Raw genomic sequence first — 52,367 nt, 5'->3', positions numbered from 1 at the left:
TTATTCTTAAAACAATATACTATAATAGATTATTAATCAACAATCTAAATCGATTAAGTAATAGTTTTTTTACTGTAAATTAGATATTTATTTTAATGCGTCTGCCCTGGTCGGTCGTATAACGTATCTCCATATCCGGTCGGATACAGGTGAGGACAACTTTCAATGTATCGTTGTTGCCTGTTACCAGATGGTCGATGTTGAACATGGAACGGGCGTGGTTTACTCCCAGATAATCATAATGTTGTGTTAATACATCCAGGCGTTTCAGGAAGCCGGGCCAGTCTTTCCGGTCTTTTCCCGACCAGGCTATTTCGGCAACGGCGGCCAGACGGGGGAAAAGCAGGTATTCGACATCTTCTGCCGAATAGCAGAATTCCGTCCACATACATCCTTGCACGCCTATCAGGTTGGCGGCAACTTTCGGGTCCCAATCCGGCTGTATAGGTTCATAGTCGTATACGCCTTTTAAGGTATTGTTTCCGAAATAAGTACGTGGTTCAAACCATTGCGGGCCCTGATAGCGAATCAGGTAGAGGACGCGTGCCGGGGTCATAATAAACTTATGTCCCAGTTGCCCTGCCTTATATCCGGCCGTCCCCATTCCTTGCCATCCCAGGATTGTGGCGCCGTCGGGTATTTTGCTGTTGATGAGTTCGTCCCATCCGATGACCTGCTTGCCTTTACTTTTTACATAATCGGACATGCGGTTCATGAAATATCCCTGTAAATCTTCGATGTCCGTGTATCCTTCGGCTTTCATCCGTGCCTGGCAAAGCGGGCATTTCTTCCAGTTCTTTTTAGAGGCTTCATCGCCTCCCAGATTGATATAGGAAGAGGGGAAAAGGTCGGCCACTTCGTCTATCACATCTTCCAGAAAAGAATAGACTTTGTCGTTACCGGCGCAATAGACGATTTCAGAGGCATGTGCACCCATTCCTGGAATGACGCTGATAAAATCTTTTACTATGGGGCATGCCAGTTCCGGGTAAGCGGCCAGCGAGGAATTGGTATGTGCCGGCATCTCTATTTCCGGAATGATTTCGACCTGGCGGGCATTCGCATAGGCAATAATCTCTTTCATATCCTCCTGTGTGTAAAATCCGCCTATGGGTGTCGGTTCACTCGGTTTAGCATTTTTGCGTTGGGAGAAATCCCCTTCGCGTGCAACCCGCCAGGCACCGACTTCCGTTAACCGGGGATATTTCTTTATTTCCAGTCGCCAGCCGTTTCCGTCGACGAGATGCAAATTTAGTCTGTTCAGTTTCAGCATAGCCATGTAATCAATGATTTTGATTACATTTTCTTTAGGAATGAAACAGCGGGAGACATCGAGTAATAATCCGCGGTAGGGGAAACGCGGACTATCCTGTACGTTTAATGCCGGTACGTTCCATTGGATATTACTAACCGGTTCTTTGTTTTCTATAGCGGGAGGAAGCAACTGGCGGATTGACTGCACGGCATAGAAGAATCCTTCTTTACCGGCTGCCTGGATAGAGATACGGGATGGGGTTATATCCAGTTTATAGCATTCTTTTACGAGTGTTGTGTCGGTAGAAAAAATGACGGAGGCGGAAGCGGCGGACGAACCAGTGTTTACCACAGGTGTAAATCCGGCAGAAGAGGTAAACAAATCAGCTAATAATCCGGCAATCGGTTTCTGTTCCCGATTCTCGACCTGGATGACAGTATTCTTGCTGAATGTGAAATGGCTGTTTCCGGCTACTTGTTGTTCCGGTAGCGGGATGATATTCATTTCAGCCGGACCGGAGGTGGTGCATCCGGTAACTAACCAGCCAATAAATAAAAAAAGAAGGAGTTTGCCTTTTGCCATTTGATATACTTTTAGTGTTAACAATTTCGCTTTTATACTACCGGAGTATGCTGTTACAAATGTAGATGTATAGTTGGCGGTTAATGTCAGGATTTGTACAAAAAACTTCAATATTTGTCCAGAAAAGGGGAGAAATGTTGATTCCTAAGTGTTATTGGAGGAATATTAGTCCCGTAAGAACTCATGTTCTCTTATTTATTCAGCAAAGATATAAAAAGATTTTTTTACACAAAGATGCTTCTCTTATAGTTTATGGGCCAGGATTTTATTTCTTACTTAATTCTAACAAGTATACGGTAAAATTTAGTGAAGCGATATATAGTGTTTTATAGTCAGGCTGTACACCCTAGATTCTAAAACAGTAACTATTCCTCTGGTTATTCGTTATAATAAGCTACCTGTAAACTACCGAAGTATTTAATTCAATGACTAATTCTTTAATAATCTATTGATTAAGATACAATGGCATGAGTTCTTACGGAACACTGGTATTAATCTATTAATCAAACATTGAAGGTGTTGGCTACAAGAGTGTATATATATTTATTTTATGTCTTTTTTTGTTATTCGGCTCATACAAGCGTTATATCAGGAATGACCTGGTTCATGTTCTGTTGTAGCTTATTGGTTATAATAGGGCTGTTCTTTGTTTTCTGTCTGATCGTGAAAAAGCGGAAAAAGAAATCATCAGTTACACGTCTGCATTGGGCGGGGAAAGTGGTTGATGCCAATCTGCACAGGTTATTCACGGACTTTTCTGTAGGAAAGTATTCCGTTCTGATTATGGAGGATGAACCGGAACTTCTGAATTATCTGAAGATTTCATTGAAAACACATTTCAGGCAAGTGTATGTGGCGGAAGAAGGGGGAGAAGCATTGAATATCGCTGTGCATTGTGTACCCGATATTGTTGTTTGTGATATGATGATGTCTCGTATGAATGGCTTTGAATTTTGCCGGCAATTAAAAAGCACGCCGGAAGTCAGCCATATCCCGGTTATTTTGTTGACCGCCAGGGCAGACCAGGGTAGTACGATACAAGGATATAAAGAAGGAGTAGATTTTTATTTGCCGAAACCGTTTGATCTGGAGTTCTTGCTGGTAATGATCTGTAATCTTTTAAAGAACAGGGAAGCGGTTAAGCAACGTTATAAAAGCGATATTGCAGTCATTTCTCTTAAAGAAGATACGATTAGCAATGCGGATGAGGTATTTATGAAGAAACTGAATGAATTGATCGGGAGACAGTTGGAAAACCCAGACCTGGATGTGAACTATGTCGCCACGCAAATGGCAATGAGCCGTGCCTCCCTGTATAATAAGCTGAAGGCATTGACCGATATCAGTATCGGCGATTATATTAATAAATTCAGAATGACCCGTGTGATGGAACTGCTGGCGGATAAGAATCTCAGCATCCTGGAGGTTTCAGAGAAGGCAGGGTTCGCCAACCAGCGTTATTTTAGTACGGTATTTAAACAGGCGTACGGAACGACTCCGTCCAAATACCGTCAGGAACATTTCAGTTGAAAATTCTTATTTCCGGATGGGCAGCAGGTAGATGATACGTGCGGAGATTACCTGGCTGGACGATTTGTTGAAGTAATCGCTTTTGCGGCTACCGTAAATATCACCCAGCGCATAATAATAGCGTCCTTCCAGCAGGAAATAACCGATGCCGGTACGCAGTTCAAGCCCCGGACCACCACACAATCCCCAATCGAATTTTTTCTGGATGGCCATGTTGTGTTGCTCATTGGAGCCGGCGTTCGTATTTGTCTCGTTCGGGTTTGTTTCCGTCTTTTCGCTGAAGGCATAACCTATTTTGGGACCCAGGTTAAAATAAAACTTGAATCTGTTGCTGCCGAAATAGATATGGGTGAAGAACGGAATTTCGAAATAATTGATCGTACGACTGTATTTATAGGTCGGATGCTCTTCGAATTCCTCGTCCCATCCCTGTTGGCTGAAATTCAGTTCGGTTTGTAACCCCAGATTCTTTTCCGTGTTCCAGCGCAGCACCAGTCCGGCATTGTACCCCTGTTTCATTTTCGTATATACCTTGGGATTGAAACTTACGGACGAGAAGTTCATTCCGAAGGAAGCACCAACGGAGACCTCCTGAGGAAACCTGTTTTGCTGTGCCATGGCGCTTATAATAATGGCCAGGCACAAAAAGGATGTGATTATACTCTTTCTAATCATCTTACTTCGCTACGTGTTACGTTAAAATCACTCTGGTAGTGAACGATAAATATATTGGTATTGATGAATCCGCCCCAATTATTTACCCGTTCAAAATCGAATCTGGTTTGTATGCTCTTATAACGGATCTTGTCCAGGTTGTTTTCGAAATTGGAACCATATTTTTTGATGGCATCAAAAAAGAACATACCAGTGTCGAATCCTAATATACCGTATTTAGGGAACGTATTGATCAGGTTCTTACTATACCATGTCTTATATTTTGAATAGAAATCAGCAACTTCGGGCGAAAGGTTGTCGGCATAGAAGTTACTATATATATATGTATTCAGAGCGAAGAAGTCATCCAGGCATTCGCGGGTATACGTCTGCCATTCCGGATAACCGAACAGGGTGATATTGCATTCGGGTTTAGACTCAGCCAGCATGCGTAAAGGCGATTTGAGTTTATTCAGTGCATCCAGTGAGCCGGAAGTCGGAACGATCACGCTTCGTTTATCTGTACTGAGCATAGCTTCTATCTCGACTGGGAATGTTTCGGCTGAGTAGGTCAGTTCACGCCAGGCGATATTCCGTTGTTTCATTTCTGCTTTGAAGGCTTTGATGAAATCCGTTTTCTCTTCTGTGCCGGGCACTTTTACCAGGATGATATTATCGTTCCCAAACAGGTCGCAACCAGCTTGGGATGCTTTGGCATACAAATAGGAGTGAGGCGTATTAACTTGGTATACATGCGCATTGGATAATACATCGTCATTTTTGGAAGTGAATGGGATCACGTATTTGATATTATTCTTTTCTGCAAATTCGGCAACGGGAGCGATCTGGTCGTTTTGTACGGCTCCGATGATCAGGTTGGCTTCCTTCAAAGCATCTTCTTTCAGGATTTCTTTCACCTTCTTGGTTCCGTTGCCAGTATCGAAGACGGAAAGTTCGATCGAACAACCGCTGTTACGAAGCTGTCGACAGCCAGCAGCATACCTCGTAATATTCAATAAAACGCAACGTGTTTGCAGATGGAGTTGCTTCGTTTGTCATGAACGGCAATAACAAAGCTACCTTGATCATATTGACGCGCTTGATCTCTTGGGGGATCGACAAAAGGGCATTGACGTCTCTTTCATGCATGGCAGGAGCTGTTTCAGTCACTGTCTCTTTAGTCTCTACCGGTATTTTAATGACCATACCGGCTTTTACTCCGTTTTTCAGTTCGGGGTTCCTTTTGATCAGTTCTGCACTGGACACATTGAATTTCCGGCAAATGCGGTACATCGTTTCTTTCTTGGCGATCGTATATTCGATTTCCTTGGTTACGGTCTTTACTTCTTTGGTCGGCAGTGTTTCTATAGGAGTTGCCGGGATACGGATCGTCTTGCCAATGGTAAAAGTGGAAACGGATAATCCCGGGTTTGCCGCGATAATATCAGGACCGGGCACTTTGTACCGGATAGATAATGAATACAGCGTTTCTTTAGGTTGTATAGTATGATACAGATAATTATCTTCAGCGTTTCCCATCGGAGCGGAACTTACATCCTTTTGCGGGATTTTTAAGGTGGCTCCGGCCTTTATTGATTCGCGACTTTCGGGATTCAGGTGATAAATGTCGTCGACAGTTACTCCGTACATGGTAGCGATCGAGTAGACTGTTTGTCCCCGTTCAATCGTATGATAAAATATATTATCATTTAATTCGTTAGTAGTAATGATCCGTGCTCTGTTGTTTTGTGAATACAAGGAGACAGCGGAAAAACTCAGGCATAACGTCAATACGTATATACTAATCTTATTCATTTGCTGATTCGAATATTTGCAGCAAAGATAGTGTATGTCCGTATAAAATACTAATTTTGGAAGCTAATTAGGTTATAATATATGCAAAGGAATTGTTTAAGAAGAGTGATCGGAACGCTCTGTTTTTTGTTATTGATACTTGCAGCACATGCTCAAAAATATACGGTAACAGGGGGGAGAGGTACGCCTTTGTTAGTGGATGCAGGTGTAGATATGAACAAGAATCAGCATTTGGAAGTCTATCTTGTTTATGGTATGGATAACGTACAAATCAGTTATACTTCATCTTCTACTTCGCATCAATGGTATAGGTATAAGACCAAAAGGCTGGAAGCAGAGAAGATTCCGTCTGTTCAGAATGGAACAACTTCTGTGGTAAGTAATTTGGAAGAAGGATATGGGTATTATGTTGAAGAAACCGGTCTTTCGGAAGCATATGTTTGGCTTATAGATTATAGTAAATATGTGTTTGAGATATCAAGTTTTTATATAGATACACAACGTAGTAATTGTACTAATATGTATTTGGGTGGTATTGCAGAAATGCCGGAAATGAGGTATAATTATCCTCAGACAGGTACTTCAAAAATATTAAACCGTGAGTTTGAGGTTATTTATCAGACAGAGAAGATGAGAGAAGATAAGACTTCTTTTCTTTCTGAAACTGTAATTGAAACAATTAATAATCCTTTTAAAGATCCTGTTCCAGCTCCGCTTTGTGACACAGACGTTACTTTAAAAGGTGACCTCTTCGCTCGTCATTTCGGTGTGGAGAAAACAATGACGACTGATGTCTATCAGGCCATCGCCGTTGAAGCTGTTATGAAAATAGATACTTTGTCTTATGCCTCTGATGTGCCTAATATGGTCGTAAAAGGCGACAGTCTCTCTGCTCCGGTCGAGTTTAATTTTACGGCAATTGCTAATACGCCGGTTGCTGCTATGTTTAATTGGAAGATATACAGGAAAGATGAAGGCGGAGGAAGCAGTGAAGGTAATGAAGAGGGCGAAGAGAATTACGGTACGTTATTGGGAGATTTTAGCGGAGAGGAAACCTCTTTTGTTTTCAACCAAAACGGTACTTATGTGGTTAGATTAACAGTGAACGACCGGACTGGCCAATGCCAGGCAAATCCCCCTGATGTTACGGTAAACATTTCGGATTCTTATCTCGATGTCCCGAATGCTTTTTCGCCCGGTACATCGCCCGGTATCAACGACGAGTTCAGGGTGGCCTATCGCTCTCTGACCCGTTTCAAATGTTGGATATTCAATCGGTGGGGAGTGGAAATGTATCATTGGACGGACCCGTCGAAAGGCTGGGACGGCAAAAAGGGAGGCAAGTATGTGGCCCCCGGTGTTTATTTTTATGTGATTGAGGCTACCGGCTCGGACGGTAAACCTATAAAGAGAAAAGGTTCTATTAACATTCTTAGATCAAAACAAATTCAGGATGAGATTATCGAAGAATAGTATATTCAGTTTTTTGTCAGGCGGTCTGATCTGCCTGACTGCTTGTTTGTCTATCGGCTCAAGCGATTCGGAAAAAGTAATGGACGGGCGTCCGGTGGTGATGTCGATGACATCGTCGCCCGATATACCGGCGTCGGTTACTTTCTGTGGTAAACCTATTGATCTGACCCGCTATAATATGCGCGAAGGGTTCGACCGTGAAATGAGTAGTTTTACTTATTTCCATTCGACCACCATGTTATTGATCAAGCGAGCCAACCGCTATTTCCCGGTTATCGAACCTATATTGAAAGCAAACGGTATCCCCGATGACTTCAAGTATCTGGCTGTGATAGAGAGTCATCTGGACCCGCGTGTGTCGTCGCCGGCACGTGCCGTGGGAATGTGGCAGTTTCTGGAAGGGACAGGTAAACAATATGGTCTGACTGTTACTCCGACGGTCGATGAACGTTGCCACGTAGCCAAGGCGACCGAGGCTGCCTGCAAATATTTGAAAGCTGCTTACGACAAATACGGTGACTGGGCGAATGTGGCCGCTTCTTATAATGCGGGCATGGGACGTATCTCCGGCGAACTGACCAAACAGGAAGCCGACAGCACCTCGATCTTTGGTTGGTAGAGGAAACAAGCCGTTACGTCTATCGTATCATGGCGATCAAACAGATATTTGAGAACCCGTATAAATATGGTTTCGTGCTCCGGGCGGAAGACCTGTACAAGCCGGTTGCCTGCGAAGATGTGGCTGTCTCGTCAGATATTCCCGATTTGTCTGCTTTTGCACAGAAGTATGATATAACCTATGCCGACCTGAAACGCTTCAACCCCTGGTTGCGTGACCGGAAATTGCAGACATTGGGGAAGACTTATACGCTTCAGGTTCCCAAACAAAGTGATATGTATTACAAGACACCAAACACGTACGTGCATAACCCGGTTTGGGTGGTAAGATAAATTCCTTCCGGGTGTAATCGGAGTTCCATTCGGATGGAACAGGATTTTCTCCCGGATGAAAAAGAAAACAGTGATAAGAAGTATGAATGATAAGAATGCATTGGAAGGCGGACGTATTTCCGTTTTAGGCGCCCGCGTTCACAATTTGAAGAATATAGACGTCGAGATACCGAGAAACAAACTTACCGTGATAACGGGTATGAGTGGTAGTGGTAAGTCGTCATTGGCTTTTGATACGATTTTTGCGGAAGGACAACGCCGGTATGTGGAGACATTCTCTGCCTATGCCCGTAACTTTCTCGGAAATATGGAACGTCCGGATGTGGATAAGATCACCGGATTGAGTCCGGTCATCTCGATCGAACAGAAAACGACCAACAAGAATCCCCGTTCTACCGTCGGCACGACGACAGAGATCTACGACTTTTTCCGTCTGCTTTATGCAAGGGCGGGAGAGGCGTACTCGTATCTGAGCGGAGAGAAGATGGTGAAATACACCGAAGAGCAGGTGCTCGACCTGATTCTGGAACATTATGAGGGAAAGAAAACATACCTCCTGGCTCCGCTGGTCCGCAACCGTAAGGGACATTATAAGGAACTGTTCGAGCAGGTTCGTAAGAAAGGCTATCTGACCGTCCGTGTCGATGGAGAGATCAAGGAGATATTCCACGGCATGAAGCTGGACCGTTACAAGATGCACAGCATCGAAGTGGTGATCGACAAAATGGTTGTCTCGGCTTCTGACGAACGCCGCCTGAAAGAAAGCCTGCGTACAGCCATGAAGCAGGGTGACGGACTGGTCATGCTGCTGGATGCCGATACGGATGAGTTGCGCCATTACAGCCGTCGTCTGATGGACCCAGCAACCGGACTTTCCTACAGCGAACCGGCTCCGCATAACTTTTCCTTTAACTCCCCGCAAGGTGCATGCCCCAAATGTAAGGGATTGGGACAGGTGAACCTGCTGGATATGGAAAAGATCGTGCCGGACCCTTCCCTCAGTATCTATAACGGCGGGATCGTGGCCCTCGGGAAATATAAGAACTCGCTTATCTTTTGGCAGATCGAAGCCCTTTGCGAGAAGCATGGGGTAACGATCAAGACGCCGATCAAGGATATTCCGGCGGAGGCGATCGACGAGATCATGAACGGAACGGACGAACGGCTCCAGATCAAGAACGAATCCCTGGGTTCTTCCAATTATTTCCTGTCTTATGAAGCGTTGCCAAATATATCCTGATGCAGCAGGAGAGTGAGGCATCCGCTTCCGCACAAAAATGGGCGGGGCAGTTTATTAAAATGACTACATGTCCGGAATGTAACGGCCAGCGTCTGAACAAAGAGGCTTTGCATTACCGGATTGCAGATAAGAATATTGCGGAGATATCTTCTTATGATATATCCGAACTGTATGATTGGCTGGACAGCATCGAAGACCGTCTGGATCATAAGCAGAAACAGATAGCGATAGAGATATTGAAGGAGATACGTTCGCGCCTGAAATTCCTGCTGGATGTGGGGCTGGATTATCTCTCTCTTAACCGTGCTTCGGCAAGCCTTTCCGGCGGTGAAAGCCAGCGCATCCGCCTGGCAACTCAGATCGGTAGCCAGCTGGTCAATGTGCTTTATATCCTCGACGAGCCGAGTATCGGGTTGCATCAGCGTGATAATGTCCGTCTGATCAACTCTTTGAAAGAACTTCGTGATACTGGAAACTCGGTCGTTGTCGTGGAACATGACAAGGATATGATGCTGAATGCCGATTACGTGATCGACATGGGCCCGAAAGCCGGCCGTTTGGGCGGAGAGGTCGTGTACGAAGGTACGCCTCAGGAGATGCTGAAAGTAAATACATTGACATCTGCCTATTTGAACGGAGAGACTGAAATCACTATTCCCACCGAGCGCCGGAAAGGAAACGGTAAATTTATCACGATAAAAGGTGCCAGCGGGAACAATCTGAAAAATGTGAATGCAACTTTCCCGCTGGGAACGCTGATCTGTGTGACAGGCGTGTCGGGGAGCGGCAAATCGACGTTGATCAACCGTACCCTGCAACCGATCCTGAGCCAGCATTTCTATCGTTCGTTGGAAGATCCGTTGCCTTATAAGTCGATCGAGGGCATTGACAATGTGGATAAGATCGTCAATGTCGACCAGTCGCCTATCGGACGTTCGCCACGAAGCAATCCGGCTACTTATACGGGGGTATTTTCCGATATCCGTAACCTCTTTGTCGATCTTCCCGAATCGAAGGTGAGGGGATATAAACCGGGGCGTTTCTCATTCAACGTGTCCGGCGGTCGTTGCGAAACCTGCAAAGGGAATGGTTACAAGACCATCGAGATGAACTTTCTACCCGACGTATTGGTGCCCTGCGAGGACTGTCATGGCAAACGTTACAACCGTGAAACACTGGAAGTGCGTTTCCGTGGTAAATCCATTGCGGATGTACTGGATATGACGATCAACATGGCGGTGGAGTTCTTCGAGAATATCCCGACCATCCTGTCCAAGATCAAGGTCTTGCAGGATGTGGGCCTGGGTTATATTAAACTGGGGCAGCCTTCCACCACGTTGTCCGGCGGCGAAAGCAGCGTGTGAAGCTGGCGACTGAACTGGCTAAAAAGGATACAGGCAATACATTATATGTACTGGACGAACCGACAACCGGTCTTCATTTCGAAGACATCCGCGTCCTTCTGGGTGTCCTGAACAAACTGGTGGAAAAGGGCAACACCATCATCGTCATCGAGCATAACCTCGACGTCATCAAATGCGCCGACTACCTGATCGACATGGGCCCCGAAGGCGGTCGTAAAGGCGGTCAGGTCTTGTTTACCGGCACGCCGGAAGAAATGGTGAAGAAGAAAACGAAGAGCTATACCGCTCCGTTCCTGAAAGAGGAACTGAAGAAATAGACTGTGCATAATCCCAAAAGGATTGGCATGTACGAAAGGAATCATTATCAGATACTATAATAATGATTCCTTTTTTATATATTTGCACTTAGTTAGGTCTAATCCAATTGTAAATAGAAGTAATAATTATGCAATCATTAGTCATTAATAATTATAAGAATTTTGAGAATCTGACATTAGGTAATCTGGCTAATGTAAATCTGATTGTAGGAAAAAATAATGTAGGTAAATCTACATTATTGGAAGCTATATCTATTGTTGCGTCAAATGGAGATGTCAACTGGATTAGAGAACTGTTGGAGATACGTGGAGAGAGTGTTCGTTTTTCTTCCAGAGAAAATAGTATAGAGAAAGAAATAGAACGTTTCACTTCTTTATATTATAATAGAGATATAGACGCTTTTTTCCATTCACCGATAGAGATAAAAGTGACCGGCTCTCTTTTGCCTGAAACATTTCTCTTTAAATTGGTGAGATATATCGTTGCAACGGAGACGGATAACAGTGGCCTGGAAAGATCTGTGCGTAGATTTTTGGATGAAGCAGAAGAGCAGGATATAGAATATGCAAATGCTAAAATCGGTTTTTGTCTTTGTTAGGAGATAAGAAGTCTTTATATACTTTCAATGGAGGCAGGCTTCCCGTGCCAATCGCAGATAAACAACTCCCTTTTGAATATGTTCGTACGAACCAGATTTCGAGTGACAAGAATCCGGCCCTCTTTGATCGACTGGCATTGACTCCCCTTGAAAAGTATATAATTAAAGCTCTTCGGATCATTGAGCCCAGAATTGAAGCTTTGAATTATTTGAAAGATGATGTTATACTTTCTTCTTCGCGAGAGATGAAAGAGTGCCTGTCGTTGTGTTGCGTGATAGTGCAAAGCGTTATCGGTTAAGTTCTATGGGAGATGGGATCAATCGTGTCTTAACTATTATTTTAGCTCTGTTAAATTGTAAGGATGGCATTTTACTGATAGATGAGTTCGAGAATGGTCTTCATCATTCAGTGCAAAGCCAGTTGTGGAAGATAATTTTTGAGTTATCAGAGGAATTAAATATCCAGGTGTTTGCCACAACACATAGTGAAGACGCTATTAAAAGCTTTTCAGAAAATGCACAGGCAAACCAGAATGGGAAAATAATAAGACTTGAAAATCGGAATAACTCAATCCGGGTTGTTGAATATCAGGAAAAAGAAGAACTGGCTTATATTGGTCAGAACGATATTGAAATTCGTTAACTATGGAAACACCGACATCTTTGCTTTTAGTTGAAGGGCGTAGTGAAGAAAACGCCATAAGGGAATTTTATAAACAGTGGAAAATAGATCTCAATTTTGATATAAGTAGTGAAGGTTCTATTACTAAGCTGAAAACTTCCTTTAAGATGCATTTGAAAAGTTCCAATATCCTTAGAAAATTATGGGTCATTATCGATGCAGATACATCTTATGCTTGTGCGTGGCAATCTATAAGGGATATTCTGGAAAGAAGCGGTAAGTATAATCCTCCGTTACAGTTATGTCCGAATGGTTTGATTTTAACACCTATAGATGAAAATGACCTGGTCGTAGGCGTATGGATTATGCCAAATAATCAGGATGTCGGCATGTTAGAGGATTTTATGATGGGAATAATTCCCGAAGATAATATGTTGCTTCATGAAGCTGAAACTGTAATAACAAATCTTGAAAAGAAGAATATTCAAAAATATAAAAATGTACATCGGGCAAAAGCGAAACTTCATACCTGGCTTGCGTGGCATGATGAACCGGGCGATTCTGTAAATGTTGCTATAAGAAAGCATTTATTCAGTCAGGATAAAGAATTAGTTATTGCTTTCAAAGCCTGGTTAATGGAGTTAAACAAATAAGACAAACGCGTTTGTCCTTTTATAATATGTAATTAATTTAAGATGAAGAATCCTATCCAGATGATCAAACAATGCGTAGAGAAGGAAGAACCTTATTTCCTGCTGCGCGGACAAGATATATGCGCCCTGGCGGCCATTGAAACCTATTACGAAGAGGTGAAGAAAAATGTGAAAGATCCCTACTTTATCGAGGAGATCGAAGAGATCATGAAAGACTTCCGGGCCTTCCGCGAAGAACAGCAAACCCATATACCGGATTGACCGATGGCGGACGACAGTTACAGAACCATAAAACAAGTAGCCGAGGGCTATTACACGGAGAAGCGCAGCCGCTTTATCTCGTATGCCATCCCCGTGCGTACGGTCGAAGAGGTGAAGGAGCAACTGGACCGGTACCGTAAACAATATTATGATGCACGCCATGTCTGCTGGGCCTATATGCTGGGACCGGACCGCCTGACGTTTCGTGCAAACGATGACGGCGAACCGTCTTCCACTGCCGGGAAACCGATCCTCGGACAGATTAATTCCAATGAACTGACGGATATCCTGATCCTTGTAGTTCGTTATTTCGGAGGTATTGAGTTGGGTACCAGCGGGCTGATCGTTGCCTATCGTACGGCCGCTGCCGAAGCGATCGCTGCCGCCGAAATAGAGGAACGTACGGTGGATGAAGATATCACAGTCGCTTTCGAATATCCCTACCTGAACGGGATCATGCGCATAGTGAAAGAAGATAACCCCCTTATTGTATCTCAGAAATTCGAAATGGACTGTGAGATGACACTACGTATCCGAAAAGGGGAGGCGGAGAAGCTGAAGAACCGCTTATTGAAAGTGGAGTCGGCCTATCTGAAGTAATTTATTAATAATCTGAAACATGAGTTACCTGCTATTTTCGATTTGAGAGGATTTCCTTATTTTTGTACTCTGAAATCTAAATAAGCAAATAGTGGTAATATAATGAAGAAGATTCTGTTATTTTCTTTTTTCTTAGTGATTGGTTTGGTTGTCTCGCAGTTTCTTCCCGCTATGGTGGGAGAGAACTATTCGATGGTGAAGACGATCTCCAACACGTTGTTGTATGTGTGCCTGGCCTTTATTATGATCAACGTGGGCCGGGAGTTTGAAATGGACAAAACTCGTTGGAAATCTTATACGGAGGATTACTTTATTGCGATGGCAACCGCAGCCTTTCCCTGGATCTTTGTGGCGTTGTATTATATGTTCGTCCTGCTTCCCGAGATCTATTGGTCGAGTGGTGAAGCCTGGAAGGAAAACCTGTTGCTGAGCCGTTTTGCAGCGCCTACCTCTGCCGGTATTCTCTTTACAATGCTTGCAGCTGCCGGACTGAAGGCTTCATGGGTATATAAAAAGGTGCAGGTTCTGGCTATTTTCGACGACCTCGATACGATCCTGCTGATGATACCGCTTCAGATCATGATGGTGGGACTGCGTTGGCAGTTGGGCGTTATCATCCTGATCGTGATGGTGCTGCTTATGCTCGGATGGAAGAAGATGGGCACTTATAATATGCGTCAGGACTGGAAAGCGATCCTGCTCTATGCAATTGTAACGCTAGCTATTACGCAGGGAGTTTATTTGGTGTCCAAACATTTCTATGGTGAAGACGCCAGTATTCATATTGAAGTGCTGCTGCCTGCTTTCGTCCTGGGTATGATCATGAAGCATAAGCATATCGACACGAAGGTTGAGCACAATGTGGCTACAGCCATATCTTTCCTGTTCATGTTCCTTGTGGGAGTGAGTATGCCGGTATTCTTTGGCATTGATTTTGCCAACAATCGGCTGAGGCGGCAACCATTACCGGAGCACAGCCGATGATGTCGTGGCCGATGATCCTGTTGCACGTTCTTATTGTCTCTTTCCTTTCTAATATAGGAAAACTTTTCCCGCTGTTCTTCTATCGCGACCGGCGCAAGCGTGAGCGTCTGGCATTGTCGATCGGTATGTTTACGCGTGGTGAGGTAGGAGCAGGTATTATTTTCATCGCTCTCGGATACAATTTAGGTGGACCGGCCCTGATGATTTCTGTCCTTACTATTGTGTTTAATTTAATTTTAACTGGTATCTTTGTGGTCTGGGTAGAAAAGTTGACCCGTAGCGCCTATCTGCTTGAAATGGCAGAGAAGCAAAGACAATAACACAGTTAGGAATTACGGAGACAGGTCAGCAAGCTGTCTCCGCAAATATTTTAAACACAATGGATCGTACTATTAATGTTATCCTGAAACCATTGCGCCGTTTCGCTACACAGAAGTCGAGCGCCAGTTTTCTATTGTTTATGGCCACCATACTGGCTATGATACTGGCCAATTCCCCTTGGGCGTATGCTTATCATCATATATTATCTTATCCCATAGATCTTCAGATCGGTAAATTCAATTTGTTCTCGCATCACGGAGAGCCGATGCCGATGTTGGCTTTTGTGAATGATGCCCTGATGGCTGTATTCTTCTTTGTGATAGGGTTGGAGATCAAGCAGGAGGTTTTGATCGGTGAACTCAGTTCGGTCCGTAAGGCGATCCTTCCGGTAATTGCCGCCTGTGGTGGTATGATCGCGCCGGTCCTTTTCTTTCTTCTGGTGTGTAATACGGGGCCGGAAGCACGCGGGGCTGCTATCCCGATGGCTACCGATATCGCTTTTGCCCTTGCCGTCCTGGGATTGTTGGGGAGGCGGGTTCCCTGAGTATGCGGATTTTCCTGACGGCGTTGGCTGTTGTCGATGATATCGGCGGTATAATTATTATCGCTTTGTTTTATAGCGGGCATATTGCCTATCAGCCGTTGCTGATTTCCCTGGCCCTGTTGGCGTTATTGTATGCCGGTGGAAAGATGCGGGTCAATAATAACCTGTTCTATTATATTGTCGGTTTCTTTGTCTGGATTTTGTTCCTGGAATCGGGTATCCATCCTACCATTGCAGGGGTATTGGTTGCCTTCACTGTTCCCGCCCGTCCGAAGATCAATCTGAACGATTTCACCTGTGATATGACCGGCTATCTGAATATGCTGGACTATACGGAGGTGCGCCAGTCTAAAAAGGCCGCCGTACTGACTCCGACGCAGATACAGGTATTGAACAATATCCATTCGCTGGCGGATAGAACGATCAGTCCGTTGCAAAGCATTGCCGACAAACTGCATCCGATGGTAAATTACCTGATCCTTCCGCTGTTTGCCTTTGTGAATGCCGGTGTCACGTTCGGCGATATACAGCCTGCGTCTCTGGTCAATGTGCCGTTGGCAGTCTTCCTGGGATTGTTTGTCGGAAAGACATTGGGGATTTTCTCTTTTACCTATTTCTTTGCCCGTACAAGCCTCGCCTCTATGCCGGCGGGAATGACACGTTGGAATCTGTTTGGGGTGTCTATGTTAGGAGGTATTGGTTTCACAGTTGCACTGTTCATTGCCAACCTGTCGTTTAACAGTACGGATGCTGTAGGCATGGATTTGCTGAACCAGGCTAAACTTGGCGTATTTACGGGATCGTTTGTTTCTGGACTTTGCGGATACTTATTGCTGAAAAAGGTGCTGCCGAAGGCGGCTAATGAGTGATAACATAGGGTATGCTTATAACTACTCATAGCGAAACATGTTAATCGTTCAGACAAAGGTAGTTCATTTTCTGTTATATTCCTGCCAATATTAATTAAAATAAGAAACAGTATGGATGAAATGAGTTTGATTAAGAAAGGGGTTGCACATAATGGGTTCGTGCTTTATGCACTGAATATTATTAACCAAGTGGAACAGGAAGGACGGTTCGGGACGGCACGGCACATGCCTATATGAGTAGCCTGAAGTCGCTGGTGCAGTTTTCCGGGAGCCAGCAGAGACCCTTTTGCCAGCATGTCGCTGGAATCGATGCCGACACGTAAGCGGGTATTGCTTAAAAGTACAGATTTATTATATCATTTATTTTGAACCTTTCGACATAGAAAAAGAATAACTATTTCACCTCGAAAAGTATCTTACGCTGATTACCCCAGTTATCGATCAGAGTGAGCATGTGTTTTCCGGACTCCACTGTGCAGGCGATCTGGTGGTTGTCTGTTGTTTCTCCAAGGTACGTGTCGTCGAGATGCCAGTAGATGGTGGCGTCGGGACGGGCATGGGCGGCTTTGAAGATAAACTTCTCCTGTTTGCCGGAGAATCCTTTCGGTAAGTATAAGATGGCGTTGTGTTCCGGGTAGATCAGTTCGATCTGCCGGCTTTGTGCTTGTTCGCATCCCGGTTTGATGGGAGGGAGGGGAATGTAGTCGATATGGTAGTTACGGTAATAATATTCCTGTGAAGGCGGGAGCACGAACCAGGGACGGGTGATCATCCGGTCGACAGATTCGCAGGAACTGTTTACACGGAAACGTCCGTCTGCCGATAGATGGACGAGTTTGTGGTAAGGACATACCGGGGTGTTGATGCCGGAACGGGGGATATATAATGTGTCCGTCTGGTCACAGATCCGGGAGGCTTTGTGTCCGCTGTTGCGACAGATCACCGCCTGCTCCAGTTCATCGTAAGGCATATCGAACCAACTGCTGCTGGGTAACAGTGAGAAGAGGTCGAAGAGGACAGGGGCTGCATTTCCTACTCCTGTCAGGCCCGGGCGACCTTCGCCGGACGCATTTCCCACCCATACGCCGACGACATAGCGGGGAGTTGTCCCGATAGCCCAGGCATCGCGTCCTCCGTAACTGGTCCCGGTCTTCCAGGCGATCTGCTTCATTGATTCGAATTGTTGCCAGTCGGCTTCTTCTTCCGGGCGGTTGAGGGCGGACATGGCTTCGTAAGTAAACCAGATGGAGGCGGCTGATAATAATGACTTATCGGTAAGTCGTAGGTCTGTGATTGATTGTATGGGTTCTTTTTCTTTGTTGGGGAATGGTGTCAACGGATGAATATCCTGCGGATTATATCGTCCGTTGTAGGGGCGGTAATGGGTGAGAACCCGGGACAGGGAGGCATACATTCCGGATATATCCCATAAAGTACCTTCTGCACCTCCCAGAATCAGGGACGCTCCGTAATGTTCTTCCGAGAAACGGAGGGAGGTCATGCCTAATGTCTTCAGTAAGGTCATGAAACGACCGGTATTATATTGCGACAACATGCGGACCAGAGGTACGTTCAGCGAACGTTCGATTGCCCGGTGGGCAGGGACGGCACCGTTGAATGTCTTGTTATAGTTCTGCGGCATAAAACCGTTGATGTTCAGAGGTACATCCGATACAAGGGTGGAAGGGAGTATCTGTCCGTCGTGCAGCATTCCGGCATAAAGGAAAGGTTTCAGGATGCTCCCCGTGCTACGTGGGGAAGTGATGATATCGACCTGGTTTCCCCGTTTTTCATCGGCCTGGAAAGTGGCATTCCCGGCATATGCCAGGATTTCTCCGGTTTCCACATCGGCGATAAGGGCAGCCAGGTTATGGATATGGTTGGAACTGCTGTATTCCCGGGCATAACGGTTGACGAGTTCCTGGGTTTGTTTTTGCAAAGAATACTGTACCGATGAGGTGATACGTATTCCGGGTGTGCCGGCGGCCAGCCGTTCCAGCAGATGAGGAGCTTCGTTGGGTAAGGGTACCGGGGCTTCCGGCAGGGGTTCCATGCAGGATAATTCGTATTCGGTATTGTCGATGATATTTCTTTCTTTCAGCGTGTGCAGGAGTTTGTCGCGTTTTGTTTTCAATTGTTTCCGGTTCCTGCCCGGATGGATAAGGGCGGGAGAGTTGGGAAGTACGGCCAGTGTGGCGCTTTCCGCCCATGATAGATCGGAGGCGCTGCGTCCGAAATAACGCCAGGCCGCTGTCTCGATGCCGACAACGTTCCCTCCGAAGGGGGCATGGGAAGCATACAGGTTGAGTATTTCCTTTTTACTATGGGTCGTTTCCAGGAAGAGCGCCCAACACATCTCGATACTTTTTTCGTACACGGTACGATCCCGGTTTCCCCGGGCGAGGCGTGCCAGCTGCATGGTCAGTGTACTTCCTCCGCTGACGACGCGGTGGTACCGGACATTCAGATAGGCGGCACGCAGAATGGCCGCCGCGTCTATCCCCGGATGATAAAAGAAATAACGGTCTTCATAAGTTGTCAGGCAGGTAATGAATTTATCCGGCAGAGAATCGGTCGCCGGAAACCGCCATTGCCCGTCCGGTGCAATCCTCGCCCCCAGCAGATTACCCTCCGAAGAGTAAAGTAATGTCGAGTAAGATACGGGGAACAGGGTACGGGGAACCAGCAGGTACATCCCTCCCCAAAGAAACAGGATAAACAGCAAAAAGAAGATAAGAATCTTTTTACGGTTCGATTTGAAGGAGGTTATGAGTCTCGTATAATACATCTTGTTTGAACAGTTCGGAATGTGCTCGTTTTAGTTACCAAAGATAAAGATAAAAACTGAAAGATAGAGTTGAATATGCTTTGTCGTGGAATTAATTCTTTATATTTGTAGGATTATAGAATATACCAAATCCCTATATTCGTGAATTATCTGTTTGATCTTGAATAAGTAGTAACCGTTAATTGGAAGAAATATGGCAAGGTGTCTTTATTTGATGTGTTTATGCTATTTGCTGTGCCTGTTGGGCAGTTGTACTTCGAAGAGCAGTGAAGGCGAGACGGGAGAGTTGCCTTTTAACCCGCATGTGGAAGCGTTTACCTCGGGTAAAATATCCAGGTATACACCGGTGTATCTGATATTCAATCAGGATATACCACAGGATAAATTACAGAGCGACCGATTGTCGAAGCTGGTCCGCATCAAACCGGATATAGCCGGAGAGTTCTCTTTTGAGAATAACCGGACTATCGTCTTCAAACCTGCAAAAGAGTTTGACCGGAATACCTCCTACAAGCTGACGGCCGACCTTTCCGAATGGTTTGATGTGACAGGCAAGGACAAGCAGTTTACCTTCGGCTTTTCTACTTTCCCTATGGCGTTGCGTGCCAATCTGGAATCGATGGAGATCAACAAGAAGAACGAGAATGGTTATAATGTTCTGTGTACTTTGCTGACCCCCGATAAGGAGACGCCGGAAACAGTTGAATCGTTGGTCCGCTTCTCAGAAAAGACAGATGCCGTATGGCAACACAGTCCCGACGGTAAAAAACATCAGGTTACTTTGCAGAATGTACAGGCCGGAACCGACGGAAGCCGTACGCTTACCCTTTCCGTTGCCCCGAATAAACTGGGCGTTGCCGAAGATAAGCTGCTATCCGTAAGTATCCCGGATATGAACGATTTTGAGGTTTATGACGTGACTTATGTGACGGAACCGGAACGGTATGTGGAAGTGACGTTCTCCAAAGAGCTGGATTCTTCGCAGGATATGCAGGGATTGGCTTTTATCGCCGGGAATACTTCCGAAACGGTGAATGTGGAGGGGAACCGTCTGCGTTTATATCCCGATGCTCAACGTACGGGAGTTATGAATGTACATCTGAACCATCAGATACGTAGTAAGAACGGCCTTACTCTGAAAGAAGATATTACTCGCCAGGTTGAGATCAGCAGCCTTCTGCCGGATGTCAGGTTTGTCGGGCAGGGAGTTATTATACCGCAATCCACTCAATTGCTCGTACCTTTCCAGGCCGTTTATCTTCGTGGCGTTGTGGTACGTGTGATAAAGATACTGGAACAGAATATCGGTCAGTTCCTCCAAGTGAATAATCTGGACGGGACTTCGGACCTGATGCGTGTGGGACGCCTGGTCGCGCGTAAGACGATCTTCTTGGATGAAGACGGTAGCGATCTTTCCCAATGGAACACCTATGCTATCGATATGAAACAAATGATGGAGCCTGAACCCGGCGCCATTTATCGTGTCGAACTTTCTTTCAATAAAGATCTGTCGGCTTATCCCTGTGACGATTCCGTGAAAGTCTCCCGCGAGCAATTGCTTGCTGAAGATGAAATCAAATTCAAAGAGGAAAGTTCGCGTTTCGATAATGGAGGATACTATTATTATAATGGTGATTTCGACTGGAGTGATTATAATTACAGCGAACGGAATGACCCCTGTTCGAACAGTTACTATTATAATAAGGTAGAAGGCAAGAACGTGCTGGCTACTAACCTCGGCCTGATAGCAATGGCAGGTGAGGATAATGAAATGACGGTCCTGGTGCATAACCTGATTACGACCCATCCGGAGAATGGTGTCAATGTCGCAGCTTACAATTACCAGAACCAGCAGCTGGCATCGGGTATTACGGATAGTCAGGGACAGACCCGTCTGAAGATAACTTCGGGCAAGCCTTTCTATCTGATCGCCTCTTTGGGAAATGAACGCTCTTACCTGCGTGTGGATGGAGGATCGGCATTGTCGTTAAGCTCTTTCGATGTCTCCGGAGAGGTCGTACAGAAAGGCATTAAAGGATTTATCTATGGTGACCGGGGCGTCTGGCGTCCGGGCGATACCTTGTTCCTGAGTTTTATGCTGAACGACCGTGCCAAAAAACTTCCCGCCAACCATCCGGTGGTAATGGAACTGTATAACCCGTTGGGACAATTATATCTGCGTAAGACACAGACCCGGGGAGAACTGGGTCTGTATTCGTTTGCCATGCCGACGGAACCGGATGCACCGACAGGCGCTTGGAATGTAACTGTAAACGTGGGAGGCGTCAGCTTCACCAAACGCCTGCGTGTGGAATCCATCAAGCCGAACCGTCTGAAGATCGACCTGTCCATGCCCGAAAAGACATTATTGCGCGGCGAACCGCTGAACGCACGTCTGCACACGGAATGGTTGCAGGGAGCAACGGCAAGGAACCTTAAATACGATATTCAGGGAACCTTTATCTCTACACCGACCACTTTCAGCGGATTTAAGGATTTCTATTTCGATGATCCTTCGAAAGTGTTTAACAGTGAAGAGAGCAAACTGATTTCTGGAACGACCGACGAGAAGGGAGACGCCCTTGTGCAGGCGAAGTTTGAGATCGGTTCGACGGCTCCGGGTATGTTGATGGCTAACTTCGTTACCCGTGTGTATGAAGAATCGGGCGATTTCAGTATCGATGCCAACCGGATGTTGTATTCGCCTTATAAGCGCTATGCCGGTATCAAGTCGCCGCAGCAGACACGCGAACAACTCAATACGGGAAGCAATTACACCTACGAAGTCGCTTCGGCCGATTACCTGGGCAACCCGCAGGCTAATACGGAACTGGAGGTACAGGTCTATAAAGTGTATTGGTACTGGTGGTGGAGTTCCGACAACAGTAGCCTGGCAAACTATGTCTCCGACTCCTATAACAAACCTGTCAAAAATATGACAGTCCGCACCGGGGAGAACGGGCGCGGGACCTTTAGCTTATCGTTCAGCAATGAAGAGTGGGGCACTTACTTTATTTCCGTGAAGGATAAGGAAAGCAAGCATTCGACCGGTGTCATGAGTTATTTTGACTGGCCTTATAACGAGGGGCGGAGGAATGCCGACGGTAGCGAATCGGCCAGCATGCTGACCTTCAAGACGGATAAGGATAATTACCAGCCGGGTGAGAAACTGGTTATCACCATCCCATCAGCCAAAGGAAGCCGTGCCGTTGTCAGCATAGAAAACGGCACGAAGGTACTGTCCGTCACCGAACATACCTGTGACGACCAACAGACCGTAATCAAACTGGACGTGACCAAAGAGATGCAGCCGAATGCCTACGTTTATGTAACGTTGTTGCAGCCTCACGGAATCACGAAAAACGATTTGCCGATCCGTATGTACGGCGTTGTCCCGTTCACGGTGACCTCTCCGGAAAGTCATTTATATCCCCAGATCAGCATACCGGACGAGATCAAGCCGGAAGCCAACTATGAGGTAACCGTTTCCGAAAAGGACGGCCGCGAAATGGCCTATACCTTAGCCATTGTGGACGAAGGCCTGCTCGACCTTACCCGTTTCCGCACCCCTGAACCCTGGAAGGCGTTCAATGCCCGCGAAGCCCTGGGCGTAAGCACCTGGGATATGTATAACTTCGTAGTCGGCGCTTACGGCGGACGTATCGAACAATTGTTCAGCATCGGTGGCGACGATGCCCTTAACAAGGGACCGAAAGCCATTGTGAACCGCTTCAAGCCGGTTGTCATGTTCGACGGCCCGTTCCTGCTGAAGAAAGGGGAGAAGCAGCGTCATTCCTACCGGATGCCGAACTATAACGGTCGGGTGAAGGTCATGGTCGTAGCCGGCAACGGTGAAGCCTACGGAAATGCCGACAAGAGCGTTTTCGTGCGCAAGCCTGTGATGTTGCTCGGAACGTTGCCCCGTGTGATCGGTGTCGGCGAAGAGATGGTTGTCCCGGCCACCGTATTTGCCACCGAGAACGGTGTCGGAAATGTCAATGTCTCGATCAGTTGTTCCGATAATATGGAAGTCGTGGGGCCGGCCACCCAGCAATTGAACTTTACGGAGAAGAGTGACAAGCAAGCCTCGTTCCGTATCAAGGTGAAAGACCAGCCGGGAGCCGGACGCGTAACGATCACTGCATCGGGCAAAGGCGATAAGTCGGTTTACACGACGGATATCGAGATACGTTCAGTCTCCCGTCCGCAGGTGAAGGTATTGCCTGTCACCCTGGAAGCCGGCAAGTCCTGGAAAGAAACGGTTCAGATGCCGGGAATGAAAGGTACCAATTCGTTAACCCTCGAAGTATCCGACGTGCCGCCTTTGAATCTGTCTTCCCGCCTGTCATACCTGATCGGTTATCCGCACGGATGCGTCGAACAGATCACCTCCAAAGGTTTCCCGCAATTGTATGTCGGTGAATTTGCCGCTTTGTCGAAGGCGCAGCAGACTACGACCGGAAACGCTGTAAAGGAAGTCATCCGCCGCTTGCGTTCTTACCAGACGGTAGACGGTGCGTTCTCTTACTGGCCCGGCGGAACCAGCAGCAATGCCTGGGGAACGGTCTATGCCACCCACTTCCTGCTTTCTGCCGAGACGAAAGGATATCTGGTGCCCGACGGCATGAAGCGGAATGTCCTGAATAACCTCCGTCGTGTGGCACGCGACTGGAAGCCCGTCAACTCCTATTATTCCCGTTCGGAAGAGATGACGCAAGCTTATCGCCTCTATGTCCTCGCTTTGGGACAGACGCCGGAAGTAGGCGCCATGAACCGTCTGAAAGAAAATAAATCGTTGCAACCGATGAGCCGCTGGCTGCTTGCCTCCGCCTATGCCTTGATCGGCCGTAGCGACGTGGCAAAGAACCTGATCGAAAAGACTACGGAGCTGAAAACAGATTATTCGGACTACGACCTTACATTCGGCAGCGACTTGCGCGACCAGGCCATCCGCCTGATGACGCTCACCCTGCTGGGAGACGGTAAGGAAGCTGCCCTGCTCACCCGTGACATCTCGAAAGAACTTTCGTCGGACGATTGGCTGAGTACGCAATCCACGGCCTTTGCTCTGGTATCCCTCTCCGAATACATGGCAAAGTACAAGGTGGGCGGATCGATGGATTTCACCTATTCCTGCGCCGGAAAGAATGACAAAGTCAGCTCCGTCAAGAACGTATGGACAGAAACCTTGCTGGAAAAGGCAGGGGCATCCGCCTCCGTAGAACTAAAGAACACCGGAACATCGACCTTGTTCGCCCGCATCATTACCGAAGGTATCCCGGAACAAGGCAAGGAAGAAGCCTATGCGAACGGTCTGTCGCTGGCCGTCAGCTACACCGACCAGAACGGCCGGGCTGTGAATATAGCCGACATGCAGCAGGGAACGAATTTCGTAGCCGTGGTGACGGTCAAGAATCCTACCGCCCGCGGCATAAACAACCTGGTATTGACGGAAATATTCCCTGCCGGTTGGGAAATCCTGAACACCCGCTTCCTGAACGACGGGGCGACGGACAAGACGGCCACAGGCATAAATTACCAGGATATCCGCGACGACAAGGTGTATAGCTATATCGACTATCTGCCTTCCGGCCGCCAGGTGACGGTAAAGATCAACCTCTGTGCCGTTTATCCGGGACGCTTCTATCTGCCTCCGGTTTATTGCGAAGCCATGTACGATAATCTGGTACGGGCGAATACCGAAGGGAAAGAAGTGGTTGTAGAATGAAAAAGAGTCTTTTAGGTCTAAGAAATCCCGGTTAACTGTTTAAAGTGGACTTCTTAGGCCTAAAAAGTGGCTTTTAAATGGTGAAAGTTCATCTTTTAGGCCTAAAGACGTGTTTCAAACGTTTAAAGTAGACTTCTTAGGTCTAAGAAATGACTTTTCACCGTTTAAAGTTCATTCCCTAGGTCTAGGAAGGTCACTTTCACCGTTTGACCAGCATTCCCGGACTTCCAAATCGTAAGATAATCCAACTACATCGAAACAAATGCTTGTTTTATTCAGAAGTAACCTTTTTATCTTTGCCGTGGATAAATACAACTGATTCATGAAGAAAAAACACTTACTCTTTGCTTTGTTTTGTAGCGGACTTCTATCCTGTACAGCACCTACAGCGACTCAACAGTTAGCCGGGGATATCCTGGCCGACCAAAGTTTTCATACCGTCGACAGTATGGCCCGTGCCGTAATCCGTAGCGGTTTTAATGCCGGAAGCGGTTACTCCCAGATATGGGCGCGCGATATGAATACCTTTATTGAAGTGGCCTGCGAAGAAAGCAACCCGTCCGATCTGCGCAATGCGATCCTGCTGTTTTTTGCCCTGCAACAGCCAAACGACGAGATGATAGACGGATATGTCCTGAAAACAGACTTCAACTGGGGTGACGATCATCCTTATTATTCCGATGCTGCTCCCGACCATGTCGCTTTCAAGAATACGGTCGAAACCGACCAGGAATCTTCCCTGATCCATATCGTAGGAAAGTATATCCGTAAGACTGGCGACACCTCTATCCTGAACGAAGTGGTAGCCGGCCGCACCGTCTACGACCGTATGGTCGGAATGATCGACTATCTGATGAAGGAACGTTATAGCGAACAATATGGCCTTCTCTACGGAGCCATGACGGCAGACTGGGGCGACGTGCAACCCAACGACGATTTCGGCTGCGATATGAATGAATTGTCGGACCCCGCGATCGATGTCTACGACAATGCCATGTTTATCATCGCCCTCGACTTTATGCAGGAGATGACTGCGGACAATGTGGATAAGACCCGCTGGAAAGAACTTCGCCAGCATATAGCAGCGAATACCCGCAAACATCTTTGGGATGAACAGCGTCAGAAGTTTATTCCCCATATCTACCTGGAGAAATCTCCGATACCGGAAGGCTTTAACGAACTGGACGTGCATTATCACGGAGGAACCGCCATCGCGATAGAAGCCGGTCTGTTGTCTCCCGAAGAAATAGCCGTTGTCAATGCGCAGATGTTGGAGAATGTCCGCCTGTCCGGTATGCCGAGTATCGGTCTTACGTTGTATCCTACTTATCCGGAAGGATTCTTCCGTGGCGGAATGTCCAAACCCTATATCTATCAGAATGGGGGAGACTGGACCTGGTTCGGCGGCCGTATGATCCAGCAGCTTATTGCCAACGGCATGGTGAAGGAAGCCTACGAAGAAGTGCGTCCGATGATCGACCGCGTCATAAAGAATCAGGGATTTTATGAATGGTACGGCAAAGGTGGCGTACCCAGCGGTTCCGGTCATTTCAAAGGATCGGCCGGGGTACTGGCGAAAGCTATCGAGATGTTCAATCAATGGTCGGAAGAGAATAAATAATAAAATATCATATAAATGAGAAAAAGTAATTACGATAAAAGCCCTTCGACAACTGTCGATGGGGCTCTTTGGAAAGGTTGGGAGTCTGTTCTGGATAAGCTGAAGGACGTATGCAACGTCCCGGAAGAGTTGGCGCGAAAGGTCGTTGTCATTGAATGTTATCATGGTGTATACCCGGAGGAACTGGCTGAACATCTGGCAACATTGCATCCTTCTTTGATGATTCATTCGGATCAATGTTTTAAAGGCGTAGAAGATATTGAGAAGATGACGCGTCCTTATCTGACAGACGATCGCCTTTTTGGACGCCGTGCCCCGTTTTACTATGCAGACTTCCTGGATGCGGACAAAGTAAAAGAATGCCGGGAAAAGATAAAAGCTGCGACCGGACTGGTAATCGTCTACGGGCATGCTGCGGCAGAGGTTGTCCCCGAAGCTGATGTACTGGTCTATGTCGATATGGCACGTTGGGAAATACAACAACGTTTCCGCCAGGGAAAGATCGACGGCCTGGGAGTAAGAAACCGGGAGGAAGCGCCTTCGCTCCATTACAAACGTGGATATTTCATTGACTGGAATGTCTGTGACGCCCTGAAAAAACATCTGTTACCGAAAGCAGATTACTGGCTGGACACTCATATCCCCGGTATGCCTAAAATGATAACCGGCGAAACCCTACGTGCCGGACTGGAAAAGACAGCCCGTAAACCGTTTCGCGTGGTTCCTTTCTTCGACCCGGCCCCCTGGGGAGGCCAGTGATGAAGGAAGTCTGCGACCTCGATAAGGAACAGGCAAACTTCGGTTGGTGTTTCGACTGCGTGCCCGAAGAGAACAGCCTGTACCTGAAAGTAGAAGGCGAACTGTTTGAGATGGCCTCTAATAATCTTGTATTTTATCAAACCCGTAACCTGTTGGGAGGCCCGGTCGAATCGCGCTTCGGACAGGATTTCCCGATCCGTTTCGACTTCCTGGATACGATGGGAGGGGGCAACCTCAGTTTGCAGGTACACCCGACTACCCAGTATATCCGTGATACGTTCGGTATCTATTATACACAGGACGAAAGTTATTATCTGCTGGACGCCGGAGAGGATGCAACCGTTTACCTCGGTCTGAAAACGGGCGTGAACCCGGATGAGATGATCGACGCATTGAATGAAGCCCAGGTATCGGGTAAGCCGTTCGATACGGAGAAGTACGTAAACAAATGGCCGGCCAAGAAACATGATCATTATCTGATCCCGAACGGAACTATCCATTGCTCCGGTTCTAATGCGATGGTACTGGAGATCAGTGCTACCCCGAGCCTTTTCACATTTAAGTTATGGGACTGGGGACGCCTGGGGTTGGACGGCAAACCGCGTCCTATCAACATCACCCATGGTTCGCATGTGATACAATGGGAACGGCAGACGGAGTTTGTACGCGACCAGTTGGTCAACCATTTCGAACCGCGTGCCGAAGGCGAAGGCTGGGTAGAAGAACGTACTGGTCTGCATGAAAATGAGTTTATCGAAACCCGCCGCCACTGGTTTACCGGCACAGTGCCGCACAATACAGGTGGGGGAGTCAACGTTTTTAATGTGATAGAAGGAGATGAACTGATCGTGGAAAGTCCGGTAAATGCGTTCGAACCGTTTATCGTTCATTATGCCGAGACATTTATCGTACCTGCCGTAGTCGGTGATTACACGATCCGCCCGTATGGCATTTCAGAAGGAAAAACCTGCGGAACGATCAAGGCTTATGTACGGACGAAAGGATAATAATCGAATATCAATTAAACACACATATATATAATGTATAACGATAACCGCATAGTAATGACCCTTGATGCCGGAGGGACCAACCTGGTCTTTTCGGCTATCCGTGGGGGAAATGAGATAGTGACTCCTATAACGTTGCCCTCTTGTGCCTGTAATCTGGAACAATGCCTGGGGCAATTGGCCACAGGTTTTTCCCGGATTCGCGAACAACTGACGGAAGCCCCGGTTGCCATCAGTTTTGCTTTTCCCGGACCAGCCGATTATCCGGCCGGTATTATCGGTAACCTGCCGAACTTTCCTTCTTTCCGCGGAGGCGTAGCGTTAGGGCCGTATCTGGAAGAAAAGTTCGGCATCCCTGTCTTCATCAATAATGACGGCGACCTTTTTGCTTATGGCGAAGCCCTTACCGGAGCATTGCCGGAGGTAAATCTTCGTCTGGAAAAGGCGGGAAGCATTAAGCGTTATAAAAATCTGCTCGGCGTAACACTCGGTACCGGTTTTGGTGCCGGAGTCGTGATCAATGGTGATCTGCTGATGGGAGACAATGCCGCCGGAGGTGATATCTGGTGTTTCCGCAATAAGAAATACCAGCAATATATCGTAGAGGAAAGCGTCAGTATCCGAGCCGTGCAACATGTCTATCGCGAGCTTTCCGGCGACACTTCCGCTTTGACTCCGAAGGATATTTTCGATATTGCCGAAGGTACCCGTCCCGGAAATCAGGATGCCGCCCGCCGCGCCTTTGCCGAACTGGGGGAAATGGCCGGGGATGCTATAGCGCAGGCCATCACTTTGATCGACGGTCTGGTCGTGATTGGCGGAGGACTGACCGGTGCTGCCAAATATTTCATGCCTGCCTTGCTTGAAGAGATGAACAGCGAGACCGGTATGATGGACGGAAGCCGTTTCAGCCGTCTGCAAAGCAAAGCATTCAACCTGGATGACGAAGCGGACTTCAACCGGTTTGCCCGAGGGGAAGCGGTGAAGATACCTGTTCCCGGTTCGGACCGCCAGGTGGATTACGACCCTTGCAAACGCATCGGTGTCATGATAAGTAAGCAGGGAGCCAGCCGCTCGGTCGCTTTGGGTGCTTACGTATATGCCTTGAATCATTTATAAGAATATAAAAATAAATACGCCATGAATAAAAACTGTTTAATAACTCCGGTTCTCACCCTTCTGACAGGTTTGCTGGTTGTTTCCTGCTCGCCGGTGAAAGAAGAGAAGGCGGTTACGGAGAACCTGTCTCAATATGTGGAGCCACGTATCGGGACGGCACATTGCCGTTGGTTCCATTTCACTCCGGGAGCCTCTCCTTTCGGTATGGCCAAACCTGCTCCGTCGACAAACGCTCATTTGGGGAATAACTCCGGCTGGGAAGCAACCGGCTATGACTATCGCGATACTTCCATTGAAGGTTTTCCCTGTCTCCACGAGTTCCAGGTGGGCGGTATCGTCCTGATGCCGACGGTGGGTGAATTGAAGACTGTCCCCGGTGCCGTGAATGATTCGACCGGAAGCGGTTACCGTTCCCGCTTCGATCATTCGGAAGAGATTGCTACTGCCGGTTATTATTCTGTGAACCTGCAAGACTACCATATCCGGGCAGAATTGACATCTACTCCTCGCGTGGCCTTTCAGCGTTATACGTTCCCTGCTTCCGAAGAAAGCCGTATCCTGTTCGATATCGGTAACCGGCAGGGCGAAAGTGGTGCCGTGAAGGATGCCTCCGTCACGTTGAACGATGACGGGACGGTTGAAGCTGGGTGATTACCTTGCCGGAATATGTAAAGAAATACCAGCCGGGCGCAACAGTTCCGTTATATTTTTCTGCCCAGTTGGATAAACAGCCTTCCGGATATGGCACCTTCATCGGTGAAAAGGTACAACCGGATGCAAAACAGGTTTCCGGAGTCGGTTCGGGATTATATCTTACCTATAAGACTACGGAAGGAGAAAGCATTACTGCCAAGGTCGGCCTGTCGTATACCTCTGTGGAAAATGCCCGTCTGAACCGTGATACGGAAGCCCGCACGCTAACCTTTGACGAGGCGAAAGACGCGGCTCACCGGCAGTGGGAAGACTACCTCGGACGCATCCGGGTGGAGACGCCGGTCAAAGAAGATAAGGTGAAATTCTATACAGGCCTTTACCATGCCCTGCTGGGACGTGGTCTTGCCAGCGACGTAAACGGAGCTTATCCCCGCAACGATGGTAGTGTAGGGCAGATACCTCTGGAAAATGGCAAGCCAGCTCATAATTTCTATAATACAGACGGTATCTGGGGTGGCCAATGGAATCTGGCACAGGTTTGGGCGTTGATCGCTCCCGAATATTATGCCGATTATATCAGCAGTCATTTGCTGGTATATAAGGATGCCGGTTGGCTAGGTGACGGTATAGCCTGTAGCCGGTATGTTTCAGGTGTAGGTACGAATTTGTTGGGAGCTGTTTTTGCCGGTGCTTATCAATGCGGTATCCGCAATTATGATGTCGACCTCGCTTATGAAGCTGCCCGTAAGAATGAACTGGATGGCGAAAACCGTCCGTTGGGAGCCGGTAAGGTCGATACGGATAAATTCCTTGAGTACGGTTACGTTCCCCATTTGGATAAGGGGGATGGTCCCGACGAGGCCTTTATGTTCTCCGCTTCCCATACATTAGAATATTCTTACAGTGCCTGGGCAGTCGCTCAATGGGCAAAGAAATTGGGTAAGACTGACGACTATGATAAACTGATGTGGCTGTCGAAAGGCTGGGAACGTATCTATGATCCGTCCACTAATTTTGTTCATCCGAAGAAGGCTGATGGTAGTTTCATGGATAACTTCAACCCGATGCAGGTATGGCGCGGTTTCCAGGAAGGAAATGCCTGGCAGTACACGTTCTATGTACCGCATGATGCGGAAGGTCTGGTCGGCAAAGTCGGAGCCGATGTTTTCAATCAGCGTCTCGACAGTATCTTTACTGTTTCCCGTGAGCTGATCTTCAGCGGTGGCACAGAAGTCGGAGCCTTTGCCGGTCTGCAAACTTTGTATAATCATGGCAACCAACCTTGCCTCCATATCTCTTGGCTGTTCAACGAGGCAGGACGTCCTTCGCTGACCCAGAAATGGGTACGTGCCATTCTGGACGAGTTCTATGGAACGGATGGTATTCATGGTTACGGTTACGGGCAGGATGAAGACCAGGGACAGTTGGGTGCCTGGTATGCGATCGCTTCCCTGGGACTGTTCGATGTCAAAGGACTGACAGACCCGCAACCTTCTTTTGCTTTGGGCAGCCCTGTATTCGATAAAATAACGATTCAGCTGAATAATACATATTATAAAGGAAAAGAATTTGTTATCGAAGCAAAGAACAACAGCAAAGAAAACTATTACGTTCAACAGTATCGCCTGAATGGTAAAGTCTATCCAACTACCCGCATTCCTTTTGAAACAATTGCAGCCGGAGGACGTCTGGAACTGGACATGGGGAATCAGCCGGTAGATACATACAATGATTATTGAAAAAACAATACATACCATGAATAAACAAAATTCGAAAGCCATTTACCCCATCCTCTTCGGTTTCTTTGTGATGGGCTTTGCAGATGTTGTCGGCATAGCAACCAACTATGTAAAGGTAGACTTCTCATTGTCTGATACATTGGCAAACCTGATTCCGATGATGGTTTTCCTTTGGTTCGCCCTGTTTTCTATTCCGACAGGAGTTATGATGGGAAAGGTCGGACGACGTAACACGGTGGTCATCGCGTTGGCTGTTACAGCCCTGGCGATGTTGCTGCCTCTGTTCTTTTATGACTTTGCCTGTATCCTGCTGGCCTTTGCCTTATTGGGGATCGGTAATACTATTTTACAGGTTTCCCTGAATCCGATGGTGGCTAATGTGGTTAGTCCGGACCGTATTACGAGTGTCCTGACTCTGGGGCAATTTATCAAGTCGATTTCCTCTTTCCTCGGCCCGATCATTGCCGGAGCTGCTGCCTCTTTCTGGGGTGACTGGAAATTGATATTCCTTGTTTACGCAGTAACGACACTGATCTCTACGATCTGGCTGATCTCCACGATTCCGGGAAAGGAAAAACTGGAAGAGGCCGGGGCTACCTTTGCTACCACCTTATCCCTGTTCAAGGATAAATATATCGTATCCCTGTTCCTGGGGATCCTTTTTATTGTCGGTATAGATGTCGGTTTGAATACCACTATCCCCAAGTTGCTGATGGAACGGACAGGCATGCCCGTTTCCGAAGCCGGACTGGGTACCAGCCTTTATTTTGCCGCCCGTACGATCGGTTCGTTTGCCGGAGCTTTCCTGCTGGCGAAGCTCTCCGGTGCTCGCTTCCTGAAATATAGCATGTTTGTTGCGATAGCGGCATTTGTCTTATTGTTGCTGGTTCCGGATATGTGGAGCATGTTTGTTATGATCGTTATTGTAGGGTTGGCGTGTGCGAATGTCTTTTCGATCATCTTCTCATACGCCCTTCAGCACAAGCCGGAACGGGCAAATGAAATATCCGCCCTGATGATCATGGGAGTATCCGGTGGTGCCTTGATAACGCCGTTGATGGGAATTGTAGCCGATGGTTTCGGACAGGTTGCCGGATTGTCTATCCTCATGCTTTGCATCCTTTATATTTGTATAATCTCTTTTAGAATCGATAAAAAATAGATGCTTATGAAAACGCTTAAAACCTTATTCCTGGCAGGGCTGGCTTTGTTTACCATGTCATCCTTTGTCTGGAGCGCTTCGACCGCTCCGCCGGGGATCGAGACGCATCTCTTTCCCGCTTTGTATAAAACAGCGAAAGGACCGGTACAGAAAGTACGGGTTACGGTAAAACACGAAGGAGCCTCCGCCAATGCAACGATTACCCTGGGCGATCAGTCCCGGAAAGTGAAATTGAATGACGGGCCGAATCCCTTCTTTTTTGAGATACCGCAGGTACAGTCTGCCGTGCAGTTGCCTCTGACAGTAACTGTCGGTAAGGAACAAGAATCTGCCCGAGTGGAAGTAAAACCTGTCCGTCACTGGCAGATGAATATGGTGCAGCATACGCATACCGATATTGGCTACACCCGTTCGCAAACTGAAATCCTGGCAGAACATCTCCGCTACATCGACTATGCGCTCGACTATTGCGACGCTACCGATAATTACCCCGACTTTGCCAAGTTCCGCTGGACCTGCGAAATTGCCTGGGCCGTTAGCGAATACCTGAAATGCCGCCCTGCCGAACAGATCGCCCGTCTGAAAAAGCGGGTAGCCGAAGGACGCATCGAACTGGCTGCCATGTATCTGAACTTCGATGAATTGCCTGACGAACAGACATTGGCCGCCTCCCTCTACCCGTTGAAGGCCTTCCGTGAAGCTGGAATGAAAGCGGAAGTCGCTATGCAGAACGATGTGAACGGTATCGGCTGGTGCTTCACTGAATTTTTTGCCGATGCAGGTGTGAAATATGTCAATATGGGAACACACGGTCACCGTGCCCTGATCTGTTTCGACTATCCGACTGTTTTTTGGTGGCAATCGCCTTCGGGAAAGAAGGTATTGGCCTATCGTGCCGAACATTATAATATGGGTAACTTCTTTGGCATCCATACTGATAACTTCGAACAGTTCGAGGAACGTGTACTGAATTATCTAGGAGAGATGGAAGCCAAAAACTATCCGTACGATATCGTTGCTGCCCAGCATTCCGGTTATTTCACGGATAATTCACCTCCTTCGACAAAGAGTTGCGAGATGCTGATGAAATGGAATGAGAAATATGAATGGCCTAAAATACGTACAGCTGTGGCTAGCGAGTTCATCAAAGAGGTGGAATCGAACTATGCCGATAAGATACAGACCATCCGTGGCGCATGGCCCGACTGGTGGACGGATGGTTTTGCTTCCGGTGCCCGTGAAGCGGCTATTTCCCGTATCACCCATTCGGACATTATCGCCAACCAGGCAGGTCTGTCTTTTGCCGGTATGCTGGGAGCCAAACTTCCTTCTCAGATCGGTAACCAGATATACGACATCAACAAGGCCCTGTTGTTTTATGATGAACATACATTCGGTTACAGCGAAAGCGTCCGTGATGCCTATTGCAAGGAAACCTGGGAGCAGCGTTCCCTGAAACAATCGTATGCCTGGGAGGCTTACCGTCATTCCGGTTTGCTGGGAGAAGTGACGATGGGATTATTACAGTCGTTTGTTCCGAAAGCTGAATATCCCTCGGTGGCTGTCTTCAATACGTTGAACTGGGCGTATAGCGGTATAGCAAAGTGTATATCGATCACCAGATATTACCTCGCGAGAAAGCCTTCGAAATAGTGGATGCCTCCGGGAATATCATTCCTGCGCAACCGGCGGAAAGCCGTTCGGACGGTACTTACTGGTCGCTTTACGTGAAAGACGTACCTGCCTTCGGGTATGCCCAATATTATATAAAGGTAAAAGACGAGCCTCGTCCTGCCGTGCAATTGGCAGATAAATTGGAGAATGCTCATGTCGAGAATCCCTGGTATGCCATCGATTTCAACTCACGCAAGGGAACCATCAGTAAACTGTTCGACAAGGAACTGAACAAGGAGCTGACTACCCCGAATGCCGAGTGGGAGCTGGGCGAATTTATCTACGAGATCATCGACAGCCGTCATCCGATGGAACAGTATCGCGCACCGCAATTCCTTCGCCGCCGTCCCGAACGGATTCGTTTCGAGCGTTACGAAAAGGGAGCGATCTGGGATACGTATCGTTTCCGTGGCGAGACTGTTGCCGGTCGTGAACCGAACAACCTGATGGTCGAGTTCCGTGTATTTAATGTGACAAAGAAGATCGATATTGTTTACCGTCTGCGTAAAAAAGCCATTACCGATCCCGAAGCTGTCTATATCTCGTTTCCGTTTGAGGTGAATCAGGGAAAGATATTCCTGGATGTTCCCGGCGGAACGATCGAAGCGGGTGTAGACCAGATTCCCGGTTCATCGAACGACTGGTATACCGTCCAGAACTTTGCTACGGCGCGTAACAGCGAATCGCAGGTAGTGATGGGCAGCCCTGAAATACCGTTGATGCAGTTCGGGGCAATCAACACCGGACGCTATAAGGCTGGTGCTGTTCCCCAGTCCACCAATATGTATTCCTGGCCGATGAACAACTATTGGGTAACCAATTTCAATGCCGACCAGATGGGTGAACTGCAATGGAGTTACTTTATCAATTCAAGCAAAGACAACTCGATTGGTTATGCCACCCGTTTTGCCTGGGAGAACCGCATCCCGTTCCTGACCCGCGTATTGCCGGCGGGAGCGAAGGGAAGCAAAGTTGTATCTCCTGCTTCCGTGTTCAATATCTCATCCGACAATTTGTTGTTGGTGAATATGAAACCTGTTGAAGGAGAAAACGCCGTGATGCTTCAGTTGCGTGAGATTGCAGGAAAACCGGCTAAATTTGCCGTTACTTCCGATAAGGTCAACTTTACGAAAGTCACTGTTTGTGATGTAGTGGGAGACCCGGTTGCCGGAAATGCAACAACCGACTTTGTCCCCTGGGAGAATAAGTTTATAAAACTTTCCTGGTAATCTATCTGTAAGATAAAGCAATGCCACTTATGAAACTATCCTTCTGTAATAAAGGATTTTCATAAGTGGCATTTTTTTATTATTCCCCTTGATACGTTTGGTAAATAAATATTTCTTACCTGAACTTTATTGCCGTGAAAGTATCTTTTATATCTTTGCTGTGATTATAACATTCATGTCTATGGTATTCTGTAAAGAATAGTAACTCCTGATATAAAAATGCAAGTGGAAAATACAGATATTTTGCTGAAAGATGTACGGAATAATTTTGACAAAATCTATGTTCTATATTATTCCCGTATGTTCCGTTTTGCTAAAGAATATGTATTGTTTGACGAAGATGCGGAGAATATAGTACAGGATGTTTTTCTCCTGTTGTGGGAAAAGAGGGAAGTGTTGGATATACAGATCAGTTTAGTCTCCTATCTTTTCGCTCTGGTTAAAAATAAATCCCTGGATTACCTCAGGCACAAGGTAATAGCAGATGAATATAAACAGGAGCTTAGTGCGAAGTTAACCGCCCTTGAATTATTGAATTACTCTTTTACTTCTGATGAAGAAATAGAACAAATACTGATGACGGCAATCAATAAACTTCCGGAACGCTGCCGGCAGGTATTTCTTAAAAGCCGTATCGAAGGAAAGAGAAACCGTGAGATAGCCAATGAACTTAACTTAACCGTAAGTACGGTGGAAAACCAGATGACCATTGCCCTGAGAAAACTCCGTGTAGAGTTGAAGGACTATTTGCCCCTGCTACTCTTTCTTTTAGATGTTAAATAATATTTATTTGTACAACGGCTTTAGGAGGAAATCGCTTTTGAAACGCTCTCCTTGTATAAAAGCCGGAAAATGCACATTTTAATAACAAAATACTTTGAAGGAGAAATAACGGCAGCCGAAAGAAAGTCGTTATTCTCGATGATCCAGGCAGATGAAGAGTTGAGGAAAGACTTTTCTTCTGTACAGAACCTGTATGCTTTATCTTCCTGGTTACCAAATGAAAATGACGAATTTGAGGCTGTGGATAAATTAGCCGCTTTCAAACAGACCCATTGCAGGAAAAAGCGTTATCCGATACATATCATTAAACATGCTGCCGGTTATGCCGCTGCCATTTGTATAACAATTCTCTCGACCTGGATGGTCATGAATGACCGGGAACCGGCAGAAGAAATGGTCACTTACGAGGAATTTACGACCCCGTCCGGACAACGGGCGATGGTGAAACTGCACGACGGAACGACTGTCTGGTTGAACGCCCGTTCCACGCTCCGCTATCCGAATCATTTTGCCCGTGAAGAACGTAAAGTGGAACTGGACGGGGAAGCCTTTTTCGATGTTGAACATAATGAACATAAACCTTTTGTGGTGTCAACGGAGAAACTGGATATAAAAGTCCTGGGAACGAAGTTCAATGTATTTGCCTATAAAGGCCGGGAAGAATTTAATACGGCATTGCTGGAAGGTTCGGTGAAAGTATATGAACGTATGAACGAGGAAAAGGCGCTGTTTATGAATCCAAACGAATGTGTGGAATTAAAAGATAATAAATTAGTGAAACGCCCTATGGGCAATACCGATTTTTTGCTGTGGAAAGAAGGTATTTATGCCTTTGATGACGTCCCGTTTGAAGACATAATAAAGAAGTTTGAATTATATTATGATATCGTGATAACGGTCAATAATAGCAAGCTTATGAAATATAAGTTTAGTGGAAAATTCCGGCAGAGGGATGGGGTGGAAAGTGCACTCCGCACACTGCGGAAAGTCTATTATTTTACTTATATTAAAGATGAAGAAAACAATAATATTGTAATACGATAAAGACTGAGAGAATAAAATATGTTCAACCTTTAAATCATCATTTGCCTATGGAAATATAAAGAATAAAAAAACGGCCGAAAGACGTTCCCGCATCCATTCGGCCGCATGCTAACACGTAATCAAAGTAATTAAGTATTAACAAATAATGGAAACAAAGTTATGAAAAAAGAACCGAAAATTCTAAATGTTATGAGAATTTCAGCCATTCTGCTTTCCCTTTGTGTATTCTCTTCCTTTGCTTCAAAGACCAGTTCGCAAAACGTGAAAGTGAATATGAGCGGAAAGAATATGACTATCGCTAATTTTATAGATCAGATTGAACAGCAGACAGATTATCTGTTTGTCTATAGTAAAAATGAAGTAGATGTAAATAAAACCATTCCTGTAAAAGCCGGAAGTAAATCCGTTGCCCAATACCTGAATGACGCTTTTGCAGGCTCGGAAGTGAAGTTCGCTTTTGAGAATGATTATATCGTACTGACGAAGAACAGCTTGCTTTCTATCAAGCAGCAAGGTAAGAAAGTAACCGGTTCGGTAACCGATTCGTCCGGAGAGCCTGTCATCGGTGCCAATGTGGTAGTGAAAGGAACAACCAACGGTACGATCACGGATGTCGATGGTAAATTCTCCCTGGAGATTCCGGATAAAGCGGTATTGGTGATCTCTTATATCGGTTATCTGACCCGCGAAGTCTCGGTAAACGGCCAGTCGACTGTCAGTGCAGTACTGACAGAAGATACACAGGCGCTGGATGAAGTCGTTGTTGTCGGCTACGGAACAATGCGCAAATCGGATGTAACAGGATCTATCGGAGTTGCCAAAGGAGAGGAACTGACAAAGAATCAGAACTTCAGTGCATTGGATAACCTGCGCGGTAAAGTCTCCGGCGTCAATATCTTCTCGAATTCCAGCCAGCCGGGAGCCTATGCGAACCGTGTCATTATCCGTGGTATGGCTACTATCAACTCTTCTTCCGAACCGTTATATGTAGTGGACGGTGTCGTGATGGAAGACTTCGGACTGGTTAACCCGAATGATATCGAATCCATGGAAGTGTTGAAAGACGCTTCTGCTGCTGCCATCTACGGTGCACGTGGTGCCAACGGAGTTATTATGGTCACAACCAAACGGGGAAAGAAAGACGGCGAAGGAACCTCTGTCAGTTATCAGGGATCAGTCAGCGTCAGTCATATTGCCCGTAAGATGGACTTGCTGAATTCGCAGGAATGGGTAGACACTTTCATGAAAGGGTTGGAGAATGAGAATACCTATATGGGGAAAGACTGGTCGTTGGACCGTTCCTATTGGTTCCATGACCGTAACTATTTCGATGAAAACGGTAATCCTTTGTATGATACCGACTGGCAGGATGAGGCTACCCGTACGGCTGTTTCACACAACCATCAGATAAACATACAGCAGGCCGGCAAGAACTCTTCCATGGGTGCTTTCCTGAATTATACCGATCAGCAGGGTATTGTTAATAATACGTATAACAAACGTCTGAATGCCAAGGTCGCTTACGATGCCAATCCGACTCCCTGGTTGTCTACGGCTGTTAACCTGTTGGTTAACCATACATGGGGACGCTATACTCCGGAAGACGGCGGCGGACAGGATGCCCGCCGTACCATGATCGAGATGGTTCCCTGGCTGCCGGTCTATGATGCCAACGGTGATTATACGACAAGCACCACTTCTTTGAGCGAAAGCAATTATTTCGGTCTGGAGGGCATGTCCAATCCGGCTATGATCCTGGACTTGCAGAAACGTATGCGATATAATACGCAGATATTCGGTAATGCTGCGCTGACTTTCCATTTGATGGACGGCCTGGACCTGAAGACCCTGTTCGGTATCGACAGCCATAATGCAACCTACAGGGGATATTCTTCCATCTCCCTGAATAATATCTCCATGCCTAACGGTTGGGCTGAATACCAGAACTGGAACTCACTCTACTGGCAGGAAGAAACTTACCTGACTTACAGTAAAGTATTCGGCGATCACCGCATAAACGCCATGGCCGGTTTATCCTGGCAGGAACGCACACAGCGTTGGAACAAATCCCGTACGAAAGGTTTTGCTGACGACTTCTACGAAGACAACAACATGGCTGTCGGAACCAATCCGGGCAGTCCGGAATCAAGTTGGGAACGTTGGGCTATGAACTCTTATTTCCTGCGTTTGGCTTATACCTATAAAGATCGTTACTCGGCAACCGTTACCGGCCGTGTCGATGGTTCTTCCAAATTCGGTGATAACAATAAATATGCCTTTTTCCCCTCTGCTGGTCTGGCATGGAATATCTCTCAGGAAGATTCCCTGTCTGACAGTGAAGTGATAAGCAACCTGAAACTGCACACCAGTTATGGTTTGACCGGTAACTCTGAAATTGGTCCGTACAATTCGTTGGGCAAGACGGATGCCGGAACGCATCTGATCGACGGTAAACGTGCTCCCTGGTCTTATATCAAGACCATGTCGAACCCGGATCTGAAATGGGAAAAGACGGGGCAGTTTGATATCGGTTTCGATATTGGCTTCTTCCAGAACCGTTTGAACCTGGATATCGCTTACTATAATAAGAAAACGACCGACTTGCTTTTGGACTGCCCGGTTCCTCACTCGACAGGATTCAGCACGATCTTTAAAAATATCGGAGCAGTAAGAAACCAGGGTATGGATTTGATGGTGAATGCAACTCCGGTACGTAGTAAAGAATTCAACTGGAACTCAGTAGTAAACCTGAACTATAACAAAAATAAGATCCTTGCTCTGGGTGATACCGATGCCGATGTGTATCTGTACGATTGGGTAAACGGCGGCAGTATCCTGCGTGTCGGAGAAAGTATGGGTAGCTTCTATGGCCTGCAACGTTACGGTGTTTATACGATAGAAGACTTTGAAGCCGGCAATTGCGAAAAGAATCAGATAGGCCGTGCAAAACGCTCTTCCGAAAAAGAGATCATCGGTAAAGGATTACCGGATTGGACGGGTAGCTGGATCAATAACTTCTCTTACAAGAATTTTGATCTTACACTGGATTTGCAGTTTGTATGGGGCGTTGAAACGTTGCAGCGTTTCTTCCACTCAACTTATGACCGTTTCGGTATAACCAACGGCTTGAAGAATATCCTGTATGATGCCTATGACGGAACAAATCCGGGAACCATGCAGCAGATGATCTATCTGCAAAGCGGCGACCATAACGGAGAAAAACATGCCGGCCAGGATACGACAACCGACTCTCAATGGGTTGCCAACGGTTCTTATCTGCGTTGCAATATGTTGCAGATAGGATATACATTTGAAAAGAATGCCGTCAAGAAACTCGGTTTGTCCGGTTTGCGCCTGTATGCTAGTGGTAATAACCTGTTCCAGATTGTCTCTAAGGATTTCCTGGGTTACGATCCCGAATCGACTTCCGAGACCAGTTCGACGGACAAGGGAGCCGGCAAGTTCGGCCAGAACATGACTTTCTTCTCTTATCCGAGAGCACGTACGTTTACTTTCGGTGTTAATGTGACTTTCTGATTCATTTAACTAATTAAGACGATTAAAATATGAAAAAGATATTGACGACCGCGATTTTATGTGCCGGACTGTTCAGCTTTACGGCATGTAGTGATTTTCTGGATGAAAAGCCTAAAAGCCAGCTGACTACTGTCGGTTATTATACAACGGAAGCGCAGGCATTGGCCAACGTCAACTATTTGTACCGTACAGGTGCTATCCGGCAGATAGCATCGGCGCCGAGTGCTTATGTCGGAAGTTTTGCCTCCATTACCGGACTGCTCACTGGTTATTTTCTGAACAGCTATGAAGGGCAGGAGATCGTTTGTAAGTATTCCCGCGAATTGAACCGCCAGCAATACACTATGCAAATCTCAGGAACGATGGACGGAATCTGGGATGCCTGTTATAAAGCGATCAACGTGTCAAACGCAGCCATTAAAAATATTCCGGATATAAAGATGGAAGAGGCGGTATCGACCCGCTTGATCGGAGAGGCCAAGTTCTTCCGTGCATTCAATTATTTCTATCTGGTGAAAACATTCGGAGCTGTTCCTTTCTATACGGAACCTTATGTTATTGCAGAGAACATGGAACTTGAACGTACGGCGCCCGAAACCATTTACGCCCAGATCGAAGCCGACCTGAAAGAGGCGACCGATGTGTTGCCGGCTGCAAAATTTGCCGACAACTCTCACCGGATCACCCGGTATGCCGCCGCTATGATGCTGACTTCCGTGTATATGCAGCAGGGTAAATATGCCGATGCCGCCCAGTACGCAAAAATAGTGATCGACTCGCCCCATAAGCTGGTTCAGAATGACGACCTCAAGATGAACAGTGCTTTCAACAAGCTGCGTTCGACCGATGATCTCGACGAAGTGATCTATGCCCAGGAATACGACAACGCAGTGAATACAAGCGACTGGTTCCCTACATATGCCTTTAATTCAAGTGCCGTGTCCGTATTCGGTACCTATTCGATTTTCGAACGTGTCTACGGCCCTGTTGATGAATTTCTGAATGTGTATGACAAGAACGATTTGCGCGTTCAGCCGAACCAGTTCTTCCATTGGGAATACACTAACCCGAACACGGGAGCGACCTGGTCTTCCAAGAATGCCGGATGCTGGTATTATTATGATGAAGACGCTTTGCTGAGTACAGGTAAGGGCACAAAAGACTGGAATATCTTCCGCTACGCCGAAGCCTTGCTGGACGGAGCGGAGTCTATTGCCCAAAGCCAGGGAGTCACGGCCGAAGCTACCGAATATCTGGCACAGGTGCAGGCCCGTGCCGATATGGAAGGTAAAACAGCCGGCCAGATTGCCGCCGATTTGCAGAAGCTGTCGAAACAGGCATTTATCGAAGCCTGCTGGACCGAACGTTTGCGTGAGTTCCCGCTGGAATACAAGATCTGGGATGATTGCGTGCGTACGGGCAAATTCCCGGTGATCTCCAAAACAGAAGCCGGCCGGGTAAATTATGTAGATTTGATAGGAGCCCAGAATGCTTCCGGTGCTACGTTTAAGGAAACCGACCTGCTATGGCCGATCTCAGTAAATGAAATGCAGCGTAATCCCCGCCTGACTCAAAACTCCGGTTACTCTTCGAAGTAATCGTGATGACATGGCGTCTGATTGCATTTGCTTGCCGATGTAATCTGTTGCCGACGCTGTCGGTAATATTGTTGACGCTGTCGAAAACTTTGCCGACACTGTCGTTTATTTTGCCGACAGTGTCGGCTACAGTTTTTATAGGCAACTGATCAGGAACAGCTCCTGTCAGACAGAAATTTAGCCTGGAAGTATTAAGATTACAAGGTCGCTTATGTACCGAAGACTAGGTTTGGACTTCATTTTCCCTTAAAAAGAGTCCCTTTATGTGATTTTGTATATGAATTAAAGATATTTGTATTCTTTCTCTTCCGGATTGTCTTTATCTTTGTGTGAATAATGAATTTGATGATTTGGCTTCATTTAAACTTATAAATTCAACCCAAAATAAGAAAACATGAATAAAAAAAATGTATTGGCTATTGCTTTGGTCGCGATGACGGCCTGGATTGGAAAGCCAGCTATGGCAGCTCCCGGTAACGACGCCTTTGACCCGGTAGAGTATGCAATGCCGTTGATGGGAACTCAATCGAGCTTTGAACTATCGACAGGAAACACTTATCCCGCCATTGCCCGTCCCTGGGGGATGAACTTCTGGACTCCCCAGACAGGAAAGATGGGAGACGGATGGCAGTATGTATATACCGCAAATAAGATAAGAGGATTCAAACAAACCCACCAGCCAAGTCCGTGGATCAACGATTACGGACAGTTTGCCATTATGCCTGTTGTGGGCGCTCCTGAATTTGACCAGGATAAACGTGCCAGCTGGTTCTCCCATAAGAGTGAAGTGGTGAAACCTTATTATTATAAAGCCTATCTGGCCGATCACGATGTGGTAACGGAGCTGACTCCGACCGACCGTGCCGCTCTGTTCCGTTTCACCTTCCCGGAAAACGATCATTCTTACATTGTGGTAGACGCGTTGGATAACGGTTCTTATATCAAAGTCATCCCGGAAGAAAACAAGATTGTCGGTTACTCTACCAAGAATAGCGGCGGTGTTCCTGAGAACTTCAAGAACTACTTTATTATTGAATTCGATAAACCTTTTACCTACGAAGCGACGTTTGCCGACAACACGCTGAAAGAAGGTTCGAAAGAACAAACTTCCAGCCATGTGGGTGCCGTGATCGGTTTCAAGACGAAGAAAGGCGAAATCGTTCAGGCCAAGGTGGCTTCTTCCTTCATCAGCTTCGACCAGGCTGCTGTAAATATGAAAGAATTGGGTAATGATAATTTCGATACCCTGGTTTCTAAAGGTAAACAAGCCTGGAACGATGTCTTGGGAAAGATCGAGGTAGAAGGCGGAACATTGGACCAGTACCGTACGTTCTATTCCTGTATGTACCGTTCATTGCTTTTCCCGCGTAAGTTTTATGAGATCGATGCAGCCGGAAATGTAGTTCATTACAGTCCGTACAACGGCGAAGTTCTGCCGGGATATATGTTTACCGATACCGGTTTCTGGGATACGTTCCGTGCCCTGTTCCCGTTCCTGAACCTGATGTATCCGTCTATGAACAAGGAAATGCAGGAAGGTCTGATCAATACCTATAAGGAAAGCGGCTTCTTCCCCGAATGGGCAAGTCCGGGACACCGTGGTTGCATGGTGGGTAACAACTCGGCTTCCATCCTGGTAGATGCTTATATGAAGGGCGTAAAGGTCGATGACCTGGAAACGATGTACAAAGGCCTGATCCACGGAACGGAAAACGTACACCCGACAGTGTCTTCCACCGGTCGTCTGGGACATGAGTATTACAACAAACTGGGATACGTGCCTTACGATGTCAAGATCAATGAAAACGCAGCCCGTACGCTGGAATATGCTTATAACGACTGGTGTATTTATCAGATCGCCAAAGAACTGGGCCGTCCGAAGAAAGAACTCGACCTGTATGCTAAACGTGCCATGAATTATAAGAATCTGTATGACAAGGAAAGTAAACTGATGCGCGGAAAAAATGCCGACGGTACTTTCCAGTCACCGTTCTCTCCGTTGAAGTGGGGGGATGCTTTCACCGAAGGCAACAGTTGGCATTATACCTGGTCTGTCTTCCACGATCCGCAGGGACTGATCGACCTGATGGGTGGCAAAGACTCTTTTGTGATGATGCTTGATTCTGTATTTGCCGTTCCGCCATTGTTCGACGACAGTTACTACGGACAGGTAATCCATGAGATCCGCGAAATGCAGATCATGAACATGGGTAACTATGCACATGGCAACCAGCCGATCCAGCATATGATCTACTTGTATAACTACGCCGGACAACCTTGGAAAGCGCAGTACTGGGTACGTGACGTAATGAATAAGATGTATACTCCGACACCTGACGGTTATTGCGGTGACGAAGACAACGGCCAGACTTCCGCCTGGTATGTATTCTCAGCCCTGGGATTCTATCCGGTGGCTCCGGGTACTACGCAGTATGTGTTGGGCGCCCCGTTGTTCAAGAAGGCAACACTGCATTTCGAGAATGGAAAGAACCTGGTGATCAACGCTCCCGAAAACAGCGACAAGAATATCTATATCGAGTCGATGTCATTCAACGGCGTCAATTATACCAAGAACTATCTCGACCACAACGAACTGCTGAAAGGCGGTGTCCTCGATTTTAAGATGGGCGACAAACCCAACCTGAACAGAGGTGTTAACCCGGAAGACTTCCCTTATTCATTCTCAGTGGATGAAAAGAAGAAAAAATAAATACAGAATTGAATACTAAGATGAAATTAAACAAACAATGGATGATGTCAGGCGTAGCTATATGCCTGGCATCTTTCGTCTTTTCCTGCCAGGCACCGGAGAAGACAGAGAAAATAACAGACTATGTATCTTATGTGGATCCTTATATCGGATCAGGTGAACACGGCCATGTATTTGTGGGTGCCAGCGTGCCTTTCGGGGCCGTACAGATTGGGCCGCAGAATATTCATAAAGGATGGGACTGGTGTTCGGGCTATCATTATTCCGACAGCGTGATAATCGGTTTCAGCCATACTCATCTGAGCGGTACCGGTTGTGCCGACCTGGGCGATATCCTTGTGATGCCGTTTACCGGAGAAGTCCGTACGGCACGCGGTGAACAGGACAATATAGAAGGTGCCTGTTCCTCTTACTACAAACATGAGAATGAGTCGGTTTCTCCGGGATACTATTCTTTGCTGATGGATAATGGCGTGAAGGCGGAACTGACGGCAACCGAACGTGTCGCCCTGCATCGGTATGCTTTCCCGAAGGGCAAACCGGGGCATCTGCTGATCAACCTGAAAGAAGGGAACGGTGATCGCTCTTACGAGACTTATCTGAAAAAGAAAGACGAATACACCTTGGAAGGTTACCGTTTCTCTCATGGATGGAGTCCGCAGCATAAAGTATTCTTCACCATGCAGTTTGACCAGCCGGTTGCTTCTTTGCAGGTTTTCAACGATGACGCCCCGGCCGGTAACGATGAGTTGACCGGCGAAGGTGTAAAAGGGGTTGTTACCTTTAAAGACAATCCTGAAAATGTATTGGCAAAGGTGGCTATTTCTTCTGTCAGTTGTGAAAATGCCTTGAAGAATATGCAGGCGGAATTATCGCATTGGGATTTCGACCGGGTTCATCAGGATGCCCGGAAGAAATGGAACGACCAGTTGGCTTGCGTCGCTGTAGATACACAGGACGAAAAGGCTAAAAAGATATTTTATACTTCTGTCTATCACATGTTCATTGCTCCGACATTGTACTGTGATGTGAACGGTGAGTTCCGTGGACAGGATGATAAGATCTATTCCAATAACAGCTGGACGAACTATTCTACGTTCTCCCTGTGGGACACCTATCGTACTCTGAACCCGCTTTACACCCTTATTGCGCCGGAGAAAGTAGACGATATCGTCAATTCTTTCCTAAGCATCTACGACCAGCAGGGTAAATTACCGATCTGGCATCTGATAGGAGGCGAAACGAATTGTATGCCGGGATATAGCTCTGTGCCTATTGTGGCTGATGCTTACCTCAAAGGTTTCAAGGGTTTTGATCCGGAACGTGCTTTCCAGGCGATGACCGGAACAGCTACCAACAAAAAACAGAATGCCGTGCCTTATGTACTGGAAAAAGGATATATCCCCTGTGATAAAGTGCATGAAGCGACTTCCATCGCCATGGAATATGCTGCTGATGACTGGGGCATTGCATTGATGGCAAAGAAAATGGGTAAGAAAGACGATTACGACAATTACCTGAAAAGAGGTAAATATTATGCGCAGTATTTCGATAAGGACATCAACTTTGTCCGTCCGAAGATGGACGATGGTAGCTGGCGTACGCCGTATGATCCTTTCCGTTCCATACACGGGGTAGGCGATTTTACGGAAGGAACAGGCTGGCAATATACATTCTTTGTACCCCAGCATCCGGAAGGCATGATCGATATACTGGGAGGCGATGCCGCTTTCATTTCAAAACTCGACTCTTTGTTCCTTGTTGAAGGTGACATGGGAGAGGGGGCATCCAGCGATATCAGCGGTCTGATCGGTCAGTATGCCCATGGTAACGAACCGAGCCACCATGTCGCTTATCTGTATCCTTATGCCGGCGAACAGTGGAAGACGGCCGAGAAGGTTCGCTTTATCCAGGATGAGTTCTATACGGACCAGCCGGAAGGTATCATCGGTAACGAAGACTGCGGACAAATGTCTGCCTGGCATGTAATGTCAGCCCTGGGATTCTACCAGGTGAATCCTTCAAATGGCGTATTCGTATTCGGCAGTCCTTTGTTTGAGAAGGCTTCGGTGCGTTTGAAAGAGGGTAAGACATTTGATATCGTAGCTCAGAATAACAATAAAAACAATATTTATATCCAATCGGTTACATTGAACGGACAGCCTTACGAGAAGTCATATATAATGTATGATGACATCATGAAAGGCGGGAACCTGACGTTTGTTATGGGAAACACACCGAACAAGCAGTTTGGTGCGGCACCGGAAAACCGTCCTAAGTCGGCCGAATAATAATTTATAAACTTTATATCAGAAAAAAGATGAATAAAAAAATCAAGACATCTGTTGCCTTGCTGGCTTCAGCTTTTTTACTGGCCTCCTGCGCTGCCGGAGGAGGTCTCCCGTCGGAGCAGAAAAGCCCGGTAGACTATGTCAATCCCTATATGGGAAACATCAGTCACTTGCTGGTGCCTACCTATCCGACCGTACATTTACCTAACAGTATGCTCCGTGTCTATCCGGAGCGTGCCGATTTTACAGGTGATATGTTGAGCGGGTTGCCGGTTATCGTAACCAGCCACCGCGGAAGTTCTGCTTTTAATCTGAGCCCGTATCAGGGAGAAGAATCCGGATTGAAACCGGTTATCAATTACAGCTATGACCATGAGAAGATCTATCCGTATCGTTACCAGGTATATCTGGACGATAATAATATAGATGTAGACTTCGCCCCTTCGCATCAGAGTGCCGTCTATGGCATCACTTTTGAAGGAGAAGGGCCTGCCTATCTGATCTTCAACAGCCGTAACGGACAGTTGAAAAGCGATGGAAAGAGCGTCAGCGGTTACCAGTTCGTAGACCGGAAGACGAAAGTCTATCTCTATGCCGAAACAGACAAAGCTCCGCAACAATGCGGCGTATTGGGAGATAACACCGTGAAATACGGCGAAACATCAGTCGAAGGTAAAGACGCTGCCCTTGTCCTTTCTTACGGGAATGACGTGAAGAAACTCGGTGTGCGCTACGGTATCTCCTTCATCAGCGAAGACCAGGCAAAGAAGAACCTCGAACGTGAGATTGCTGCCTACGATGTGGACGTTGTAGCCAAGATCGCCCGCAACGACTGGAACGATGCCCTCGGCAAAATCCAGACGCAAGGCGGAACCAACGACGACAAGACCGTATTCTATACCTCTTTATACCGTTGCTACGAACGTCCGGTCAACCTGAGCGAAGACGGCCGTTACTATAGTGCCTTCGATGGTCAGATCCATGAAGACGGCGGTCGTCCGTTCTATACCGACGACTGGATCTGGGATACCTACCGTGCAACCCATCCGTTGCGTATCCTGATTGACAATGAACGTGAGAGCGATATCATCAATTCCTTCCTGTTGATGGCGGAACAGATGGGTACGAACTGGATGCCGACCTTCCCGGAAGTGACCGGCGACTCTCGCCGTATGAACTCCAACCATGCCGTTGCCACCGTGATCGACGCCTGGAAGAAAGGCTTGCGCGGCTTTGACCTGGAAAAGGCCTATATCGCTTCAAAGAAAGGTATCGAAGAGAAAACCCTGATCCCCTGGTCGGCTGCCCCTGCCGGATGGTTGGACGATTTCTATAAGGAACACGGTTATATCCCCGCATTGAAACCCGGCGAAAAGGAAACGGTAGCCAACGTCTCTATCTGGGAAAAACGCCAGCCGGTAGCCGTTACGCTGGGAACAGCCTACGACCAATGGTGTCTCTCGCAGATTGCAGCCGAACTGGGCAAGGAAGATGAAGCCAAACATTACCTGCGCGAATCCTATAACTACCGCAACCTGTTCAACCCCGATACCCGTTTCTTCCATCCGAAGGATAAGGACGGCAAGTTCATCGAACCGATGGATTACCGTTATGACGGTGGCCTGGGTGCCCGCGATTATTACGATGAGAACAATGCCTATGTGTATCGTTGGGACGTACAGCATAACATCGGCGACCTGATCTCTATGATCGGTGGTGACAAAGCATTTGTTTTGGATCTCGATTCCATGTTCAACGAACCGCTCGGTATGTCCAAATGGAGTTTTTATTCCTTCCTTCCCGACCATACCGGCAACGTAGGTATGTTCTCGATGGCTAACGAACCGAGTTTGCATATCCCGTATCTGTATAACTATGCCGGTCAGCCCTGGAAGACTCAGAAACGTATCCGTACGTTGTTGAACCAGTGGTTCCGTAACGACGTGATGGGCGTTCCCGGTGATGAAGACGGTGGTGGTATGTCTGCTTTCGTTGTGTTCAGCCAGATGGGATTCTATCCGGTTACTCCCGGTTCTCCTACCTATAATATAGGTAGCCCGGTATTTACCGATGTGAAGATTGACCTGGGTAACGGCAATACGTTTGAGATCAAAGCAAACAACGCTTCCGAAGAGAACAAATATGTGCAGTCGGCTCGCTTGAACGGGGAAGTCTTGAACCAGCCCTGGTTCCAGCACAGCGACATCGCCCAAGGCGGCCTGCTTGAACTTGAAATGGGCCCGAGAGCCAATAAAGAGTGGGGGACAAAGACACCTCCGCCTTCAGCCGCTCCGATACCTCAATAATGATTTTCTTTCCGGATTTGATCTGGTATTCTTAAAAAAAATCAGCCAAGTAGTATATAGGTTAGCTACTTGGCTGATTCTTTTTGATATTCTGTTGTAGTTGATATTAATTGGTTGGTTGTTTCCGCTTTATACGGATAAATGTTTATCTTTGTTCAACAACTAGATAAAAGTTAAAATAGCGTATAATGATGAGTCATAAATTACCGATAGGAATACAAGATTTTGAAGATATTCGGAATGGGAACTATTTGTATGTCGATAAAACAGCATTGATTTATGAATTGGTGATGAAGGGAAAGCCTTATTTTCTCAGTCGTCCCCGTCGTTTCGGAAAGAGTTTACTGATTTCTACATTGGAGGCCTATTTTCAAGGGAAAAAAGAACTATTTGAAGGTTTGGCCATTGAAAAATTAGAACAGGAGTGGAATACTTATCCGGTGTTGCATCTTGATTTGAATGCCCGTAAATATGAAACGGAAGCAGATCTGGTAGCTATTTTAAATCAATATTTGGAAATGTGGGAAGCTGTTTACGGAGATGAAATGAAATTGCGTGTTCCGGAAGAACGTTTTTTCTATGTCATTCGTCGTGCCTGGGAACAAACCGGGCGTCAGGTAGTTGTTTTGATCGATGAATACGATAAACCTCTTTTGCAGGCTATTAATAATGAATCTTTGATGGAAGCCTATCGGCGTACGATGAAAGCGTTCTATGGCGTTCTCAAAAGTGCTGACCGTTACCTGCGTTTTGTATTCCTGACCAGTGTCACTAAATTTGCACAAGTAAGCGTTTTTAGTGATTTGAACCAACTTAATGATATAAGCCTCGATTATAATTATGCAACTCTTTGCGGTATAACACATCAAGAGTTAACTGCGAACTTGCGTCCCGAATTGGAACAGCTAGGTCAAATGCAGTCACTGACATGGGAAGAAACAGTTGAAATGATGGTGAAGCAATACGACGGCTACCACTTTCATCCAAACCGGGAGGGAGTGTTTAATCCTTTCAGTACATTAAGTGCATTAGACAAAAGAGAATTTGGCGATTATTGGTTCCAGACCGGAACTCCTACCTTTTTGGTCGAATTATTGAAGAAAAGTGAATACGACCTTCGTCTTTTGATCGATGGTGTAGAGACACAAGCATCGGCTTTTACCGAATACCGTGCTGAACGGAACAACCCGATCCCGTTAATCTATCAAAGCGGATATCTGACAATCAAAGAATACGATGCCCGTTTTAAACTCTATAAACTGGAATTTCCAAACGCAGAAGTGCGTTACGGATTCCTAAACTTTATCACTCCTTTCTATTCTTCCATCACTGAAGAAGCAAGAGGCTTCTATATCGGTAAATTTGTCCATGAACTAGAGTCCGGCGATGTCGATGCTTTTATGCGACGTATGCGTGCTTTTTTTGCGGATTTCCCTTATGAATTGAATGACAAGACAGAGCGTCATTACCAGGTTGTCTTTTATCTGATCTTTAAATTGATGGGGCAGTTCTGTGATGCAGAGGTCCGTAGTGCCAAAGGCCGTGCGGATGCAATTGTCAAAACCGGAGAATACATTTACGTTTTTGAATTTAAGTTGGACGGAAGTATAGAAGATGCTTTACAACAAATAAACGATAAAGGATACCTGTTACCTTATCGAATAGATCATCGTAAACTGATAAAAGTCGGTGTTTCGTTCGATCGGAAAGAACGGAATATCGGAGAATGGGGAATCTTCCATGATCTCCAATAGCTTCCTAACCTTAACCGATTTGGCTATAAAGATTAAAATCATGCTGAGAGTGCAAAAACTAATTTAGGTAAACTTTCTTTATAAATAATATTCAATAATTGACAAGGTGAAAGTGAAATGACCAGGGCGACCGCACCAAAATTCCTCTAAAAAGTTTATCATTGCAAAATGAATACCTCTAATTATTTTTCAGAAGTGACAGATCCTCGTGTAACAGGTCGCTGTCTACA

24 protein-coding genes and 8 pseudogenes are annotated in these 52,367 nt (G+C 46.7%); 27 read left to right on the top strand and 5 right to left on the bottom strand.

Going from position 1 to position 52,367, the window contains the following annotated elements; all coding sequences use genetic code 11:
- Positions 1-109 precede the first annotated feature (109 nt).
- Positions 110-1,837: pseudogene (locus tag DXA15_RS11300) on the bottom strand (beta-N-acetylhexosaminidase); the annotation flags it as partial.
- Positions 1,838-2,500: 663 nt separating this feature from the next.
- Between DXA15_RS11300 and DXA15_RS11295 the strand changes: the two are divergent.
- Positions 2,501-3,367, top strand: coding sequence for a response regulator (locus DXA15_RS11295; protein ID WP_233567190.1), 867 nt, complete (start codon positions 2,501-2,503; stop codon positions 3,365-3,367).
- 6 nt (positions 3,368-3,373) lie between these two features.
- On the opposite strand, the gene DXA15_RS11290 is transcribed toward DXA15_RS11295, so the two are convergent.
- From DXA15_RS11290 to DXA15_RS26370, 3 genes are read right to left on the bottom strand one after another with little or no spacing between them, the layout of a single operon-like run.
- The gene (locus tag DXA15_RS11290; protein ID WP_199676289.1) at positions 3,374-4,042 is read right to left on the bottom strand and encodes a porin family protein; all 669 of its coding nucleotides are present in this window, start codon (positions 4,040-4,042) and stop codon (positions 3,374-3,376) included.
- A complete protein-coding gene (locus DXA15_RS26375; RefSeq protein ID WP_233567189.1) occupies positions 4,039-5,037 on the bottom strand; it encodes a hypothetical protein in 999 nt (332 codons plus the stop codon). The genes DXA15_RS11290 and DXA15_RS26375 overlap by 4 nt, the downstream gene beginning before the upstream one ends.
- Entirely contained in the window at positions 4,994-5,836 is an 843-nt protein-coding gene (locus DXA15_RS26370; protein ID WP_233567187.1) for a LysM peptidoglycan-binding domain-containing protein, read from the bottom strand. Before DXA15_RS26370 ends, DXA15_RS26375 begins: the two co-directional genes overlap by 44 nt.
- An 81-nt stretch (positions 5,837-5,917) precedes the next feature.
- Here DXA15_RS26370 and DXA15_RS11280 point away from each other — a divergent pair, with 81 nt between their 5' ends.
- The 11 genes and pseudogenes from DXA15_RS11280 (at position 5,918) to DXA15_RS27605 (ending at position 16,871) form a co-directional block, all read left to right on the top strand.
- Positions 5,918-7,309 (top strand): gliding motility-associated C-terminal domain-containing protein, encoded by a 1,392-nt coding sequence (locus tag DXA15_RS11280; RefSeq protein WP_128134076.1) that lies wholly within the window; start codon positions 5,918-5,920, stop codon positions 7,307-7,309.
- Positions 7,290-8,260, top strand: a pseudogene (locus DXA15_RS11275) (lytic transglycosylase domain-containing protein). Before DXA15_RS11280 ends, DXA15_RS11275 begins: the two are co-directional and overlap by 20 nt.
- 82 nt (positions 8,261-8,342) lie before the next feature.
- Positions 8,343-11,181 (top strand): annotated as a pseudogene (gene uvrA / locus DXA15_RS11270) (excinuclease ABC subunit UvrA).
- A 128-nt stretch (positions 11,182-11,309) separates the two neighbouring features.
- A complete protein-coding gene (locus DXA15_RS11265; RefSeq protein WP_128134075.1) occupies positions 11,310-11,780 on the top strand; it encodes an AAA family ATPase in 471 nt (156 codons plus the stop codon).
- 304 nt (positions 11,781-12,084) lie between these two features.
- Positions 12,085-12,423 carry an ATP/GTP-binding protein gene (locus tag DXA15_RS11260; RefSeq protein ID WP_128134079.1) on the top strand — a complete coding sequence of 113 codons (339 nt, stop codon included), beginning with the start codon at positions 12,085-12,087 and terminating at the stop codon, positions 12,421-12,423.
- A gap of 2 nt (positions 12,424-12,425) precedes the next feature.
- Entirely contained in the window at positions 12,426-13,055 is a 630-nt protein-coding gene (locus tag DXA15_RS11255) for a DUF3226 domain-containing protein (RefSeq protein WP_128134074.1), read from the top strand.
- A gap of 42 nt (positions 13,056-13,097) precedes the next feature.
- Positions 13,098-13,316 (top strand): hypothetical protein, encoded by a 219-nt coding sequence (locus DXA15_RS11250; RefSeq protein WP_007658121.1) that lies wholly within the window; start codon positions 13,098-13,100, stop codon positions 13,314-13,316.
- A 3-nt stretch (positions 13,317-13,319) separates the two neighbouring features.
- Positions 13,320-13,916, top strand: coding sequence for a YigZ family protein (locus DXA15_RS11245; RefSeq protein WP_046147368.1), 597 nt, complete (start codon positions 13,320-13,322; stop codon positions 13,914-13,916).
- Positions 13,917-14,018: 102 nt separating this feature from the next.
- Positions 14,019-15,220 (top strand): annotated as a pseudogene (locus DXA15_RS11240) (sodium:proton antiporter).
- Between the two features lie 59 nt (positions 15,221-15,279).
- Positions 15,280-16,634: pseudogene (gene nhaA / locus DXA15_RS11235) on the top strand (Na+/H+ antiporter NhaA).
- 111 nt (positions 16,635-16,745) lie between these two features.
- On the top strand, positions 16,746-16,871 hold the full coding sequence (locus DXA15_RS27605) for a hypothetical protein (RefSeq protein WP_255419953.1): 126 nt from the start codon (positions 16,746-16,748) through the stop codon (positions 16,869-16,871).
- 157 nt (positions 16,872-17,028) lie between these two features.
- On the opposite strand, the gene pbpC is transcribed toward DXA15_RS27605, so the two are convergent.
- Positions 17,029-19,329: a penicillin-binding protein 1C gene (gene pbpC, locus DXA15_RS11230; protein WP_199676291.1), complete on the bottom strand. Its 2,301-nt coding sequence runs from the start codon at positions 19,327-19,329 to the stop codon at positions 17,029-17,031.
- Between the two features lie 286 nt (positions 19,330-19,615).
- Here pbpC and DXA15_RS11225 point away from each other — a divergent pair, with 286 nt between their 5' ends.
- The 15 genes and pseudogenes from DXA15_RS11225 to DXA15_RS11155 all read left to right on the top strand — a co-directional run bounded on the left by DXA15_RS11225 (position 19,616) and on the right by DXA15_RS11155 (position 52,137).
- On the top strand, positions 19,616-25,150 hold the full coding sequence (locus DXA15_RS11225; RefSeq protein WP_128134073.1) for an alpha-2-macroglobulin: 5,535 nt from the start codon (positions 19,616-19,618) through the stop codon (positions 25,148-25,150).
- Positions 25,151-25,472: 322 nt separating this feature from the next.
- Positions 25,473-26,771 carry an amylo-alpha-1,6-glucosidase gene (locus DXA15_RS11220; RefSeq protein WP_128134072.1) on the top strand — a complete coding sequence of 433 codons (1,299 nt, stop codon included), beginning with the start codon at positions 25,473-25,475 and terminating at the stop codon, positions 26,769-26,771.
- 15 nt (positions 26,772-26,786) lie between these two features.
- Positions 26,787-28,537: pseudogene (locus DXA15_RS11215) on the top strand (class I mannose-6-phosphate isomerase).
- 30 nt (positions 28,538-28,567) lie between these two features.
- The gene (locus DXA15_RS11210) at positions 28,568-29,656 is read left to right on the top strand and encodes an ROK family protein (RefSeq protein ID WP_128134071.1); all 1,089 of its coding nucleotides are present in this window, start codon (positions 28,568-28,570) and stop codon (positions 29,654-29,656) included.
- 21 nt (positions 29,657-29,677) lie between these two features.
- Positions 29,678-32,049: pseudogene (locus DXA15_RS11205) on the top strand (GH92 family glycosyl hydrolase).
- A gap of 16 nt (positions 32,050-32,065) precedes the next feature.
- Positions 32,066-33,211, top strand: a complete 1,146-nt coding sequence (locus DXA15_RS11200) for a sugar MFS transporter (protein ID WP_128134070.1) — start codon at positions 32,066-32,068, stop codon at positions 33,209-33,211.
- A 6-nt stretch (positions 33,212-33,217) separates the two neighbouring features.
- Positions 33,218-36,114, top strand: a pseudogene (locus tag DXA15_RS27965) (glycosyl hydrolase family 38).
- A gap of 219 nt (positions 36,115-36,333) precedes the next feature.
- On the top strand, positions 36,334-36,897 hold the full coding sequence (locus tag DXA15_RS11190; RefSeq protein ID WP_128134069.1) for an RNA polymerase sigma-70 factor: 564 nt from the start codon (positions 36,334-36,336) through the stop codon (positions 36,895-36,897).
- A 69-nt stretch (positions 36,898-36,966) separates the two neighbouring features.
- Entirely contained in the window at positions 36,967-37,941 is a 975-nt protein-coding gene (locus DXA15_RS11185) for a FecR family protein (protein ID WP_128134068.1), read from the top strand.
- A 159-nt stretch (positions 37,942-38,100) separates the two neighbouring features.
- Positions 38,101-41,478, top strand: coding sequence for a TonB-dependent receptor (locus tag DXA15_RS11180; protein WP_128134067.1), 3,378 nt, complete (start codon positions 38,101-38,103; stop codon positions 41,476-41,478).
- A gap of 29 nt (positions 41,479-41,507) precedes the next feature.
- Complete coding sequence (locus tag DXA15_RS11175) at positions 41,508-43,076, top strand: RagB/SusD family nutrient uptake outer membrane protein (RefSeq protein ID WP_128134066.1); 1,569 nt, start codon at positions 41,508-41,510, stop codon at positions 43,074-43,076.
- Between the two features lie 394 nt (positions 43,077-43,470).
- Positions 43,471-45,786: a GH92 family glycosyl hydrolase gene (locus DXA15_RS11170; protein WP_128134065.1), complete on the top strand. Its 2,316-nt coding sequence runs from the start codon at positions 43,471-43,473 to the stop codon at positions 45,784-45,786.
- 20 nt (positions 45,787-45,806) lie between these two features.
- Positions 45,807-48,077 carry a GH92 family glycosyl hydrolase gene (locus DXA15_RS11165; protein ID WP_128134064.1) on the top strand — a complete coding sequence of 757 codons (2,271 nt, stop codon included), beginning with the start codon at positions 45,807-45,809 and terminating at the stop codon, positions 48,075-48,077.
- A gap of 29 nt (positions 48,078-48,106) precedes the next feature.
- Positions 48,107-50,383 carry a GH92 family glycosyl hydrolase gene (locus DXA15_RS11160; RefSeq protein WP_128134063.1) on the top strand — a complete coding sequence of 759 codons (2,277 nt, stop codon included), beginning with the start codon at positions 48,107-48,109 and terminating at the stop codon, positions 50,381-50,383.
- Between the two features lie 188 nt (positions 50,384-50,571).
- Positions 50,572-52,137 (top strand): ATP-binding protein, encoded by a 1,566-nt coding sequence (locus DXA15_RS11155; protein ID WP_128134062.1) that lies wholly within the window; start codon positions 50,572-50,574, stop codon positions 52,135-52,137.
- Positions 52,138-52,367 lie beyond the last annotated feature (230 nt).

This window comes from Parabacteroides sp. AM58-2XD (assembly GCF_003463685.1).
Taxonomy (GTDB): Bacteria; Bacteroidota; Bacteroidia; order Bacteroidales; family Tannerellaceae; genus Parabacteroides; species Parabacteroides segnis.
Note: the sequence above shows the minus strand (reverse complement) of the source record. Positions and strands in the feature narration are given on the sequence as shown.

Bases quoted from the DNA above. Each gene is read 5' to 3' on its own strand.
- DXA15_RS11290 (WP_199676289.1), bottom strand. From the start codon at position 4,042: ATGATTAGAAAGAGTATAATCACATCCTTTTTGTGCCTGGCCATTATT.
- DXA15_RS26370 (WP_233567187.1), bottom strand. From the start codon at position 5,836: ATGAATAAGATTAGTATATACGTATTGACGTTATGCCTGAGTTTTTCC.
- DXA15_RS11280 (WP_128134076.1), top strand. From the start codon at position 5,918: ATGCAAAGGAATTGTTTAAGAAGAGTGATCGGAACGCTCTGTTTTTTG.
- DXA15_RS11265 (WP_128134075.1), top strand. From the start codon at position 11,310: ATGCAATCATTAGTCATTAATAATTATAAGAATTTTGAGAATCTGACA.
- DXA15_RS11260 (WP_128134079.1), top strand. From the start codon at position 12,085: ATGGGAGATGGGATCAATCGTGTCTTAACTATTATTTTAGCTCTGTTA.
- DXA15_RS11255 (WP_128134074.1), top strand. From the start codon at position 12,426: ATGGAAACACCGACATCTTTGCTTTTAGTTGAAGGGCGTAGTGAAGAA.
- DXA15_RS11250 (WP_007658121.1), top strand. From the start codon at position 13,098: ATGAAGAATCCTATCCAGATGATCAAACAATGCGTAGAGAAGGAAGAA.
- DXA15_RS11245 (WP_046147368.1), top strand. From the start codon at position 13,320: ATGGCGGACGACAGTTACAGAACCATAAAACAAGTAGCCGAGGGCTAT.
- DXA15_RS27605 (WP_255419953.1), top strand. From the start codon at position 16,746: ATGGATGAAATGAGTTTGATTAAGAAAGGGGTTGCACATAATGGGTTC.
- pbpC (WP_199676291.1), bottom strand. From the start codon at position 19,329: ATGTACCTGCTGGTTCCCCGTACCCTGTTCCCCGTATCTTACTCGACA.
- DXA15_RS11225 (WP_128134073.1), top strand. From the start codon at position 19,616: ATGGCAAGGTGTCTTTATTTGATGTGTTTATGCTATTTGCTGTGCCTG.
- DXA15_RS11220 (WP_128134072.1), top strand. From the start codon at position 25,473: ATGAAGAAAAAACACTTACTCTTTGCTTTGTTTTGTAGCGGACTTCTA.
- DXA15_RS11200 (WP_128134070.1), top strand. From the start codon at position 32,066: ATGAATAAACAAAATTCGAAAGCCATTTACCCCATCCTCTTCGGTTTC.
- DXA15_RS11190 (WP_128134069.1), top strand. From the start codon at position 36,334: ATGCAAGTGGAAAATACAGATATTTTGCTGAAAGATGTACGGAATAAT.
- DXA15_RS11185 (WP_128134068.1), top strand. From the start codon at position 36,967: ATGCACATTTTAATAACAAAATACTTTGAAGGAGAAATAACGGCAGCC.
- DXA15_RS11180 (WP_128134067.1), top strand. From the start codon at position 38,101: ATGAAAAAAGAACCGAAAATTCTAAATGTTATGAGAATTTCAGCCATT.
- DXA15_RS11175 (WP_128134066.1), top strand. From the start codon at position 41,508: ATGAAAAAGATATTGACGACCGCGATTTTATGTGCCGGACTGTTCAGC.
- DXA15_RS11170 (WP_128134065.1), top strand. From the start codon at position 43,471: ATGAATAAAAAAAATGTATTGGCTATTGCTTTGGTCGCGATGACGGCC.
- DXA15_RS11165 (WP_128134064.1), top strand. From the start codon at position 45,807: ATGAAATTAAACAAACAATGGATGATGTCAGGCGTAGCTATATGCCTG.
- DXA15_RS11160 (WP_128134063.1), top strand. From the start codon at position 48,107: ATGAATAAAAAAATCAAGACATCTGTTGCCTTGCTGGCTTCAGCTTTT.
- DXA15_RS11155 (WP_128134062.1), top strand. From the start codon at position 50,572: ATGATGAGTCATAAATTACCGATAGGAATACAAGATTTTGAAGATATT.